Source organism: Enterobacter cloacae complex sp. P18RS, assembly GCF_014982105.1.
In the GTDB taxonomy this organism is placed as follows: Bacteria; Pseudomonadota; Gammaproteobacteria; order Enterobacterales; family Enterobacteriaceae; genus Enterobacter; species Enterobacter hormaechei_C.
Window position 1 is genome coordinate 80,715 of the sequence record NZ_JADCKV010000003.1, and the last position, 42,743, is coordinate 123,457.

At 56.4% G+C, this 42,743-nt stretch carries 42 protein-coding genes and 1 other annotated feature (1 of these 43 only partly in view); of the genes, 30 read left to right on the top strand and 12 right to left on the bottom strand.

The window, feature by feature from the left end:
* Positions 1–163: 163 nt before the first annotated feature.
* Complete coding sequence (rsmC, locus tag INF61_RS01920; RefSeq protein WP_015572609.1) at positions 164–1,192, bottom strand: 16S rRNA (guanine(1207)-N(2))-methyltransferase RsmC; 1,029 nt, start codon at positions 1,190–1,192, stop codon at positions 164–166.
* Between the two features lie 102 nt (positions 1,193–1,294).
* On the opposite strand from rsmC, the gene INF61_RS01925 reads away from it, so the two are divergent.
* The 8 genes from INF61_RS01925 (at position 1,295) to INF61_RS01960 (ending at position 7,661) form a co-directional block, all read left to right on the top strand.
* Positions 1,295–1,708, top strand: coding sequence for a DNA polymerase III subunit psi (locus INF61_RS01925; protein WP_023295888.1), 414 nt, complete (start codon positions 1,295–1,297; stop codon positions 1,706–1,708).
* The gene (rimI, locus tag INF61_RS01930) at positions 1,677–2,120 is read left to right on the top strand and encodes a ribosomal protein S18-alanine N-acetyltransferase (RefSeq protein ID WP_003856565.1); all 444 of its coding nucleotides are present in this window, start codon (positions 1,677–1,679) and stop codon (positions 2,118–2,120) included. The genes INF61_RS01925 and rimI overlap by 32 nt, the downstream gene beginning before the upstream one ends.
* 19 nt (positions 2,121–2,139) lie before the next feature.
* The gene (gene yjjG, locus INF61_RS01935; RefSeq protein ID WP_063135019.1) at positions 2,140–2,817 is read left to right on the top strand and encodes a pyrimidine 5'-nucleotidase; all 678 of its coding nucleotides are present in this window, start codon (positions 2,140–2,142) and stop codon (positions 2,815–2,817) included.
* Positions 2,818–2,909: 92 nt separating this feature from the next.
* Positions 2,910–4,499 (top strand): peptide chain release factor 3, encoded by a 1,590-nt coding sequence (gene prfC, locus INF61_RS01940; RefSeq protein ID WP_006810210.1) that lies wholly within the window; start codon positions 2,910–2,912, stop codon positions 4,497–4,499.
* 303 nt (positions 4,500–4,802) lie between these two features.
* The gene (osmY, locus tag INF61_RS01945; protein ID WP_193547483.1) at positions 4,803–5,420 is read left to right on the top strand and encodes a molecular chaperone OsmY; all 618 of its coding nucleotides are present in this window, start codon (positions 4,803–4,805) and stop codon (positions 5,418–5,420) included.
* A gap of 125 nt (positions 5,421–5,545) precedes the next feature.
* Positions 5,546–5,707 carry a DUF1328 domain-containing protein gene (locus tag INF61_RS01950; protein WP_003856556.1) on the top strand — a complete coding sequence of 54 codons (162 nt, stop codon included), beginning with the start codon at positions 5,546–5,548 and terminating at the stop codon, positions 5,705–5,707.
* A 122-nt stretch (positions 5,708–5,829) separates the two neighbouring features.
* Entirely contained in the window at positions 5,830–6,882 is a 1,053-nt protein-coding gene (locus tag INF61_RS01955; RefSeq protein WP_003856550.1) for a patatin family protein, read from the top strand.
* On the top strand, positions 6,879–7,661 hold the full coding sequence (locus INF61_RS01960; RefSeq protein WP_032652508.1) for a TatD family hydrolase: 783 nt from the start codon (positions 6,879–6,881) through the stop codon (positions 7,659–7,661). Before INF61_RS01955 ends, INF61_RS01960 begins: the two co-directional genes overlap by 4 nt.
* Here the strand turns inward: INF61_RS01960 and INF61_RS01965 are convergent.
* Positions 7,656–8,516 carry a YjjW family glycine radical enzyme activase gene (locus tag INF61_RS01965; RefSeq protein WP_193547484.1) on the bottom strand — a complete coding sequence of 287 codons (861 nt, stop codon included), beginning with the start codon at positions 8,514–8,516 and terminating at the stop codon, positions 7,656–7,658. The genes INF61_RS01960 and INF61_RS01965 overlap by 6 nt on opposite strands.
* On the bottom strand, positions 8,491–10,026 hold the full coding sequence (locus INF61_RS01970) for a YjjI family glycine radical enzyme (RefSeq protein WP_023303053.1): 1,536 nt from the start codon (positions 10,024–10,026) through the stop codon (positions 8,491–8,493). The genes INF61_RS01965 and INF61_RS01970 overlap by 26 nt, the downstream gene beginning before the upstream one ends.
* 262 nt (positions 10,027–10,288) lie before the next feature.
* Between INF61_RS01970 and deoC the strand changes: the two genes are divergently transcribed.
* The 4 genes from deoC (at position 10,289) to deoD (ending at position 14,613) form a co-directional block, all read left to right on the top strand.
* Entirely contained in the window at positions 10,289–11,068 is a 780-nt protein-coding gene (deoC, locus tag INF61_RS01975; RefSeq protein ID WP_003856543.1) for a deoxyribose-phosphate aldolase, read from the top strand.
* Between the two features lie 99 nt (positions 11,069–11,167).
* Positions 11,168–12,490: a thymidine phosphorylase gene (gene deoA, locus INF61_RS01980; protein WP_032652511.1), complete on the top strand. Its 1,323-nt coding sequence runs from the start codon at positions 11,168–11,170 to the stop codon at positions 12,488–12,490.
* A 53-nt stretch (positions 12,491–12,543) separates the two neighbouring features.
* Complete coding sequence (gene deoB / locus INF61_RS01985) at positions 12,544–13,767, top strand: phosphopentomutase (protein ID WP_003856540.1); 1,224 nt, start codon at positions 12,544–12,546, stop codon at positions 13,765–13,767.
* A 126-nt stretch (positions 13,768–13,893) separates the two neighbouring features.
* Complete coding sequence (gene deoD / locus INF61_RS01990) at positions 13,894–14,613, top strand: purine-nucleoside phosphorylase (RefSeq protein ID WP_003856538.1); 720 nt, start codon at positions 13,894–13,896, stop codon at positions 14,611–14,613.
* Between the two features lie 85 nt (positions 14,614–14,698).
* Here deoD and lplA read toward each other — a convergent pair whose 3' ends face one another.
* The gene (gene lplA / locus INF61_RS01995; RefSeq protein WP_015572614.1) at positions 14,699–15,715 is read right to left on the bottom strand and encodes a lipoate--protein ligase LplA; all 1,017 of its coding nucleotides are present in this window, start codon (positions 15,713–15,715) and stop codon (positions 14,699–14,701) included.
* Positions 15,716–15,754: 39 nt separating this feature from the next.
* Positions 15,755–16,399, bottom strand: coding sequence for a YtjB family periplasmic protein (locus INF61_RS02000; protein ID WP_015572615.1), 645 nt, complete (start codon positions 16,397–16,399; stop codon positions 15,755–15,757).
* 117 nt (positions 16,400–16,516) lie between these two features.
* Between INF61_RS02000 and serB the strand changes: the two genes are divergently transcribed.
* From serB to nadR, 3 genes are all read left to right on the top strand, one after another.
* Positions 16,517–17,485 (top strand): phosphoserine phosphatase, encoded by a 969-nt coding sequence (serB, locus tag INF61_RS02005; protein WP_003856524.1) that lies wholly within the window; start codon positions 16,517–16,519, stop codon positions 17,483–17,485.
* A gap of 75 nt (positions 17,486–17,560) precedes the next feature.
* The gene (radA, locus tag INF61_RS02010) at positions 17,561–18,946 is read left to right on the top strand and encodes a DNA repair protein RadA (RefSeq protein WP_017383829.1); all 1,386 of its coding nucleotides are present in this window, start codon (positions 17,561–17,563) and stop codon (positions 18,944–18,946) included.
* A 35-nt stretch (positions 18,947–18,981) separates the two neighbouring features.
* A complete protein-coding gene (gene nadR, locus INF61_RS02015; protein WP_015572616.1) occupies positions 18,982–20,214 on the top strand; it encodes a multifunctional transcriptional regulator/nicotinamide-nucleotide adenylyltransferase/ribosylnicotinamide kinase NadR in 1,233 nt (410 codons plus the stop codon).
* 83 nt (positions 20,215–20,297) lie between these two features.
* Here nadR and INF61_RS02020 read toward each other — a convergent pair whose 3' ends face one another.
* Complete coding sequence (locus INF61_RS02020) at positions 20,298–21,299, bottom strand: zinc-binding alcohol dehydrogenase family protein (RefSeq protein ID WP_015572617.1); 1,002 nt, start codon at positions 21,297–21,299, stop codon at positions 20,298–20,300.
* A gap of 108 nt (positions 21,300–21,407) precedes the next feature.
* On the opposite strand from INF61_RS02020, the gene INF61_RS02025 reads away from it, so the two are divergent.
* Positions 21,408–22,307 carry a LysR family transcriptional regulator gene (locus INF61_RS02025; RefSeq protein ID WP_015572618.1) on the top strand — a complete coding sequence of 300 codons (900 nt, stop codon included), beginning with the start codon at positions 21,408–21,410 and terminating at the stop codon, positions 22,305–22,307.
* Positions 22,308–22,435: 128 nt separating this feature from the next.
* Here the strand turns inward: INF61_RS02025 and ettA are convergent, their stop codons facing one another.
* Positions 22,436–24,103 (bottom strand): energy-dependent translational throttle protein EttA, encoded by a 1,668-nt coding sequence (gene ettA, locus INF61_RS02030; protein ID WP_006810191.1) that lies wholly within the window; start codon positions 24,101–24,103, stop codon positions 22,436–22,438.
* Between the two features lie 226 nt (positions 24,104–24,329).
* On the opposite strand from ettA, the gene sltY reads away from it, so the two are divergent.
* Complete coding sequence (sltY, locus tag INF61_RS02035) at positions 24,330–26,267, top strand: murein transglycosylase (protein ID WP_017694548.1); 1,938 nt, start codon at positions 24,330–24,332, stop codon at positions 26,265–26,267.
* Positions 26,268–26,322: 55 nt separating this feature from the next.
* Entirely contained in the window at positions 26,323–26,652 is a 330-nt protein-coding gene (gene trpR, locus INF61_RS02040; RefSeq protein ID WP_003856511.1) for a trp operon repressor, read from the top strand.
* Positions 26,653–26,679: 27 nt separating this feature from the next.
* On the opposite strand, the gene yjjX is transcribed toward trpR, so the two are convergent.
* Positions 26,680–27,195, bottom strand: a complete 516-nt coding sequence (gene yjjX / locus INF61_RS02045) for an inosine/xanthosine triphosphatase (RefSeq protein ID WP_193547485.1) — start codon at positions 27,193–27,195, stop codon at positions 26,680–26,682.
* Between the two features lie 48 nt (positions 27,196–27,243).
* On the opposite strand from yjjX, the gene gpmB reads away from it, so the two are divergent.
* Positions 27,244–27,891: a 2,3-diphosphoglycerate-dependent phosphoglycerate mutase GpmB gene (gene gpmB / locus INF61_RS02050; RefSeq protein ID WP_006810187.1), complete on the top strand. Its 648-nt coding sequence runs from the start codon at positions 27,244–27,246 to the stop codon at positions 27,889–27,891.
* On the opposite strand, the gene robA is transcribed toward gpmB, so the two are convergent.
* Entirely contained in the window at positions 27,888–28,757 is an 870-nt protein-coding gene (robA, locus tag INF61_RS02055; protein ID WP_015572620.1) for an MDR efflux pump AcrAB transcriptional activator RobA, read from the bottom strand. The two genes, gpmB and robA, sit on opposite strands and share 4 nt — an antisense overlap.
* Before the next feature lie 214 nt (positions 28,758–28,971).
* Here robA and creA point away from each other — a divergent pair, with 214 nt between their 5' ends.
* Positions 28,972–29,442, top strand: a complete 471-nt coding sequence (gene creA, locus INF61_RS02060; RefSeq protein WP_017383825.1) for a protein CreA — start codon at positions 28,972–28,974, stop codon at positions 29,440–29,442.
* 48 nt (positions 29,443–29,490) lie between these two features.
* Here creA and arcA read toward each other — a convergent pair whose 3' ends face one another.
* The gene (arcA, locus tag INF61_RS02065; protein WP_003856501.1) at positions 29,491–30,207 is read right to left on the bottom strand and encodes a two-component system response regulator ArcA; all 717 of its coding nucleotides are present in this window, start codon (positions 30,205–30,207) and stop codon (positions 29,491–29,493) included.
* A gap of 95 nt (positions 30,208–30,302) precedes the next feature.
* Here arcA and yjjY point away from each other — a divergent pair, with 95 nt between their 5' ends.
* The 7 genes from yjjY to INF61_RS02100 all read left to right on the top strand — a co-directional run bounded on the left by yjjY (position 30,303) and on the right by INF61_RS02100 (position 37,110).
* The gene (yjjY, locus tag INF61_RS02070) at positions 30,303–30,443 is read left to right on the top strand and encodes a protein YjjY (RefSeq protein WP_001541509.1); all 141 of its coding nucleotides are present in this window, start codon (positions 30,303–30,305) and stop codon (positions 30,441–30,443) included.
* 399 nt (positions 30,444–30,842) lie between these two features.
* Positions 30,843–31,529, top strand: a complete 687-nt coding sequence (locus INF61_RS02075) for a tRNA/rRNA methyltransferase (protein WP_017383824.1) — start codon at positions 30,843–30,845, stop codon at positions 31,527–31,529.
* Positions 31,530–31,740: 211 nt separating this feature from the next.
* Entirely contained in the window at positions 31,741–31,809 is a 69-nt protein-coding gene (gene thrL, locus INF61_RS02080; protein WP_015572623.1) for a thr operon leader peptide, read from the top strand.
* Positions 31,748–31,865, top strand: a sequence feature (Thr leader region). (Overlaps the previous gene by 62 nt.)
* Before the next feature lie 25 nt (positions 31,866–31,890).
* Entirely contained in the window at positions 31,891–34,353 is a 2,463-nt protein-coding gene (thrA, locus tag INF61_RS02085; protein ID WP_032647186.1) for a bifunctional aspartate kinase/homoserine dehydrogenase I, read from the top strand.
* Between the two features lies 1 nt (position 34,354).
* On the top strand, positions 34,355–35,284 hold the full coding sequence (gene thrB / locus INF61_RS02090; protein ID WP_047726399.1) for a homoserine kinase: 930 nt from the start codon (positions 34,355–34,357) through the stop codon (positions 35,282–35,284).
* A gap of 3 nt (positions 35,285–35,287) precedes the next feature.
* Positions 35,288–36,574, top strand: coding sequence for a threonine synthase (gene thrC, locus INF61_RS02095; protein WP_193547486.1), 1,287 nt, complete (start codon positions 35,288–35,290; stop codon positions 36,572–36,574).
* A gap of 248 nt (positions 36,575–36,822) precedes the next feature.
* Positions 36,823–37,110 carry a DUF2502 domain-containing protein gene (locus INF61_RS02100; protein WP_015572627.1) on the top strand — a complete coding sequence of 96 codons (288 nt, stop codon included), beginning with the start codon at positions 36,823–36,825 and terminating at the stop codon, positions 37,108–37,110.
* A gap of 32 nt (positions 37,111–37,142) precedes the next feature.
* Here INF61_RS02100 and yaaA read toward each other — a convergent pair whose 3' ends face one another.
* Positions 37,143–37,916 (bottom strand): peroxide stress protein YaaA, encoded by a 774-nt coding sequence (gene yaaA / locus INF61_RS02105; protein ID WP_015572628.1) that lies wholly within the window; start codon positions 37,914–37,916, stop codon positions 37,143–37,145.
* Positions 37,917–37,982: 66 nt separating this feature from the next.
* A complete protein-coding gene (locus tag INF61_RS02110; RefSeq protein WP_017383821.1) occupies positions 37,983–39,416 on the bottom strand; it encodes a sodium:alanine symporter family protein in 1,434 nt (477 codons plus the stop codon).
* Between the two features lie 262 nt (positions 39,417–39,678).
* Here INF61_RS02110 and tal point away from each other — a divergent pair, with 262 nt between their 5' ends.
* The 3 genes from tal to INF61_RS02125 form a co-directional block, all read left to right on the top strand.
* Positions 39,679–40,632 (top strand): transaldolase, encoded by a 954-nt coding sequence (tal, locus tag INF61_RS02115; protein WP_003856481.1) that lies wholly within the window; start codon positions 39,679–39,681, stop codon positions 40,630–40,632.
* A gap of 110 nt (positions 40,633–40,742) precedes the next feature.
* Positions 40,743–41,330 (top strand): molybdopterin adenylyltransferase, encoded by a 588-nt coding sequence (mog, locus tag INF61_RS02120; RefSeq protein ID WP_063157555.1) that lies wholly within the window; start codon positions 40,743–40,745, stop codon positions 41,328–41,330.
* A 122-nt stretch (positions 41,331–41,452) separates the two neighbouring features.
* Positions 41,453–42,743 carry the 5' portion of an MFS transporter gene (locus tag INF61_RS02125; RefSeq protein ID WP_227413434.1) on the top strand. 110 nt of this gene lie beyond the right edge of the window, so only the first 1,291 of its 1,401 coding nucleotides appear in the window; its start codon is at positions 41,453–41,455; its stop codon lies beyond the right edge, outside the window.

The following is a 42,743-nucleotide window of genomic DNA, read 5'->3' on the forward strand; positions in this document are numbered from 1 at the left end:
CCAATTCCGCCACCTTCGCATACCATCGACACTGTAAAAGTATCGTAACCACGGAGGCGCATTCTAGATGTTTTCAGCTTTACGTCAACAGAAAATTGCGCACGTTGTTTTGATTGCTGCAAAAATGGGCGATGGCAGCGTCGGCCATCGCCGGACCGGGGGTTTACTTTTTCGCCTGGCGCGTCATCACGGTGCGATAGACCTTAAAGCGGCCCGTCTGGGCGATCACTTCGTGGAAGCCAAAGGTTTCATCCAGCACTTTCGGGTACGCGAGGAAGGCGTTCGCTACGATACGCAGCTCACCGCCGCTGTTGAGGTGACGGGTTGCGCCACGGATCAGCGTTTGCGCCGCTTCAAGGCTGGTCTCCATTCCGTCGTGGAACGGCGGGTTAGAGATGATCATGTCAAAGCGACCGGTCACGTCGGAGAAGACGTTGCTGGCAAACACGTCACCTTCTATGCCATTCGCAGCAAGCGTGGCGCGGCTGGCTTCTACTGCCGGGGCGCTCACGTCACACAGGGTTAAACGCACTTTTGGTGAGTGGCTGGCGAGAACCGTTGACAGCACGCCCGCGCCACAGCCGACGTCCAGCACCTTGCCCTTGGTGTGAGGCGTCAGGGTGGACAGCAGCAGCTTGCTGCCCGTATCGAGCGCATCACGACTGAACACGCCCGGCAGGGTTTTAATGGTCAGGCCGTCAAGCTGGTACTCGTCCCAGAAGGCGTCGGCATCGAAGGTGGTCTGTTTTTCCAGACGACCATGGTACAGGCCGCAGCGACGGGCGCTGTCGATTTTCGTCAGCGGCGCCCAGGCTTCGAGCATCTGCTCTGCGCTACGCACCCCGCTGCGGTTCTCACCGACAACAAAAATATCGCATCCGACCGGCAGCAGAGAAAGCAGGTTCATCAGCTGGAACTGGGCTTCCGGCTTGTTTTTCGGCCAGTAGTAAATGAGCGTATCGCAGTCAGCAATATCGCTCTGCTCCGCCGCCAGGCTAAAGCGCGCGCGCTCGCCCATCTGGCGGCTCAGCACCTGCCAGTGGTGATAGTACTGGGTGTGGGCACGGCTTTCAGCACAGTCGAAACGCGCGGGCAGGTCATCCTGCATATCTCCGGCAAACAGAATACGGCTTTCTTCGAAATCATCACTGTGACGCAGCAAGACTTCACTTGCCGGGGTAAATGCAGACATGAATTGTTCCTCAATAAACTCAGGCGGGGATTATAGTAGGTAGATGGCGCAGTTTCGACACATTTGCTATATTTGCGCGCCTGAGAGACAGGAGTTTTCGCTATGACATCCCGACGAGACTGGCAGTTGCAGCAGCTGGGCATTACCCAGTGGGCTTTGCGTCGCCCGACGGCGTTGCGGGGCGAAATAGCCATCTCCATCCCTGCGCATGTCCGCCTGGTGATGGTGGCAGAAGCGCCGCCTGCCCTGAACGAGCCCCTGATTGAGGATGTCCTTCGCACCCTGAAGGTGACCCGCGATCAGGTATTACAGCTGGCGCCTGAAAGCGTCGCGATGCTTCCCCCTGACAGCCGCTGTAACAGCTGGCGAATCGGGGCGGTGGACGAGCTACCTCTTGAAGGAAGCCAGATCAGTTCGCCAGCGCTGGACGAACTGAAAGCCAACCCAAAAGCGCGTAGCGCGCTATGGCAACAAATTTGCGAATATGAACACGATTTCTTCCCTCACGACGGCTGACCTGACCACCGCGTTCGCGATTGAAACCCGCGCCCATGCCTTTCCGTGGAGCGAAAAGACGTTTGCCAGTAATCAGGGCGAACGCTATTTAAATCTCCGCCTGGACGTTGACGGTGCGATGGCTGCGTTCGCCATCACGCAGGTCGTTCTGGACGAGGCGACGCTGTTTAATATTGCGGTCGATCCCGCTTACCAGCGCCGCGGGCTGGGCAGGGAACTGCTTGAGCACCTCATTCGTGAGCTGGAAACCCGTGACGTTTTCACCCTGTGGCTGGAGGTGCGCGCGTCCAATGTCGCCGCCATCGCGCTCTATGAAAGCTTAGGCTTCAACGAGGCGACTATCCGCCGTAACTACTACCCCACCGCAGAGGGACGTGAAGACGCCATTATCATGGCTCTGCCGATTGGATAACGAAAATAAGGTTGTAACGATGAAATGGGACTGGATTTTCTTTGATGCCGACGAAACGCTGTTTACGTTTGACTCGTTCGGCGGCCTACAGCGGATGTTTCTCGACTATAGCGTGACGTTCACCGCGGAAGATTTTCAGGACTATCAGGCGGTGAACAAACCGCTGTGGGTGAATTACCAGAACGGAGCCATCACCGCGTTACAGCTTCAGCATCAGCGTTTTGACGTGTGGGCTGAACGGTTAAACGTCAGTCCTGGGGTGCTGAACGAGGCCTTCCTGAATGCGATGGCGGATATCTGCGCGCCGCTGCCCGGCGCCGTTTCTCTGCTGGATTCGCTGAAAGGGAAGGTGAAGCTTGGGATCATTACCAACGGCTTTACCGCGCTTCAGCAGATCCGCCTTGAACGCACCGGCCTGCGCGATCATTTCGACGCGCTGGTGATCTCCGAAGAGGTGGGCGTACCGAAGCCGGATCCGCGTATTTTCGATTATGCGCTGGCGCAAGCGGGCAATCCTGACCGCGATCGCGTGCTGATGGTGGGGGATACGGCAGAATCTGATATTCTGGGAGGTATGAGATCGGGCCTGTCGACCGTCTGGCTGAATGCGCATGGTCGCACGCTGCCGGAAGGCATCGAGCCGACCTGGACCGTTACGTCATTGAACGAACTGGAGCAGCTCCTGTGTAAACAATGATTGCCTGCCCCCTGTTGATGGGTAAAATAGCCGCATTTTTCGTATTCCATGATGCGCGGCCTGCTGCCGCGCTTACCTAAGAAGAATTGATTATGACGTTGTCTCCTTATCTGCAAGAGGTGGCCAAACGCCGCACTTTTGCCATTATCTCGCACCCGGATGCCGGTAAAACGACCATCACCGAGAAGGTGTTGCTGTTCGGACAGGCGATCCAGACCGCGGGTACCGTTAAAGGCCGTGGCTCCAGCCAGCATGCTAAATCCGACTGGATGGAGATGGAAAAGCAGCGTGGTATTTCGATTACCACCTCCGTGATGCAGTTCCCGTATCACGACTGCCTGGTGAACCTGCTGGACACCCCGGGGCACGAAGACTTCTCCGAAGATACCTACCGTACGCTGACGGCAGTGGACTGCTGCCTGATGGTGATCGACGCCGCGAAAGGTGTTGAAGATCGTACCCGCAAGCTGATGGAAGTCACCCGTCTGCGCGATACGCCGATCCTCACCTTTATGAACAAACTCGACCGTGACATCCGTGATCCGATGGAGCTGATGGATGAAGTGGAAAACGAGCTGAAGATTGCCTGCGCGCCAATCACCTGGCCGATTGGCTGCGGCAAGCTGTTCAAAGGGGTTTACCACCTCTATAAAGACGAAACCTACCTGTACCAGACCGGTAAGGGCCACACCATTCAGGAAGTCCGCATTGTGAAAGGTCTGGACAACCCGGAGCTGGACGCCGCTGTCGGTGAAGAGCTGGCCGCCCAGCTGCGCGATGAGCTGGAGCTGGTTAAAGGCGCGTCGCATGAGTTCGACAGAGAGCTGTTCCTGAGCGGTGAAATTACCCCGGTCTTCTTCGGTACCGCACTCGGCAACTTCGGCGTTGACCATATGCTCGACGGTCTGGTTGAGTGGGCCCCGCAGCCGATGCCGCGTAAAACCGACACCCGCGAAGTAGAAGCGAAGGAAGAGAAGTTCTCCGGCTTCGTCTTTAAAATTCAGGCCAACATGGACCCGAAACACCGTGACCGCGTCGCCTTTATGCGCGTGGTTTCCGGTAAGTACGAAAAGGGCATGAAGCTGCGTCAGGTCCGTATCGGTAAAGACGTAGTGATATCCGACGCGCTGACCTTCATGGCGGGCGACCGTTCGCATGTAGAAGAAGCCTATCCGGGTGACATCATTGGTTTACACAACCACGGTACCATTCAGATTGGCGATACCTTCACGCAAGGCGAAATGATGAAGTTCACCGGTATCCCTAACTTCGCGCCAGAACTGTTCCGCCGCATTCGCCTGCGCGATCCGCTGAAGCAGAAGCAGCTGCTGAAAGGCCTGGTCCAGCTTTCCGAAGAGGGCGCGGTACAGGTGTTCCGCCCAATCGCCAACAACGATCTGATCGTGGGCGCGGTGGGTGTGCTCCAGTTCGACGTGGTGGTTGCCCGTCTTAAGAGCGAGTACAACGTGGAAGCGATTTACGAATCGGTGAACGTGGCGACGGCGCGCTGGGTTGAGTGTTCTGACGTGAAGAAATTCGAAGAATTTAAACGTAAGAACGAAGTTCAGCTGGCGCTGGACGGTGGCGATAACCTGACCTATATCGCCCCAACCATGGTAAACCTGAACCTGACGCAGGAACGTTATCCTGATGTTCAGTTCCGCAAAACGCGCGAGCATTAATTTCCTTTCAGAGCACGGCAGCCGCCGTGCTCTTCTTTAATTCCTGTGTTATTAAACCCTTGCGGAATGTTCTTAATTCACCGCAATTTTTCGCTATTCGTTCGTTTTTTCCCCAATTCTGAATACACCCCTCTGATTGTGATCTATATTTAACTCAGTGTTTAGCACCGGGCGTGGATGAATTAACTGTTCAATGCATGTCCATCGGTTCTCCATTTTGCCCCGGTGTTAATTCGCAATATATAAAACCAAGATTAGGGAAGTATGTCGCCCAAATAATGGGCAAAACACAGGAATAAATCGATGAATATGACAAGACTGAAGATTTCTAAAACTCTGCTGGCCGTAACGTTGGGTAGTGTCCTGGTAAGCGGTTCTGCTCTGGCGGAAACCAGCACCATGGATAAAGCGCAAAATTCCGCCAATACCGCAGGGGAAAAAATCGATAGCTCTATGAATAAAGTCGGTAATTTCATGGATGACAGCTCAATCACAGCAAAAGTGAAAGCCGCACTGGTGGATCACGAATCCATCAAGAGCACCGATATTTCTGTTAAAACCGACAACAAGGTTGTCACCCTGAGCGGTTTCGTTGAAAGCCAGACCCAGGCCGAAGAAGCCGTTAAAGTGGCAAAAGGCGTTGAGGGCGTAAGCTCCGTCAGCGACAAATTGCACGTACGTGACAGCAAAGAATCGTCGGTGAAGGGCTATGCCGGAGATGCAGCAACTACCAGCGAAATCAAAGCTAAACTGTTAGCTGACGACATCGTGCCATCCCGTATGGTGAAAGTTGAAACCACCGATGGTGTGGTCCAGCTGTCCGGTACGGTTGAGAATCAGGCACAAAGCGATCGTGCCGAGTCAATTGCGAAAGCTATTGATGGTGTGAAAAGCGTCAAAAACGCTCTGAAAACGAAGTAAAGCAGTACCATTCGCCCGTCAGGCTGAAAACCGCGGGCGAAATAAAAACGATTCTGGAAAAGCCGGTGAGTGACCTGAGCGCTCACGTTTAGCGGCCGACATTAACTATGGTAAAGGAGAGGCTTATGTTTCGTTGGGGCATTATATTTCTGGTTATCGCGTTAATTGCCGCCGCATTGGGCTTTGGTGGACTGGCGGGTACCGCGGCATGGGCAGCGAAAATTGTCTTCGTCGTCGGTATTATTCTGTTCCTGGTCAGCCTGTTTACGGGTCGACGTCGCCCGTAGCAAACGCAATATTTACTAAACAAACTCAAGCCAGTCCTCGTGGCTGGCTTTTTCTCGTTTGAGAACCACCGGGGAAGTGCGTTACTGTGTCTCATCAAAATAATGAAAACAGGAAGGCAGAGGTGGGGCAACGAATTCCCGTTACGCTCGGCAATATTGCGCCGCTGACGTTAAAACCGTTTCATGCAGGCCAGCTTGCGCTGGTCTGTGAAGGGGGAGGGCAGCGCGGTATTTTCACTGCTGGCGTGCTCGACGAATTTATGCGCGCGCAATTCAACCCGTTCGATCTCTATTTCGGCACCTCTGCCGGGGCGCAGAACCTCTCCGCCTATGTCTGCAACCAGCCCGGCTATGCGCGCAAAGTGATTATGCGCTACACCACCTCCAAAGAATTCTTCAATCCGGTACGCTTCGTACGCGGCGGGAACCTGATCGATCTCGACTGGTTACTGGATGCCACCTCCAGCCAGATGCCGCTGGCCATGGATACCGCGTCACGACTGTTCGATACCGGCAAAGAGTTCTGGATGTGCGCCAGCCGTGGCGATGACTATTCGCCGGGTTACTTTTCGCCGCAGAAAGAGAACTGGCTGGATATCATCCGCGCATCCAGCGCGATCCCGGGATTCTACCGCACCGGCGCCCTGCTGGAGGGGATAAGCTATCTTGACGGCGGTATCAGCGACGCGGTGCCGGTACAGGAGGCGGCGCGGCGCGGGGCAAAAACCATTGTGGTGATCCGCACGGTGCCTTCGCAGATGTATTACACCCCACAGTGGTTTAAGCGGATGGAACGCTGGCTGGGCGACAGCAGCCTGCAACCGCTGGTGAATATCGCGAAGCAGCATGAAACCACCTACGGCGCGATGCAGCGTTTTATTGAAAAACCACCGGGCAAGCTGCGCATCTTTGAAATTTATCCGCCTAAGCCGCTGTTGAGCATGGCGCTGGGCAGTCGGCTGCCTGCGTTGCGTATGGATTACAAAACGGGGCGGCTGTGCGGGCGTTACTTCCTGGCGACCGTCGGGAAAATGCTGGCGGAGCAACCGCCTCTTCATCGGCATAAAAGCATCATTTTGCCGCCTGCCGTTGTGGCCAATGACGCGGTGGCGATGCCGCTGGTGGACGCGCCGCAGGCCAATGATGGCTTACTCGATAACGAGGATCTGGCGTGACGCACTGCTTTATCGATACCCATTGCCACTTTGATTTCCCGCCGTTTAGCGGGGAGGAAACATCAAGTATTGCGCGCGCGGCTGAGGCCGGTGTGAGAGCCATTATTGTGCCCGCTATTGAAGCGGCGAGATTCGACAAAGTTCTGGCGCTTGCCCGGGAGCACGATGCGCTGTATGCCGCGCTGGGTCTGCATCCGATCGTTATTGAGCACCATCTTGATGACCATCTCGACAGGCTGGATGCCACGCTGCAAAATGCGGATACGAAGCTGGTTGCCATCGGTGAGATCGGCCTCGATCTCTATCGTGAAGATCCGCAGTTTGAGCGCCAGCAGACGATCCTGGATGCGCAGCTCCGGCTGGCAAAGCGCCACGATCTGCCGGTGATCCTCCACTCCAGACGTACCCATGACAAACTGGCGATGCACCTGAAGCGTATCGACGTGCCGCGCAGGGGCGTGGTCCATGGTTTCGCTGGAAGCCTTCAGCAGGCGCAGCGTTTTATTGAGCTGGGCTATAAGATTGGCGTCGGTGGCACCATTACCTATCCGCGTGCCAGCAAAACCCGTGATGTGATGGCGCAGCTCCCGCTGACCTCGCTCCTGCTGGAAACGGATGCGCCTGACATGCCGCTGAATGGTTTTCAGGGCCAGCCCAACCGCCCGGAGCAGGCGGCGCGCGTTTTTGATGTGCTGTGTGAGCTGCGTCAGGAGCCTGAAGATGTGATTGCCAGCGCGCTGCTGGAAAACACCCGCGCGGTCTTCGGCATCACGCTATAAATAAAGGGCCGGGCGGATCACCGTGATCTGCTGCCGTTCCAGGGCCTGCGCCAGCGGCTCGATGTCCTCCGGCGTGGCGCTCCGCCATCGCGCCGCCTCCCCGTAAACCCCATGAGCATGAAACGCGTTGATCCGCACAGGAACGTTCCCCAACGCGTGGATAAAAGCGGTCAGCGATTGCAGATGGTGCAGATAATCACACCGAGCGGGGATCACCAGCAGGCGCAGCTCCGTCAGGCGATGACGATCGGCCAGCCAGCGGATGCTCTGCTTGATCTGCGTGTTTTCGCGCCCGGTCAGAAAACGGTGATGTTCATTGCCCCAGGCTTTCAGATCCACCATCGCGCCGTCAAACACCGGTAACAGCTTTTGCCAGCCGGTTTCGCTTAACAGACCGTTGCTGTCCACCAGGCACGTCAGATGGCGCAGGGACGGATCGGCTTTCATCGCGGTGAACAGCGCAACCACAAACGGCAGTTGCGTGGTGGCCTCACCCCCGCTGACGGTCACGCCCTCAATAAACGGCGCGGACGTGCGAATCCGGGAGAGGATCTCCTCGACGCTATAGCGCTGCGCCATCGGCGTCGCCTGCTGCTGACACAGGTGCAGACAGGTGTCGCACTGCTGACAGTGACTCTCCTGCCACCAGACGCGCCCGGCCTGAATTGCCAGCGCATCATGAGGACAGTGGGGAACACAGTCGCCGCAGTCGTTGCAGCGCCCTATCGTCCACGGGTTGTGGCAGGTTTTGCAGCGCAGGTTACAGCCCTGGAGGAACAACGCCAGACGGCTGCCCGGCCCGTCCACGCAGGAGAAGGGTATGACCTGACTAACTAAAGCGCATCTGCTGTTCATGGCTTATCACGCGCGGCTGACGTTCCAGAATACGGGTATTGCGCGCGGCCTCCTCGCCGAGCCAGGTGGTGTTGGTGCGCGAGCCGGCCTCCCGGTATTTCTCCAGATCGGAGAGCCGCACCATATACCCGGTGACGCGCACCAGGTCGTTTCCGGCTACATTCGCGGTGAACTCACGCATACCGGCGTTGAACGCCCCCAGGCACAGCTGCACCACAGCCTGAGGATTGCGTTTAACCGTTTCCTCCAGGGTGAGAATATCGCTGATCCCCGAATGATAGTGTTTATGATGCGGCGCCACGGCCAGCAGGTGGCTGACAGGGTCCGGTTCGTCGCCGTACGGCAGACGTGCGCCCGGCGTGGTGCCAGAATCGGAACTGATCCCAGACTGGGCATGCAGCATCGCGCGGTGCTGCCAGCCGTGTTTCACCGGCGTGTTTTCAACAAACGCCGCAAGCTGTTCACTGATGCGGTAGCCCAGCGCATTGGCCTGTTCGTTCTTACCGTAACGTCCCGTAATGCCTGCTTTCTCGCACAGCACATTCACCGCTTCGGCCAGACCGTACATGCCAAACATCGGCACAAAGCGATCGGCATCAATCAGCCCCTCTTTCACCAGGAAGCTATTCTCAAAGAAGCCGGATTGTTCATATAGAAAATCGCAGCGCGCATTGATGATCGCGATTTGTTGCTGGCAGTAGTGTGGCAGGGTACGGGTGAAAAAGTCTTCCGGTGAGCGGCTGTGTTCCGCAATCGCTTTCAGGTTAAGGCGCACCAGCGTGCTGCCGCCGCCCGCCAGCGGCAGGGAGTTGTAACAGCTCACCACGCCATAGCGACCTTTTGTGAAAATTTTATCATTCACCGGGCCATTAGAAATATGCGGTTTACTACATTCACAAATGTTTTCCGCCACGCTCAGCAGCAGATCGCTGGGGGTTACATCCGGGTCGTAGATAAAGGTCAGGTTCGGCGCAACCTGCTTCAGTTCGGCATCCGCGCGAAGGATGGCTCGGGTGACAGGCGTATCCGCCGGGCCGATATTGGCATGCATAAACGCATCGGGCAGGGTTCTGTCCAGGTAACGCCAGAAACGTTTTATTCGGCTATCGATTTCATCCTGTGTTAGAATTTTAACATAGGGGCTGAGTATCTCATCGAGCTGGCCCAGATAGACCGGCATTGATGTGACGGACGGAACATGGTGATAAAGGATAGTGAGCAGCGAGAGGGCATCATCCAGATCTTTCGCCCCTTCCAGCTCCAGCCATTCTGATCCGTTAGCCAGAAATTTAGCGTAGTCCGGCAGCACGTAGCGCGGTTTGTAAGGCGCATGGCCTTCGAACATGTCGCAGATGAATCCCTCGTCCAGCGCGGCGCGGGCCGCCTCTGGCAGAGCGGGATAGGGCAGATTGTTCTCCGCTTCCAGCGCCAGAAAATGACGTTTTTGTTCCGGGGTTAACACCGGGCTGGTCACAATGTGCTGGCAACGTTGTTGCAGGGCGTCGGGCATGTTCACTTCCTTGGTTGTTCTGCGGATAGTGAACGAATTGTAGGAAGCCAGCCTGGTGGCGCTTTTGATCAGAACGGGGATATCGCCGATTTAGTCAGCAATTAACGTACTAAAATTTGAAGAAGATCTCATTACAGTAATGCAAATTTGCACACAGTTTTCATTAACTGTGATGAATGTCGAAGTGTGGATGCGGGTGAATGTTAGAATACTCACAGACCCGCAAGGTAAAATTTATACGGCACTGCCGTTGGAGAATGTTATGACCGATTTAACTGCAAGCAGCCTGCGCGCGTTGAAACTGATGGACCTGACCACCCTGAACGATGACGACACCAATGAAAAAGTCATCGCCCTGTGCCATCAGGCGAAAACGCCAGTGGGTAACACCGCCGCCGTCTGTATCTATCCGCGCTTTATCCCGATTGCCCGCAAAACGCTGAAAGAGCAGGGCACGCCGGATGTGCGCATTGCCACCGTAACTAACTTCCCGCACGGCAATGACGATATCGAGATCGCGCTGGCAGAAACCCGCGCGGCGATTGCGTACGGCGCGGACGAAGTTGACGTGGTATTCCCGTACCGCGCGCTGATCGCCGGCAACGAGCAGGTCGGTTTTGACCTGGTGAAAGCCTGTAAAGACGCGTGTGCGGCGGCAAACGTGCTGCTTAAAGTGATCATCGAAACCGGCGAGCTGAAAGAAGAGGCGCTGATTCGTAAGGCGTCTGAAATCTCCATCAAAGCGGGCGCGGACTTCATTAAAACTTCTACCGGTAAAGTGCCGGTCAACGCTACCCCGGAAAGCGCACGCATCATGATGGAAGTCATCCGTGATATGGGCGTGTCCAAAACCGTTGGCTTCAAACCGGCGGGCGGCGTGCGTACCGCGGAAGACGCGCAGCAGTTCCTGGCGATTGCCGACGAGCTGTTCGGCGCCGACTGGGCTGATTCCCGCCACTACCGCTTCGGCGCGTCCAGCCTGCTGGCCAGCCTGCTGAAAGCGCTGGGTCACGGTGACGGTAAGAGCGCAAGCAGCTACTAAGTTGAATTGCCGGGTGGCGCTACGCTAACCCGGCCTACAGGATCGTAGGGCGGGTCAACATATCCGCCGCCATTCACCCGATTCCGCATGGAGGTTACCGTGTTTCTCGCACAAGAAATTATTCGTAAAAAACGTGATGGTCATCCATTAAGCGACGAAGAAATCCGCTTTTTTATCAACGGCATTCGTGATAACACCATCTCTGAAGGGCAGATTGCGGCTCTGGCGATGACCATTTTCTTCCACGATATGTCGATGCCTGAGCGCGTGTCGCTGACCATGGCGATGCGAGATTCAGGAACCGTTCTGGACTGGAAAAGCCTCAACCTCAACGGCCCGATTGTGGACAAACACTCCACCGGCGGCGTGGGCGACGTGACCTCCCTGATGCTTGGCCCAATGGTGGCAGCCTGTGGCGGTTACATCCCGATGATTTCCGGGCGCGGCCTGGGTCATACCGGCGGTACGCTCGACAAACTGGAAGCCATTCCGGGCTTCGATATCTTCCCGGATGACAACCGCTTCCGCGACATTATTAAAGACGTTGGCGTGGCGATTATCGGCCAGACCAGCTCTCTTGCTCCGGCTGACAAGCGTTTCTACGCGACGCGTGACATTACCGCGACCGTAGACTCCATCCCGCTGATCACCGCCTCTATCCTTGCCAAAAAACTGGCGGAAGGTCTGGATGCGCTGGTGATGGATGTGAAAGTGGGCAGCGGCGCGTTTATGCCAACCTATGAACTCTCTGAGGCGCTGGCCGAAGCGATCGTTGGCGTCTCCAACGGCGCGGGCGTGCGCACCACTGCACTGCTGACGGACATGAACCAGGTGCTGGCCTCCAGCGCCGGTAACGCGGTTGAAGTCCGTGAGGCCGTGCAGTTCCTCACAGGCGAATACCGTAACCCGCGCCTGTTCGATGTCACCATGGCGCTGTGCGTTGAGATGTTAATCTCCGGCAAGCTGGCCAAAGACGACGCGGAAGCCCGCGCGAAGCTTCAGGCGGTGCTGGACAACGGCAAAGCGGCGGAGATCTTTGGTCGGATGGTGGCGGCGCAGAAAGGCCCGACCGACTTCGTGGAAAACTACGCGAAATACCTGCCCACCGCGATGCTCAGCAAAGCGGTCTATGCGGACAGCGAAGGCTTTGTCTCGGCTATGGATACCCGCGCGCTCGGCATGGCTGTTGTGTCTATGGGCGGCGGTCGTCGTCAGGCATCGGACACCATTGATTACAGCGTCGGCTTTACCGATATGGCCCGTCTGGGCGACAGCGTTGACGGCCAACGTCCGCTGGCGGTGATCCACGCGAAAGACGAAGCCAGCTGGCAGGACGCGGCGAAAGCAGTGAAGGCGGCAATATCTCTTGACGATAAAGCACCGGAAACCACACCGACGGTCTATCGTCGTATCACTGAATAGCGGTATACTGATCTGATCGCATTTTTATGAAGCACTAAGTACGGAGAACAATTATGAAACGTGCATTTATTATGGTGCTGGACTCATTCGGCATCGGCGCAACCGAAGATGCAGAACGATTTGGTGACGTGGGTTCCGATACCCTGGGTCACATCGCGGAAGCCTGTGCAAAAGGCGAAGCGGACAATGGTCGTAAAGGCCCTCTGAACCTGCCAAACCTGACCCGTCTGGGGCTGGTAAAAGCGCATGAAGGCTCTACCGGTAAGATCGCAGCCGGTATGGACGGTAACGCGGAAGTCGTGGGCGCCTACGCGTGGGCGCACGAGCTCTCTTCCGGGAAAGATACTCCGTCCGGTCACTGGGAAATTGCCGGCGTGCCGGTGCTGTTTGACTGGGGCTACTTCTCCGATCACGAGAACAGCTTCCCGCAGGAGCTGCTCGATAAGCTGGTGAAGCGCGCCAACCTGCCGGGCTACCTCGGCAATTGCCACTCTTCCGGTACCGTGATTCTGGATCAGCTCGGCGAAGAGCATATGAAAACCGGCAAGCCGATTTTCTATACCTCTGCTGACTCCGTGTTCCAGATCGCCTGCCATGAAGAGACGTTTGGCCTGGATAAACTGTACGAGCTGTGCGAGATCGCCCGTGAAGAGCTGACCGAAGGCGGCTACAACATTGGCCGCGTTATCGCGCGTCCGTTTATCGGCGACAAAGCGGGTAACTTCCAGCGTACCGGCAACCGTCACGATCTGGCCGTGGAGCCACCGGCGCCGACCGTGCTGCAAAAACTCGTCGACGAGAAAGACGGCCACGTGGTTTCCGTGGGTAAAATCGCGGACATTTACGCCAACTGCGGCATTACCAAAAAGGTCAAAGCGACCGGTCTGGATGCGCTGTTCGACGCCACCATCAAAGAGATGAAAGAAGCGGGCGATAAGACCATTGTCTTCACCAACTTCGTGGACTTCGACTCCTCCTGGGGCCACCGTCGCGACGTCGCCGGTTATGCTGCGGGTCTGGAGCTGTTTGACCGCCGTCTGCCAGAGCTGATGGAGCTGGTGGGGGAAGATGACATTCTGATCCTGACCGCTGACCATGGCTGTGACCCGACCTGGACCGGTACCGACCACACCCGTGAGCACATTCCGGTGCTGGTGTACGGCCCGAAAGTCAAACCGGGCTCGCTGGGTCACCGTGAAACCTTCGCGGACATCGGCCAGACGATTGCGAAATACTTTGGTACGTCTGACATGGAATATGGCAAGGCTATGTTCTAAACGGATTGGGTGCGGCCTGATGCCCTCACCCCGGCCCTCTCCCACCGGGAGAGGGAGAAACAGAATGTAGGCCGGGTAAGGCGTAGCCGCCACCCGGCAAAAACAACAATGTAAAAGGAACTGAAGATGGCAACTCCTCACATTAATGCAGAAATGGGTGATTTCGCTGACGTCGTATTGATGCCGGGCGACCCGCTGCGCGCGAAGCACATTGCAGAAACCTTCCTCGAAGACGTGCGTGAAGTGAACAACGTGCGCGGCATGCTGGGCTTCACCGGCACCTATAAAGGCCGCAAAATCTCCGTGATGGGTCACGGCATGGGTATCCCATCCTGCTCCATCTACACCAAAGAGCTGATCACCGATTTCGGCGTGAAGAAAATCATCCGTGTCGGCTCCTGCGGCGCAGTGCGCATGGACGTTAAGCTGCGTGACGTGGTGATCGGCATGGGCGCGTGCACCGACTCTAAAGTCAACCGCATTCGCTTTAAAGATCATGATTTTGCAGCCATCGCTGACTTTGACATGGTGCGTAACGCGGTTGACGCGGCAAAAGCGCTGGGCGTTGACGCGCGCGTGGGCAACCTGTTCTCTGCCGATCTGTTCTACTCACCAGAAGGTGACATGTTCGACGTGATGGAAAAATACGGCATTCTGGGCGTGGAAATGGAAGCGGCCGGTATCTACGGCGTGGCGGCTGAATTCGGTGCGAAAGCGCTGACCATCTGCACCGTGTCTGACCACATCCGTACCCACGAGCAGACTACCGCTGCCGAGCGTCAGACCACCTTCAACGACATGATCAAAATCGCGCTGGAATCCGTTCTGCTGGGCGATAAAGAGTAATACCTGTTGTGCCGGGTGGCGGCTTCGCTCGACCCGGCCTGCGGTTTTCCAGGCCCGCTAAGCAGAGCGCCAGCGGGCTTTTTTATTAGCGTACTGCCTGCGCAATCCACGCCGATAACTCCCGCAACTCTTGTTCCTGTTCCGGAAAATCAACACGTAACGCGTCACACTCCTGTTGCAGCATATCTGCCCGATAGAGACAGCCCTGCAAACGTGCAGCCAGCGCTTCTAACGGTGCCGGATTAAGACTATCCGTAAATACCTGAGTACGAGAGATATGGCCTTTCTCGACGTCAAAGTGCAGCTCAACGCCGCCCCAGGTAAATCGCTCATCCAGCAGGTGTGAAAACGCCGGTGCCTGACCGAAATTCCACTCCCAGCTGCTCTGGCGGGCGAAGGTTTCCGCGAAGTTTGGCAGATCCGGGGTTTTATCCGGAGAAATCACCTCGGCTTCTACGCGTTCACCGTAATGCCTGAAAAAGGCCTCGCGGATCGCATCGCAAATGCGTTCATGGGTAATCCCCGGCAGGAGCTCCACCAGATTCGCCACGCGACCGCGCACGGAGGTAATTCCCTTAGCCTGGAGCTTTTTCTTGTCCGGATTCAGATAGTTTGCCAGACGGCTCAGATCGGCATTCAGCAATAATGTGCCGTGGTGGAATCCGCGATCCATCGTTTCGCGGTAGGCTGAGCCTGACACTTTCCGGTCGCCTTCAGGCGTTTTCACGACCAGATCGTTACGTCCCGAGGCTTCAGCCGTCACGCCGAGTGAATTGAGCGCGTTAAGCACAATGGAGGTCGAGATGGTTTTGTCGTATTCCGGCTTGCCCGCCATAAAGGTAAAGCAGGTGTTGCCCAGATCGTGAAACACCGCACCGCCGCCGCTGCTGCGGCGCGCCAGGCGGACGTTGTCCTCTTCCATACGGCGGGTGTTACACTCTTTCCACGGATTTTGCGCGCGACCAATAACGACCGTATCGGCGTTGCGCCAGAGAAACAGGACGCGCTGGGTGGCAGGCATCTGGCGGAAGATGCACTCTTCCACCGCCAGGTTAAACCAGGGATCGTAAGAGTCAGAGATTAGCAGGCGTAACGTCGACATGGCAGATTTCCTTTTCCGAATCATCCGCCTACTTTATCATTATTCTTTCTTCTCGCTCTCTTCCTCTTCGGGAACCGACTTGCTGGCGGTTAACAGGAACGGCGACTGCTGCCAGCGGGTGCGTTTGCCCTGGAGCAGCGTGCGCGCCAGTACCACGCCAATCGCCAGCGAGAGCAGCAGCATCAGGCGCAAAATATTGGTGGTGTTATCCACCTGTTTGGCTTCGGTTGGCAGGGTGTGGGTGTCGAGTGTCAGACGTAAATAGCCGAGCGGACCATTCTTGCCCTGAATGGGTTCGACGATTTGTTGGTTGAAATAACCCCCGGCTTTTTTGCCATCCAGCGCCAGCCTGTCGCGCACGTCGACATGCTCACCCGCGCGGGCAATCAGGTCGCCCTGTTCATCGTACACGCCCGCATCCAGAATGCGGCTGTTTTCCGTAAGCTGGCGCAATACCTGGGCTATTCGCTTATCATCCGGCGTTTCGGTGCGCATAGACGGCGCAACGTTGAGCGTCACCTGGCGCGCCAGCGTCCGGGCCAGTTCCTCAAACTGCGGGTTACGCTGTCGTTGGTGATTCTGGCTAAACCAGGATGCCCCCTGCATCAGCGCCACTAATAGTGCGAGACAGATCAGGACAATCACGGCGCGATGAAGCCGGAATTTCAGTTTTGCGCGAGCCATATTCCACCTGCTTAAAATTTACGGCTTAATGTTGCCAGAAGTGATGGTTACAGGGTAGCCTCATGCGTTATTTTCCCTCTGGAACCTTCCGGCGCGAACGAAATTACAGGAGCTTCAATGCCGAACATTACCTGGTGCGACCTGCCAACGGATGTCTCTTTATGGCCAGGATTGCCGCTCTCTTTAAGTGGCGATGAGGTGATGCCTCTCGATTACCACGCTGGCCGTAGCGGCTGGCTGCTGTACGGACGCGGCCTGGATAAGCAACGCCTCACCCAGTATCAAACCAAACTGGGCGCAGCGATGGTCATCGTTGCGGCCTGGTGCGTGGAAGATTATCAGGTTATTCGCCTGGCGGGTTCCCTGACGCAGCGCGCCACGCGTCTGGCGCACGACGCCGGGCTGGACGTTGCCCCCCTCGGCAAAATTCCGCACCTGAAAACGCCCGGCCTGCTGGTAATGGACATGGACTCCACCGCCATTCAGATCGAATGTATTGACGAGATTGCTAAACTGGCGGGCAGCGGCGAGCTGGTGGCGGAAGTCACCGAGCGCGCGATGCGCGGCGAGCTGGATTTCACCGCCAGCCTGAGACAGCGCGTGGCGACCCTGAAGGGGGCCGATGCTAACATTTTGCGTCAGGTGCGCGATGAACTGCCCCTGATGCCTGGGCTGACGCAGCTGGTGCTCAAGCTGGAGACGCTCGGCTGGAAAGTGGCGATTGCCTCCGGCGGGTTCACCTTCTTTGCCGACTACCTGCGTGACAAGCTGCGTCTGACCACCGTGGTGGCAAACGAGCTGGAGATCATGGACGGCAAACTCACCGGACAGGTCATCGGCGACATCGTGGATGCGCAGTACAAAGCCAATACGCTGACGCGTCTGGCGGAGAAATATGCCATTCCGGTCGAGCAGACCGTCGCCATCGGCGATGGCGCGAACGATCTGCCGATGATCAAAGTTGCCGGGCTGGGTATTGCCTACCATGCCAAGCCGAAAGTGAATGAAAAGACGGAAGTCACTATCCGTCATGCTGATCTGATGGGGGTGTTCTGCATTCTCTCCGGCAGCATTAATCAAAAATAGCGGCCTGCTTTTGTAGGCCGGGTAAGCGTCAGCGCCACCCGGCGCGCAGACCGCACAGAAATAACGAGGTAAACCGTGGCGAAAGCTCCAAAACGCGCATTTGTCTGTAATGAATGTGGTGCGGATTATCCGCGCTGGCAGGGGCAATGCAGCGCCTGTCATGCCTGGAACACCATCACCGAAGTGCGTGGTGTGGCGGCTTCGCCGAGCGTGGCCCGCAATGAACGGCTGAGCGGCTATGCGGGCAATGCAGGCGTGTCGAAGGTACAAAAACTTTCGGATATCAGCCTGGAAGCGCTGCCGCGCTTTTCCACCGGATTCAAAGAATTTGACCGCGTGCTCGGCGGTGGCGTAGTGCCGGGCAGCGCCATTCTGATCGGCGGTAACCCGGGCGCGGGTAAATCGACCCTGCTGCTGCAAACGCTCTGCAAGCTAGCCGAACAGATGAAAACCCTGTACGTCACGGGGGAAGAATCACTTCAGCAGGTGGCGATGCGCGCGCACCGCCTCGGCCTGCCGACCGGCAATCTGAATATGCTTTCGGAAACCAGCATCGAGCAGATCTGCATGATCGCCGAAGAAGAGCAGCCGAAGCTGATGGTGATTGACTCCATTCAGGTGATGCATATGGCTGACATTCAGTCGTCACCGGGAAGCGTGGCGCAGGTGCGTGAAACCGCGGCCTACCTGACGCGCTTTGCCAAAACGCGCGGCGTGGCGATTGTGATGGTTGGTCATGTGACCAAAGACGGCTCGCTGGCGGGACCGAAAGTGCTTGAACACTGTATCGACTGCTCGGTGATGCTCGATGGCGATGCAGATTCCCGTTTTCGTACCCTGCGCAGCCATAAAAACCGCTTTGGCGCGGTGAATGAGCTGGGCGTGTTTGCCATGACCGAGCAGGGGCTTCGCGAAGTCAGCAACCCGTCGGCTATCTTCCTGAGCCGTGGCGACGAGATCACGTCCGGTAGTTCGGTGATGGTGCTGTGGGAGGGGACGCGTCCGCTGCTGGTTGAAATTCAGGCGCTGGTGGATCAATCGATGATGGGCAACCCGCGGCGCGTGGCGGTCGGTCTGGAACAGAACCGCCTGGCGATCCTGCTGGCGGTGCTGCACCGTCACGGCGGTCTGCAAATGGCGGATCAGGATGTGTTCGTCAACGTGGTTGGTGGGGTGAAGGTTACGGAAACCAGCGCAGACCTGGCGCTGCTGCTGGCAATGGTCTCCAGCCTGCGCGACAGACCGTTGCCGCAGGATCTGGTGGTATTTGGTGAGGTAGGGTTGGCCGGCGAGATCCGCCCGGTGCCGAGCGGTCAGGAGCGTATCTCCGAAGCGGCAAAACATGGCTTCCGCCGCGCGATTGTTCCGGCCGCCAACGTGCCGAAAAAAATTCCGGAAGGGATGCAGGTTTTTGGCGTTAAAAAACTTGCAGATGCGTTAAATGTCTTTGACGACTTATAATTACGTATTCGATTTTGCAGGAGGCACCGTAATTTATGTCATCATTTGACTACATCAAGACCGCTATCCGCCAGAAGGGCTGCACGTTGCAGCAGGTGGCGGACGCCAGCGGCATGACCAAGGGCTACCTGAGCCAACTGCTGAACGCCAAAATCAAAAGCCCCAGCGCGCAGAAGCTGGAAGCGCTGCACCGTTTTCTGGGGCTTGAATTTCCGCGGATGCAAAAGAACATTGGCGTGGTGTTCGGTAAGTTCTACCCGCTGCATACCGGGCATATCTATCTGATCCAGCGCGCCTGTAGCCAGGTCGACGAACTGCATATCATCATGGGTTATGATGAAACCCGCGATCGCCAGCTGTTTGAAGACAGCGCCATGTCGCAGCAACCCACCGTGCCGGACCGCCTGCGCTGGCTGCTTCAGACCTTTAAATATCAGAAAAATATTCGTATTCATGCCTTTAACGAAGAGGGCATGGAGCCGTATCCGCACGGCTGGGACGTGTGGAGCAACGGCATCAAAGCGTTTATGGAAGAGAAGGGCATTGCGCCTAACTGGATCTACACCTCTGAAGAGTCCGACGCGCCGCAGTTCCGCGAGCATCTGGGCATCGAGACGGTGCTGATCGATCCTAAACGCACCTTCATGAACATCAGCGGGGCGCAGATCCGCGAGAACCCGTTCCGTTACTGGGACTACATCCCGACCGAGGTGAAGCCGTTCTTCGTGCGTACGGTGGCGATCCTCGGCGGCGAGTCGAGCGGGAAATCGACGCTGGTAAATAAGCTGGCGAACATCTTCAATACCACCAGTGCGTGGGAGTATGGTCGCGATTACGTCTTCTCACACCTTGGCGGCGACGAGATGGCGTTGCAGTATTCCGACTACGATAAAATCGCGCTCGGTCATGCCCAGTACATTGATTTTGCGGTGAAATACGCCAATAAAGTCGCCTTTATTGATACCGATTTCGTCACCACGCAGGCGTTCTGCAAAAAGTACGAAGGGCGCGAGCACCCGTTTGTGCAGGCGCTGATTGACGAATACCGCTTTGACCTGGTGATCCTGCTGGAAAACAACACCCCGTGGGTGGCCGACGGCATGCGCAGCCTGGGCAGCTCGGTGGACAGGCGGGAGTTCCAGACCATGCTGGTAGAGATGCTTAACGAGAACAACGTTGAGTTTGTACATGTGGAAGAGTCGGACTACGACTCCCGCTTCCTGCGCTGCGTCGAGCTGGTGAAGGAGATGATGGGGGAGCAGGGTTAATAACTTCCCCTCTCCCACCAGGAGAGGGGGCTTTAATCGCCCTCTCCCTTTGGGAGAGGGCCGGGGTGAGGGAATCAGTTCACTCAATACTCAACCACCACCTTCCCACGCATATGCCCCTCCAGCACCCTGCGGTGCGCTTCGGTAATGCTTTCCACGCTTAGCCCGTGCAGCGTTTCGCTGAGCGAGCTTTCCACCACGCCGTTATCCACCAGCTTCGCCACCTCATCTAAAATCTCACCCTGACGCGCCATATCCGTGGTCTGGTACATGCTACGGGTGTACATAAATTCCCAGTGCAGGGCGGCAGATTTGGACTTCAGCTTGTCTTGGTTCAGCGGATGCGCGTTTTCAACGATGGAACAAATGTCTCCCTGAGGGGCAATCAGATCGCTGACCGCATCCCAGTGCCCGTCGGTATCGTTGAGGATAAAAATGTAATCCACAAAAGTGAGCCCCTGTTTCGCCAGTTCACCCTTCAGGTCGTGGTAATTTACGACAATGTCAGCCCCGCGATCGCGACACCACCGGGCGGAATCTTCTCGTGAAGCGGTTGCGACGATCTTCACCTTGCTGTTGTGCTTCGCAAACGGGATCGCCAGCGATCCGACTCCACCCGCGCCGCCAATTATCAGCAGCGTTTTATCTGCGTCGGCATCCTGAATCTTCAGCCGTTCAAACAGGCCTTCCCACGCGGTAAGCGCCGTCAGCGGCAGTGCTGCCGAGGCGGCCCAGTCAAGGCTTGCAGGCTTGTGCCCGACAATGCGCGCATCGATCAGCTGATGCGTGGTATTGCTGCCCGGGCGGGTGATGTCCCCCGCGTACCACACTTCGTCACCCGGTTTGAATCCGGTGACGCCAGCCCCAACGGCTTTTACGATACCGCTGGCATCCCACCCGAGAATGCGCGGCTCCTTCAGTCCGCTTTTGGCAATGCCTGCATGTACCTTGGTGTCCACCGGGTTTACGGAGACGGCTTTTACCTCCACCAGCAGATCGTGTTCACCGGGCTGCGGCATCGGCGGAGTGATTTCAACGAAGGTGGAGGGATTTTCCGGGTTAACGGCAATGGCTTTCACTGACATGGTGTGCTCCTCAATGGCATGCGTTTTGTTGAGGCTAGTCTATTAAGTGGTCAGCTGCATGATAAGATGGACAATCAAGAACTCAGCGTTCGTACAGGGTGAACAATCATGTTTAAACAGCTTCAGGATATGGCGCTTTTTGCGCTGGTGGCCGAGATGGGCAGCTTTACCGCGGCGGCGCAGAAGGCGGAACTGCCGAAATCCAGCGTCAGCCAGCGGATTAGCCAGCTGGAGCAACAGGTGGGGATCCGTCTGTTGAATCGCACCACGCGCAGAATAAGCCTGACGTTTGCAGGCGAGCACTATCTGGTGCACTGTCGCGAGATGCTGGCGGCCAGCGAGCGCGCGGAGTATGCCATTCAGCGGCTGCGCGAAAACCCCAGCGGGCGGCTGCGGATCACCTGTCCGGCGGGAATTGGCGCGACGCTGCTGGCGCATATGAATGCCGAGTTCCAGCTTCGCTATCCGGACGTGTCGCTGGATGTGTCGATCTCAGACGACGTGGTGGATCTGGTCGAGTCTGGCTTTGACGTGGCGCTGCGCACCGGCAAACCGCAGGATTCTTCCCTGATTGGCCGCATGATTGGGCACTGTCCGCGCTACATGCTGGCCTCGCCCCACTACCTGGCGCGTCGGGCGCCGTTAATCCATCCCCGACAGCTGGTGGAGCACCGCTGCATTACGCACCGGGCATGGTCGGAGTGGCTTCTGCGAAGCGAGAGTGAGGATTACCGCTACCTGCCGGATAACGCCCATATGACCGATAACCTGGTGTACGCCCGGGAATGCGCCATTGCCGGGGCGGGGATCACGCTGTTACCCGCATTCCTGCTGGAAGATAAGATCGAAAAGGGCGCGCTGGTGAAGGTGCTGCCGGCGTGGAGCGTTGAGGGAAACGATCTCTGGCTGGCCTACCCGAGCCGTAAGCTCAATTCGCCTGCGCTGATGAGCTATATCGACTTTGCGATGCAGTTTGATGAGGTGAAGCGGTATTACGTGGGCAAATAAAAAAGCCGGGTGGCGGCTTCGCCTTACCCGGCCTACACACTGTGCGGCCTGATGCCCTCACCCTGGCCCTCTCCCACGGGGAGAGGGTACAAACATAAAAAACGGCAACCGAAGTTGCCGTTTTGCTTTTATTTCGCAATACGCTTGTACTTAATACGCTTCGGCTCCAGCGCGTCTGCGCCCAGCGTGCGTTTCTTGTACTCTTCGTATTCGGTGAAGTTACCTTCGAAGAACTCCACCTTACCTTCGTCCTGGTAGTCCAGGATGTGGGTTGCGATGCGGTCCAGGAACCAGCGGTCGTGCGAGATAACCATCGCGCAGCCCGGGAACTCCAGCAGGGCGTTTTCCAGCGCGCGCAGGGTTTCGATGTCCAGATCGTTGGTAGGTTCATCAAGCAGCAGAACGTTGCCGCCAACCTGGAGCAGTTTCGCCAGGTGCAGACGACCGCGCTCACCGCCGGACAGCTCGCCCACGCGTTTGCCCTGGTCAGTGCCCTTAAAGTTAAAGCGGCCAACGTAAGCGCGGCTTGGCATCTCGGTGTTGCCGATACGCATGATATCCAGACCGCCGGAAACCTCTTCCCACACGGTTTTGCTGTTATCCATTGCGTCGCGGAACTGGTCCACGGAAGCCAGCTTCACGGTTTCACCCAGGGTGATAGAGCCGCTGTCAGGCTGTTCCTGACCGGACATCATGCGGAACAGGGTCGATTTACCTGCGCCGTTCGGACCGATGATGCCAACGATAGCGCCTTTCGGCACGGAGAAGGTCAGGTCGTCGATCAGCAGACGGTCGCCGTAGGACTTACGCAGGTTGGTCACTTCAACCACTTTATCCCCCAGACGTGCGCCAGGTGGAATAAACAGTTCGTTGGTTTCGTTACGTTTCTGGTATTCAGTGTTGTTCAGCTCTTCGAAGCGTGCCAGACGTGCTTTGCCCTTGGACTGACGGCCTTTCGCGCCCTGACGCACCCACTCCAGCTCTTTCTCGATAGACTTACGACGCGCCGCTTCCTGAGATGCTTCCTGCGCCAGACGCTGATCTTTCTGCTCCAGCCAGGAGGAGTAGTTGCCTTCCCACGGAATACCTTCGCCGCGGTCCAGCTCCAGGATCCAGCCCGCAACGTTGTCGAGGAAGTAACGGTCGTGGGTAATCGCCACCACGGTGCCTTCGAAGTCGTGCAGGAAGCGCTCCAGCCACGCCACGGATTCCGCATCCAGGTGGTTGGTAGGTTCGTCGAGCAGCAGCATGTCTGGTTTTTCCAGCAGCAGGCGGCACAGCGCCACGCGGCGGCGTTCACCACCGGACAGGTTAGCGATTTTCGCATCCCAGTCTGGCAGACGCAGGGCATCAGCCGCGCGCTCCAGCTGCACGTTCAGGTTGTGACCGTCGTGCGCCTGGATAATCTCTTCATATTTGCCCTGCTGAGCGGCCAGTTTGTCGAAGTCCGCATCCGGCTCGGCGTATTTGGCATACACTTCATCCAGACCTTTCAGGGCGTTAACCACCTCGGATACCGCTTCTTCAACGGATTCACGCACGGTGTGTTCCGGGTTCAGCTGGGGTTCCTGCGGCAGGTAGCCGATCTTAATGCCAGGCTGCGGACGGGCTTCACCTTCGATGTCTGTATCGATGCCGGCCATGATGCGCAGCAGGGTGGACTTACCGGCACCGTTGAGACCCAGAACACCGATTTTTGCGCCCGGGAAGAAGCTCAGCGAGATATTTTTAAGAATATGACGTTTCGGCGGGACAACTTTGCCGACACGATGCATGGTATAAACGAATTGAGCCACGTTGGACTTCGCCTCTTTTATCGTGATGAGAATGAATTTCAGCCTCGAAGTGTAGCCTTTTTCACGCCCTAATCCCAGCCAGGAACGTCGGGAGTGTTAAAACGCGCAAGAAAGGTAAAAAAGTGTCCATGACGTGGCGCGTTGTGGGATGCCTGGTTAGCATAAGTTGATGTAACTTTGACGTGGCAAGACGCTGCAACTGACGAAAAACAATGAGGAAGAGCTTGTGGAAAAAGCCAAACGGGTGGTCTGGCGTCTGCTGGCTGCCAGCGTATGCGTAATGGCGGTAAGCCAGGCGGTGCATGCCGATTCACTGGATGAACAACGTAACCGCTATGCCCAGATTAAACAGGCATGGGACAACAAGCAGATGGATACCGTGCAGGCGCTGATGCCGACGCTGAAGGATTATCCGCTGTATCCGTATCTTGAGTATCGTCAGATCACGGACGATCTCATGAATCAACCGACCGTCACCGTGAATAACTTCATTCAGGCGAACCCGACCCTGCCGCCTGCGCGCACCCTGAAGTCCCGGTTTGTGAACGAGCTGGCCCGTCGCGAAGACTGGCGCGGCCTGCTGGCCTTCAGCCCGGATAAACCGGGCGCGACGGAAGCGCAGTGTAATTACTATTATGCGAAATGGGCGACCGGTCAGCAGGAGGAAGCCTGGACCGGCGCGAAAGAGCTGTGGCTGACGGGCAAAAGCCAGCCAAACGCCTGTGACCCGCTGTTCAGCGCCTGGCGCGCCTCGGGCAAGCAGGATCCGCTCTCTTACCTGGAACGTATTCGCCTGGCGATGAAGGCCGGAAACACCCGGCTGGTCACCGTGCTGGCGGGCCAGATGCCCGCAGATTATCAGACCATTGCGTCTGCCGTTATCAGTCTTGCAAACGATCCCAATACCGTGCTGACGTTTGCGCGTACTACCGGCGCGACCGATTTTACCCGCCAGATGGCGGCGGTGGCCTTTGCCAGCGTGGCGCGTGATGATGTGGAAAACGCCCGGCTGATGATCCCGCAGCTGGTGCAGGCCCAGCAGCTTAATGACGATCAAACTCAGGAGCTGCGCGATATCGTGGCATGGCGACTGATGGGGACAGATGTCACCGACGAACAGGCGCGCTGGCGTGATGATGCGGTGATGCGTTCAAACTCTGTCTCGCTGGTGGAGCGTCGCGTGCGCATGGCGCTGGGAACGGGCGATCGTCGTGGCCTCAATACCTGGCTGGCGCGTCTGCCGATGGATGCCAAAGAGAAAGATGAATGGCGTTACTGGCAGGCGGACATGCTGCTCGAACGTGGTCGTGAAGATGAAGCCAAAGAGATCCTCCACTCCCTGATGCAGCAGCGCGGATTCTACCCGATGGCGGCGGCGCAGCGTCTGGGCGAGGAGTACACCCTGAAGATCGACAAAGCGCCAGCCAACGCGAACCCGGCGCTGACGCAGGGGCCGGAAATGGCGCGCGTGCGCGAGCTGATGTACTGGAATCTGGATAATACCGCGCGCAGCGAATGGGCGAATCTGGTCACCAGCCGTACCACCGATGAGAAAGCGCAGCTTGCCCGCTATGCATTTGATAATCGCTGGTGGGATCTGAGCGTGCAGGCGACGATCGCCGGCAAACTGTGGGATCATCTCGAAGAGCGTTTCCCGCTGGCTTATAAGGATCTGTTCGATCGCTACACCAGCGGCAAAGATATTCCGCAAAGCTACGCGATGGCCATTGCCCGTCAGGAGAGCGCCTGGAACCCGAAAGTGCGTTCTCCGGTAGGTGCCAGCGGCCTGATGCAGATTATGCCGGGTACCGCGACGCACACGGTGAAGATGTTTAATATTCCAGGCTACAGCAGCCCGTCCCAGCTGCTGGATCCGGAGACTAACATCAACATCGGTACCAGCTACTTGCAGTACGTCTATCAGCAGTTCGGTAATAACCGTATCTTCGCGTCAGCGGCGTACAACGCCGGGCCTGGCCGCGTGCGGACATGGCTTGGCAACAGCGCAGGGCGCATCGACGCCGTGGCGTTTGTCGAGAGCATTCCGTTCTCGGAAACGCGCGGCTATGTGAAGAATGTGCTGGCTTATGACGCCTACTATCGCTACTTCATGGGGCAGAAAGATACCCTGATGAGCGATGCCGAGTGGCAGAGACGTTACTGATCGGCGCGGGTTGTGTTATGCTGTACTCGCTAATGAGTACAAGAGGCAGCATAACATGACCCAGCATTCCCCGTATTCCTCGGCCATGGCCGAACAGCGTCATCAGGAGTGGCTTCGTTTTGTGGAGTTGCTCCGCCAGTCTTACGACAAAGATCTGCATTTACCGTTGCTACAGCTGATGCTGACGCCCGATGAACGCGAAGCGCTGGGCACGCGGGTACGCATTATTGAGGAACTGCTGCGCGGCGAAATGAGCCAGCGCGAGCTGAAAAACGAGCTGGGCGCGGGTATCGCGACCATCACCCGGGGTTCAAACAGCCTGAAGTCGGCGCCGGTTGAACTGCGTCAGTGGCTGGAAGCCGTATTGCTGAAAAACGCCGGATGACGGCTTCGCCTTATCCGGCCTGCAAACTTAACGATAAATCGCGTTATGAAACGGACTTAACGCCAGAATAACGGCCTGGTGGTAAACGCCTGAACGCGTAAGCTTGCCACCCGTAAAGACGCCAATCGCCCCCTCTTTACGACCAATTTCATCAATGCCGGTGTAGTGCGACATTACCGGCCCCAGCGCCTCACCCGCGCGGACTTTCTCCTGTATGACTTCCGGCAGCGGCAGCGTGGCAGAACGCGCTTCGCCGCGCTGCTCACGGCTTTCGATGACAACCCAGCTGAAGGTCGCCCCTTCGTCGATGCCTGCTTCAATCGCGACCCAGAAGTCAGCGTCTGGCGCGGCGGCTTTTGCATTCGCCACGCGATTTCGTGCGCCAGCGCGTGTTTCCTCGCTGCCAAACGGCTGTTCCGGCACACCGCTCTCGACGCCGACGGCGTCAATATGGCAGGATCCTTCGCCGAAGATCTCTTCAAATGCCCTTAGAATTGCCTGAATTTTGGCAGGATTGGTGGTAGCAGAGACAACATGGTGCATAATTAAGCTCGATTTAAAAAATTCATCGCAGTATAACGGAAAAAAAGCATGTTACAGGTATACCTTGTTCGCCACGGTGAAACGCAGTGGAACGCCGAGCGACGTATTCAAGGCCAGTCAGACAGTCCTCTCACCGACAAAGGTGTGCAGCAAGCGTGGCAGGTGGCGGAGCGCGCCAGAACGCTGGGTATCACTCACGTCATCTCCAGTGATTTAGGCCGCACGCAGCAGACGGCACGCATCATCGCCGATGCCTGTGGCTGCGACGTGACCCTCGAACCGCGTCTGCGCGAGCTGGATATGGGCGTGCTGGAAAAACGTCCTATCGATACGCTGACGGAAACCGAAGAAGGCTGGCGCCGCACGCTGGTGAACGGCACTGAAGATGGTCGCATCCCTGAAGGGGAATCCATGCAGGAGCTGAGCGTGCGCATGCATGCCGCGCTGGCCGAGTGCCTGAAACTCCCGGCAGGTAGCCGACCGCTGCTGGTGAGCCACGGTATCGCGCTGGGTTGCCTGGTGAGCACCATTCTGGGACTGCCGGCTTACGCCGAACGCCGTTTGCGGCTGCGCAACTGTTCCATTTCCCGTATCGACTATCAGGAAAGTGCCTGGCTGGCATCGGGGTGGGTAGTTGAGATGGCAGGGGACATTTCGCATCTTGATGCCCCTGCTCTGGACGAATTGCAGCGTTAACGACGTACCGGAATCAGGAATTCCATACGCAGATTGATAGGGCCTTCTTCCGGTTTAGCATCTTGCGCCGGATAGTAGCGCTCAATGTCCTGACCTTTACGGCGATTCAGATTCAGCATCGGCATGCAGGTCCCGTAAACGGTCAGGATGAACTCCTGAACGCCCGTTCCTAAACCTTCGTATGAGAACATCACATACTCGCCGCCTTCCAGCACGACAGGCTTCGAGCCATGAATGTAACCGTTCGCCATGTCAGGCGTCAGCGCCGTGGTATAGAACACCTCCTGCTCGTCGTCTTTTTCCTGGCTGGGATGCGTTTCGTTCAGGCCATACAGAATCGGCGGGAGCGCCGGAGCATGGCTTAAAAATTCGCGCCAGAACTGAACGCGCATCTGATGGCGGAACTCGGAGATCTGCTCCAGGGAACAGGAGTAGCTCTGCGTGGTGCCGACCAGGTGCGTTTCCGGCAGGGTGATGATTTCATATTTTGGCATCGCAAACTCGCCCAGACGCAGCGGCGGACGCATACCAAAGGAGCTCCAGTCCGGCGAGCGGCGATAAAGTGCTGGCGTTAACGAGAACTGTTTTTTAAAGGCGCGGGTGAAGGTTTGCTGTGAATCGAAGCGATATTGCAGGGCAATATCCAGGATTGGTCGCGCGGTCAGGCGCAACGCGACAGCAGACTTTGATAAACGACGTGCGCGAATATAGGCACCGATAGCATGACCGGTGACATCCTTGAACATCCTTTGCAGATGCCACTTGGAATAGCCTGCTTTTGCCGCCACATTATCCAGTGACAAAGGCTGGTCGAGATGACCTTCCAGCCAGGTGAGCAGGTCGCGAATAATTCCAGCCTGATCCATATACTATCCTCATCCTTAAAACTGCCGCAGGTGCCTGTTTACAGGTTAGCGGATAATAGCATTTTTTGACGTTTTAGCATTCAGTGTTTTTTTTGCGCATAAATGCTTTTTGTAGTGATTTATGTGCGGATATATTCTAATCCTGTGATCTTGCTACATTTTTATCTAACCTGTTGAATAATCGCTCAGCGTAATTTTTATGAATGGTAACAATATGAAATACAAGGTTTTAGTCTTTGCAGCACTGGCGCTGATGGCAGGGCGCGTGGCACAGGCGGAGCAAATTGGCTCCGTGGATACTGTGTTTAAAATGTTTGGGCCGGACCACAAAATTGTGGTGGAAGCCTTTGACGATCCGGACGTTAAAAACGTCACCTGCTATGTCAGCCGGGCAAAGACCGGCGGGATTAAAGGCGGCCTGGGGCTGGCTGAAGACACGTCTGACGCGGCCATCTCCTGCCAGCAGGTTGGCCCGGTGGAATTGAGTGACAAAATCAAAAACGGCAAAGCGCAGGGCGACGTCGTATTCCAGAAACGGACCTCGCTGGTGTTCAAAAAGCTACAGGTGGTCCGTTTTTATGACGCGAAGCGTAACACCCTGGCTTATCTGGCTTATTCCGACAAAGTCGTGGACGGCTCACCGAAAAACGCGATAAGCGCGGTACCGATTATGCCGTGGCATTGATAAAAAAAACGGCGCAAATGCGCCGTTTTTTACTGCGTGACGGGAGAATTACTCCTGGAGGTCACCGCAGAAACGATAGCCTTCACCATGGATCGTGGCGATGATTTCCGGCGTATCCGGCGTAGATTCGAAGTGCTTACGAATACGACGGATGGTTACGTCAACGGTACGATCGTGTGGCTTCAACTCACGACCGGTCATTTTCTTCAGCAGTTCTGCACGGGACTGAATCTTGCCCGGGTTCTCGCAGAAGTGCAGCATCGCGCGGAATTCACTGCGCGGCAGTTTGTACTGCTCACCGTTCGGGCTAATCAGCGAACGGCTATTGATATCAAGTTCCCAGCCGTTGAATTTGTAGCTGTCGACGCTACGACGCTCTTCACTTACCGTACCCAGATTCATGGTGCGGGACAGCAGGTTGCGTGCACGAATGGTTAACTCGCGAGGGTTGAACGGCTTGGTGATGTAGTCATCCGCGCCGATTTCCAGACCAAGAATTTTATCAACCTCGTTGTCACGGCCCGTCAGGAACATCAACGCGACGTTCGCCTGTTCACGCAGTTCGCGCGCCAGAAGAAGCCCGTTTTTGCCCGGCAGGTTGATATCCATAATCACCAGGTTGATATCATTTTCAGAAAGGATCTGATGCATCTCTGCGCCATCGGTCGCTTCAAAGACATCGTAGCCTTCTGCTTCGAAAATGCTCTTTAACGTGTTGCGTGTTACCAACTCGTCTTCAACGATAAGAATGTGCGGGGTCTGCATGTTTGCTACCTAAATTGCCAACTAAATCGAAACAGGAAGTACAAAAGTCCCTGACCTGCCTGATGCATGTCGCAAATTAACATGATCGGCTTAACGTGACTAAAGTACGTAATTGCGTTCTTGATGCACTTTCCATCAACGTCAACAACATCATTAGCTTGGTCGTGGGTACTTTCCCTTTGGACCCGACAGTGTCAAAAACGGCTGTCATCCTAACCATTTTAACAGCAACATAACAGGCTAAGTGACACCGGACACCCAATAAAACTACGCTTCGTTGACATATATCAAGTTCAATTGTAGCACGTTAACAGTTTGATGAAATCATCGTAGCTGAATGCTAGCCTTTGTCACAATTTTTCAATAAACCAACTAGTTGCGGACATTGATTGATAAACGGTACGAATCCAATCAGAAAAGAGTATTCATATGGTCATTATCATTACAAAACATAAGGATAATGGACTTCTGTTAACATTCTAACTGATTGTTCAGCCACAAAATAGTTTAGCTTTTTTTAATTGTTATGAAACGCTATTTCGGTGATTTGTGTTGCAAAATTGTAAATTCGTGCTGCGTAATATGTTGAACTGAATCACATTTTTACCTGCTAACTGATTAAAAAGAGAGCGTAAATGCATCTGTCGATTGTGCTGGTGGCACCAGCAAGAGCTGAAAATATTGGCGCTGCGGCGCGTGCCATGAAGACTATGGGGTTTACCGATTTGCGTATTGTGGACAGCACGGCGCATCTGGAGCCTGCTGCGCGCTGGGTGGCGCACGGTTCGGGTGATATTCTCGATAATATAACCACTTACGCTACGCTCGCCGACGCACTCCACGATATTTCGTTTACCGTCGCGACGACCGCGCGCAGCCGGGCTAAGTTTCACTATTACGCCACGCCTGCTGAACTGGTGCCGATGCTGGAAGAGAAAAGCCAGTGGCTGGAGAAAGCCGCGCTGGTGTTTGGGCGAGAAGATTCCGGGCTGACTAACGAAGAGCTGGAGCTGGCTGACGTGCTGACGGGCGCGCCGATGGTGGCGGATTATCCGTCACTCAATCTGGGGCAGGCGGTGATGGTCTATTGCTATCAATTAGCATCCTTAATACAAATTTCTCAGCCACCGGTGACAGTTTCGGATGAAAACCAGCTGGCGGCACTGCGTGTTCGTGCAGATAACCTTCTTGAGCAGTTGGGCGTCGCTGACGATCAAAAAATGGTGGACTGGTTACAGCAGCGCCTGGGGCGCCTTGAGCAGCGCGACACGGCAATGCTGCACCGATTGCTTCATGATATTGAAAAAAAATTAGCCGAGTAAAATAGTGTCATAGGTTTTTATTATGGCCGATCCTGCTGATGTCTGGGGTTGCATCTGGGTTATTCCGATGAAAATAAATCTGCCCGCAGCGGGACGTGAGAATGTCCCGAATTGTGATCGAATTAAAAATTCATTGACTTAAGGGGCTCGATCCTTTAACCCTAAAAGAATAGAGCACAGACAGATAATAATGACAGAGTACACAACATCCATGAAACGCATCAGCATCACCACCATTACTACAACCATCATCATTACCACAGGTAACGATGCGGGCTGACGCGTACAGGAAAAACAGAAAAAAGCCCGCACCTGAACAGTGCGGGCTTTTTTTTTCGGCTAAAGGAAATGAGGTAGAACCATGCGAGTGTTGAAGTTCGGCGGTACGTCAGTGGCAAATGCAGAACGTTTTCTGCGTGTTGCCGATATCCTGGAAAGCAACGCCAGGCAGGGGCAGGTTGCCACCGTGCTCTCTGCCCCGGCCAAAATCACGAACCACCTGGTGGCGATGATTGAAAAAACCATCGGTGGTCAGGATGCACTACCGAACATCAGCGACGCCGAGCGTATCTTTGCCGATCTGCTTCAGGGGCTGGCCGACGCCCAGCCTGGTTTCCCGCTGGCGCAGCTGAAAAGCACCGTTGAACTTGAATTTGCCCAGATTAAACACGTTCTTCACGGTATCAGCCTGCTTGGTCAGTGTCCGGACAGCATCAACGCGGCGCTGATTTGCCGGGGTGAAAAACTCTCTATCGCCATCATGGCAGGCGTGCTGGAAGCGCGCGGTCACCACGTGACGGTCATCGATCCGGTTGAAAAACTGCTGGCTGTGGGCCACTACCTTGAATCCACCGTCGACATTGCCGAGTCGACACGCCGTATTGCGGCGAGCAAAATCCCGTCTGACCATATGATCCTGATGGCTGGCTTTACTGCCGGTAACGAGAAGGGCGAACTGGTGGTGTTGGGGCGTAACGGCTCTGACTACTCCGCCGCCGTGCTGGCCGCCTGTTTACGCGCAGACTGCTGTGAGATCTGGACTGACGTCGACGGCGTTTATACCTGCGATCCGCGCCAGGTACCGGACGCCAGGCTGCTGAAGTCGATGTCGTACCAGGAAGCGATGGAGCTTTCCTACTTCGGCGCTAAAGTTCTTCACCCGCGTACCATCTCCCCGATTGCCCAGTTCCAAATCCCTTGCCTGATTAAGAATACCGGTAACCCTCAGGCGCCGGGCACGCTGATTGGCGCCAGCGCGGATGAAGATGAACTGCCGGTGAAAGGCATTTCTAACCTCAATAACATGGCGATGTTCAGCGTCTCCGGCCCGGGGATGAAGGGCATGGTCGGCATGGCGGCACGCGTCTTTGCCGCTATGTCCCGCAACGGGATCTCCGTGGTGCTGATCACGCAGTCTTCTTCCGAATACAGCATCAGCTTCTGCGTTCCGCAGGGTGATTGCCTGCGTGCCCGTCGCGCGCTGGAAGAAGAGTTCTATCTGGAGCTGAAAGAAGAGCTGCTGGAGCCGCTGTCGATTCAGGAGCGTCTGGCGATTATCTCTGTGGTCGGCGACGGCATGCGCACCCTGCGCGGTATCTCCGCCAAATTCTTTGCCGCGCTGGCGCGGGCCAATATTAATATCGTGGCGATTGCCCAGGGCTCATCAGAGCGTTCCATTTCCGTTGTCGTGGATAACGATGACGCCACTACCGGCGTGCGCGTGGTGCATCAGATGCTGTTCAACACCGACCAGGTGATTGAGCTGTTCCTGGTGGGCGTCGGTGGTGTCGGTGGCGCGCTGCTGGAGCAGGTGAAGCGCCAGCAGGAGTGGCTTAAGAAGAAACATATCGATTTGCGCGTTTGCGGCATTGCGAACTCGAAAGCGTTGCTGACTAACGTCCACGGTCTGAATCTGGAAAACTGGCAGGCGGAGCTGGAAGAGGCGAAAGAGCCATTTAACCTGGGCCGCCTGATCCGCCTGGTGAAAGAATATCACCTGCTTAACCCGGTGATCGTTGACTGTACCTCCAGCCAGGCGGTGGCCGATCAGTACGCCGACTTCCTGCGCGAAGGGTTCCACGTGGTGACGCCAAACAAAAAGGCCAACACCTCGTCGATGGATTACTATCACCAGCTGCGGCTGGCGGCGAGTAAGTCGCGCCGTAAGTTTCTGTATGACACCAACGTGGGCGCAGGCCTGCCGGTCATCGAGAACCTGCAAAACCTGCTGAACGCGGGCGACGAACTACAGCGTTTCTCCGGCATCCTCTCCGGCTCCCTGTCGTTTATCTTCGGCAAGCTGGACGAAGGGATGAGCTTGTCGGAAGCCACCCGCGCCGCGCGCGAGCTGGGCTACACCGAGCCGGATCCGCGCGACGACCTCTCCGGCATGGACGTGGCGCGTAAACTGCTGATCCTGGCGCGCGAAACTGGCCGCGAGCTGGAGCTTTCGGATATCGTGATTGAGCCGGTGCTGCCAGCAGAATTTGATGACAGCGGTGACGTCAGCGCCTTTATGGCCAGGTTGCCGCAGCTTGACGACGCCTTTGCCGCACGCGTTGCGAAAGCCCGTGATGAAGGTAAGGTATTGCGCTATGTTGGCAACATTGAAGAAGACGGCGTCTGCCGGGTGAAGATTGCCGAAGTGGATGGCAACGATCCGCTGTACAAGGTGAAAAACGGCGAGAACGCCCTGGCGTTCTACAGCCATTATTATCAGCCACTGCCGCTGGTGCTTCGCGGCTATGGCGCAGGGAATGATGTGACGGCGGCAGGCGTGTTTGCCGATCTGCTGCGTACCCTGTCATGGAAGTTAGGAGTTTAAGATGGTTAAAGTATATGCCCCGGCTTCCAGCGCCAATATGAGCGTCGGATTTGACGTGCTGGGCGCGGCGGTCACGCCGGTGGACGGTTCGCTGCTGGGCGATACGGTTACGGTTGAGGCGGCAGAGCGCTTCAGCCTGAATAACATCGGCCGCTTCGCCAGTAAGCTGCCGTCTGAACCGCGCGAGAATATCGTTTATCAGTGCTGGGAACGCTTCTGTCAGGAGATCGGCAAAAACGTGCCGGTCGCCATGACGCTGGAAAAGAGCATGCCGATTGGTTCGGGGCTGGGCTCGAGCGCCTGCTCGGTGGTCGCCGCGCTGGTGGCGATGAATGAGCATTGCGGCAAGCCGCTGAACAACAGCCGTCTGCTGGCACTGATGGGCGAGCTGGAAGGGCGCATCTCCGGCAGCATTCATTATGATAACGTGGCGCCGTGCTTCCTTGGCGGCATGCAGCTGATGATTGAAGAAAATGGCATCATCAGCCAGCAGGTGCCAGGGTTTGATGAGTGGCTGTGGGTGCTGGCCTATCCGGGCATTAAAGTGTCTACCGCCGAAGCGCGTGCGATCCTGCCAGCGCAGTATCGTCGTCAGGACTGTATCGCCCACGGGCGTCATCTGGCGGGCTTTATTCACGCCTGCTACACCCGTCAGCCGCAGCTGGCGGCGAAACTGATGAAAGACGTCATTGCCGAGCCGTATCGCACGAAGCTGCTGCCGGGCTTTAACGAAGCGCGACAGGCATCCATGGATATCGGCGCACTGGCGTGCGGCATCTCCGGCTCCGGCCCGACGCTGTTCGCCTTATGCGACAAGCCAGACACCGCGCAGCGCGTGGCGGACTGGCTCTCTAAACACTACCTGCAAAATCAGGAAGGCTTTGTTCATATTTGCCGTCTGGACACGGCTGGCGCACGAGTACTGGGATAACGAATGAAACTCTACAACCTTAAAGATCATAACGAGCAGGTCAGCTTCGCGCAGGCGGTAACGCAGGGGCTTGGCAAAAATCAGGGGCTGTTCTTCCCCCACGACCTGCCGGAATTTCAGCTGACCGAAATCGATGAGCTGCTGAAGCAGGACTTTGTCACCCGCAGCACCAAAATTCTGTCTGCCTTTATCGGCGACGAAATCCCGCAGGAGCTGCTCGAAGAGCGCGTGCGTGCGGCGTTTGCTTTCCCGGCGCCGGTGAAGCAGGTGGAGCCTGACGTTGGTTGTCTGGAGCTGTTCCACGGCCCGACGCTGGCGTTCAAAGATTTCGGCGGTCGCTTTATGGCGCAGATGCTGACCCACATTAGCGGCGACAAACCGGTGACCATTCTTACCGCGACTTCAGGCGATACCGGAGCGGCGGTGGCCCATGCGTTCTACGGCCTGAAAAACGTCCGCGTGGTGATCCTCTATCCGAAAGGCAAAATCAGCCCGCTTCAGGAAAAACTGTTCTGCACCCTTGGGGGCAACATTGAAACCGTGGCGATCGACGGCGATTTCGATGCCTGTCAGGCGCTGGTGAAGCAGGCCTTCGATGACGAAGAGCTGAAGGCGGCGCTGGGGCTGAACTCTGCCAACTCCATCAACATCAGCCGTCTGCTGGCGCAGATCTGCTACTACTTCGAAGCGGTGGCGCAGCTGCCGCAGGACGCGCGCAATCAGCTGGTGGTTTCCGTGCCAAGTGGGAACTTCGGCGACCTGACGGCAGGCCTGCTGGCGAAATCACTCGGCCTGCCGGTGAAGCGCTTTATCGCCGCCACCAACGCCAACGACACCGTGCCGCGTTTCCTGAAGGACGGAAAATGGGCGCCGAACGCGACTCAGGCCACGCTCTCCAATGCGATGGATGTGTCACAGCCTAACAACTGGCCGCGTGTGGAAGAGCTGTTCCGCTGTAAGGTCTGGCGTCTGGGCGATCTGGGTTACGCAGCGGTGACGGACGAAACCACTAAAGCCACCATGCGCGAGCTGAAAGCGGTGGGCTATACCTCTGAGCCGCACGCGGCGATTGCCTATCGTGCCCTGCGCGATCAGCTTCAACCGGGTGAGTATGGCCTGTTCCTCGGCACCGCCCATCCGGCCAAGTTCAAAGAGAGCGTGGAAGCGATCCTGGGGGAAACGCTGCCGCTACCAAAAGAGCTGGCCGATCGCGCCGACCTGCCGCTGCTGTCTCATGAGCTGCCCGCAGACTTTGCCGCGCTGCGTAAGCTGATGATGGCCCGAGCGTGATTGTGCTGCCCGGTGGCGGCTTCGCCTTACCGGGCCTACAACGGCGAACTCATCGTAGGCCGGGTAAGCGCAGCGCCACCCGGCTTTTTTGTGAAGAAATTAAGGAGAAAAACAGCAGGAAAAAAGCAGAAATTCCCAATAAATGCGGTCACTTAGCGTTTAGGATTGCAGAGAATAACATCCCCCGTCCCCATCACGTACTCTCCTTATATCGGCCCACGTTGGGCAAGAAGAATAAGGAGTCACCTATGTCTACACTGAAACCTGCACTTATCGCGCTTTCACTGATGCTGGTCGCTCCCATGGCGGTGCAGGCAGCTGAGATCACCCTCGTGCCAGCGGTAAAACTGCAAATTGGCGATCGGGATAATAACGGGCACTACTGGGATGGCGGCCGCTGGCGCGACCATGACTGGTGGAAAGCTCACTATGACTGGCGCGATAACCACTGGCGTCCGCACGATGAACATCGCGATCGTGACGATCACCACCGTCATGACGATCGTCGCCCGGGCCCGGACCGGAAGCACCATTAACACAAACCCCGCCAGCTGGCGGGGTTGTCTTTTTATTGCTCGTGACGCTTAAACACCAGCTCGTTTTTTCCTGACGATGCCTCGTCGAAAAAATACCCTTCACTGTTAAAGCCAGTGAGCTGCTCTGGCTTCGTCAGACGGTTTTGAATGATGAAGCGGCTCATCAGACCGCGCGCTTTTTTGGCGTAGAAGCTGATCACTTTAAATTTGCCGTTTTTCTCGTCGAGGAATACCGGCTTGATAATGTCCGCATCCAGCTTCTTCGGCTTCACCGATTTGAAGTACTCATCGGAGGCCAGGTTGATCACCACGTTGTCCCCCTGGGCTTGCAGCGCCGCGTTAAGCTTGTCGGTAATGACATCGCCCCAGAACTGGTACAGATCTTTACCTTTAGCGTTTTCCAGGCGGATACCCATCTCCAGACGATACGGCTGCATCAGATCCAGCGGTCGCAGCACCCCGTACAGGCCGGATAACATGCGCAGATGCAGCTGGGCAAAATCGAAATCGGCTTCGCTAAACGTTTCTGCTTGCAGGCCAGTGTAGACGTCACCTTTGAAGGCCAACAGCGCCTGGCGGGCGTTGGCGGGCGTGAAGTCAGGCTGCCACTCATGAAAACGGGTGGCATTCAGGTCGGCGAGTTTATCGCTGATGCTCATCAGCGAAGCGATTTGCGGAGCCGAAAGCTTACGCGCCTCGTGGATCAGCTGTTGCGAGTAGTCCAGCAATTCCGGCTGGGTATAACGCTCAGTGGCGAGCGGGCTCTGGTAGTCGAGCGTTTTGGCAGGTGAAATCAGAATCAGCATATCCAGTCCTTGCAGGAAATTTAGAGCGACTTTAACAAAAAATCGCCCTGAATTGATCGATAGCTGTTATTGCCGCGGCAAATCATCCCAGGTGCCAGGGGCAATTTGTGACTCGATTTCGGGATAGCGTGAGGCGTCAAAGACGGGCTGTACGCCGAGCTTGCGCTGACGCAGATAATCGCGCGCGATCAGCGCCACAACCGGTGAAAGCAGCAAAATGGCCGTCAGGTTCGTGATGGCCATCAGCGCCATAATGACGTCCGCTATTTGCCAGATCATCGGCATGCTGAGCAGGCAACCTACAAACACCATCGCCAGCACGCCCGCGCGAAGGATGTTGCGGGCCAGACGCGAGTCAACTTTCAGGAAGATAAGGTTGTTTTCGGCATAGATATAGTTCACCGCAATGGAACTAAAGGCAAAAAGTCCCACGACAAGTGCGACAAGGCCCGCGCCCCAGCCGCCGACGAGGGAGACCAGCGCCTGTTGTACCCAATGAATACCTGCCGTACTACCGGACGGTTGTTCAGCGGCACCGGCCAGCAGCATTATCATCGCGCTGGCGGAGCAGATAACAATGGTGTCTGTGAAGACGCCAATCATCTGTACAATGCCCTGCGCGGCGGGATGCGGAGGCCAGGATGCGGCCGCTGCGGCGGCATTCGGCGTGGAGCCCATTCCCGCTTCGTTGGAGAACATACCCCGCTGAAAACCCGCCGTGAGTGCCTGGCTAAGGGTGTAACCCAGCGCGCCGGAAGCCGCTTCGCGCCAGCCGAACGCGCTTTGGAAAATGGTGACGATGACGTTCGGCACCTCGTCGATATGTATCGCGCATACCATCAGGCTGGTGGACACCCACAGCAGCGCCATCAGCGGAACCAGCCACTGCATCAGGCGGGCAACCCCTTTGAGCCCGGTCACAATGGTCAGGAGGGTGAGAAGGGCAAGCGCGCCGCCCGTCAGCCACTCCGGACAATTGAAGGCAAAGCGCAGCGCGTGGGCGACGGAATTTGCCTGAACGGTATTGAAAATAAGGCCATAGGCAATCAGCAAAAAGATCGAGAACAGAACGCCCATCCAGCGCATTCCCAGCCCGCGAGCCATATACCAGGCGGGACCGCCGCGAAACTGACCTTTGCCGTCTTTTTCTTTGTAGAGTTGCGCAAGCGAGCATTCAGCAAAGGAGGTGGCCATACCGATAATCGCCGTCACCCACATCCAGAATACCGCGCCCGGACCGCCCGCGCCGATCGCCAGCGCGACACCGGCCAGGTTACCGCTGCCGACGCGCGCGGCCAGGCTGGTACAGAGCGCCTGAAACGAGGTCAGGCCGCCCGGCTGTGGGGTGACGCTGTTTTTCAGACTTCTGCCAAATTTGCGGATATAGCGAAACTGAATCAGACCGCTGCGCCACGTAAACCAGATACCTGCTCCTGAAAGCAGGTATATCATGATCGAACCCCAGAGGACTTCGTTGATAAAGAAAAAGAAATCAGGCACTAACGTCCCTCTTGTTGATGCCAAAGTGAATATGTAAGCGCTACCACTAATTGTGCATGCTGTTACTTAGCAGCCTGTTAATATTCTGAGTTTATCATACTCTGCCTAAGCGCACTGTCTGCGGTTGCGCTGCCTCTCACTCGTGTTATCATCAGGGCAGACCGGTTACATCCCCCTAACAAGTAAACCTGTCATTTTTCCGCTGCTGGCAAGCTGTCGGTAGTGTGAATTATCCAGGGCACGTTAAAAGAGAAACACTATCATGACGGATAAATTGACCTCCCTTCGTCAGTTCACCACTGTCGTCGCTGACACCGGAGATATCGCGGCAATGAAGCTGTACCAGCCGCAGGATGCCACAACCAACCCTTCTCTGATCCTTAACGCCGCGCAGATCCCTGAGTATCGCAAACTGATCGACGAGGCGGTGACCTGGGCAAAAGCACAGAGCAATGACCGCGCGCAGCAGGTTGTGGATGCTACTGACAAACTGGCAGTGAACATCGGTCTGGAAATCCTGAAGCTCGTTCCTGGCCGTATCTCTACCGAAGTTGATGCTCGCCTGTCCTACGACACCGAAGCGTCTATCGCAAAAGCAAAACGCCTGATCAAACTGTACAATGATGCGGGCATCAGCAATGACCGTATCCTGATCAAACTGGCGTCTACCTGGCAGGGCATCCGCGCTGCTGAGCAGCTGGAAAAAGAAGGCATCAACTGTAACCTGACTCTGCTGTTCTCCTTCGCGCAGGCGCGTGCATGTGCCGAAGCTGGCGTATACCTGATTTCTCCGTTCGTGGGCCGTATTCTGGACTGGTACAAAGCCAACACCGACAAGAAAGAGTACGCGGCGTCTGAAGATCCTGGCGTGATTTCAGTGACTGAAATCTACGAATACTACAAACAGCACGGCTATGAGACCGTTGTTATGGGCGCAAGCTTCCGTAACGTCGGCGAAATCATCGAGCTGGCTGGCTGTGACCGCCTGACCATCGCTCCTGCGCTGCTGAAAGAGCTGGCAGAAAGCGAAGGTGCTATCGAGCGTAAACTGTCCTACACCGGCGAAGTGAAAGCACGCCCTGAGCGCATCACCGAGTCCGAGTTCCTGTGGCAGCACAACCAGGATCCAATGGCCGTAGATAAACTGGCGGACGGTATCCGTAAGTTTGCTATCGACCAGGAAAAACTGGAAAAAATGATCGGCGACCTGCTGTAATCATTCTGCGTGACCGGGTTCCCGGTCACGCGTCTTTCCCCTGCCTCTGTCTGAATTTTCTCTCTGCGTGTATCATTCCCTTTAATCAGTACTTTTTGAATGGAATGGATATGAATACCTTACGCATCGGCTTAGTGTCGATTTCTGACCGCGCCTCCAGCGGTGTTTATCAGGATAAAGGCATCCCTGCTCTGGAAGAGTGGCTGGGCAGCGCGCTCACTACCCCGTTTGAGATCCAGACTCGCCTGATCCCGGACGAGCAGCCGATCATCGAGCAAACCCTGTGTGAACTGGTGGATGAGATGAGCTGCCACCTGGTGCTGACGACGGGCGGAACCGGCCCCGCGCGCCGCGATGTAACGCCGGACGCGACGCTGGCTATCGCCGATCGTGAAATGCCGGGCTTCGGTGAGCAGATGCGCCAGATCAGTCTACACTTTGTCCCGACGGCCATTCTTTCCCGTCAGGTCGGGGTGATCCGCAAACAGGCGCTGATCCTGAACCTGCCGGGGCAGCCGAAGTCGATAAAAGAAACGCTTGAAGGGGTAAAAGCCGAGGACGGCAGCGTTATCGTCCACGGTATCTTTGCAAGTGTACCGTATTGTATACAACTGCTTAACGGTCCGTATGTGGAAACTGACGGCAACGTGGTAGCAGCATTTCGCCCTAAAAGCGCTCGCCGCGAAACAATCTCCTGAAATTCTTTAAAATGTGACATTAGCGCCAGCCGCGGTAGCGTGTAAATGGATTTACGATATAGTAATTTTTTCTTTACGATTGCTGTAAAAAATAATCCACAACACATGCACAATGGTTCGCTATGTCACATTACACCCGACCTCTGAATCGACAGGACTACAAAACCCTCACGCTCGCTGCCCTGGGCGGCGCGCTGGAGTTTTACGACTTCATCATCTTTGTCTTCTTCGCCGCCGTTGTGGGGGCGCTGTTTTTCCCGGCGGATATTCCGGAATGGCTGCGTCAGGTACAAACCTTCGGCATTTTCGCTGCCGGCTATCTGGCGCGTCCGCTGGGCGGCATTGTCATGGCGCACTTTGGCGATCTGGTCGGGCGCAAGAAGATGTTTACCCTCAGCATCCTGCTTATGGCCGTGCCGACGCTGGCGATTGGGCTTTTGCCTACCTATGAGTCGATGGGCATTATCGCCCCGTTATTGCTGCTGCTGATGCGTATTCTCCAGGGCGCGGCCATCGGCGGGGAAGTGCCGGGCGCCTGGGTGTTTGTCGCTGAGCACGTCCCGGTGCGCCGCATCGGCATTGCGTGCGGAACGCTGACCGCAGGGCTGACGATCGGGATCCTGCTTGGCTCCGTGGTTGCAACCATCATCAATACCAGCATGACGCAACAGGCCGTTCACGACTGGGGCTGGCGTATACCGTTCCTGCTGGGCGGGGCGTTTGGGCTGGTGGCAATGTACCTGCGACGCTGGTTGCAGGAGACGCCAATATTTCTGGAAATGCAGCAGCGGAAGGCGCTGGCGCAAGAACTGCCGGTGAAAACCGTAGTAGTGCGGCATAAAAAAGCGGTAGTGGTGTCGATGCTTCTGACCTGGCTGCTGTCTGCGGGGATCGTGGTGGTCATTTTGATGTCACCGGTCTGGCTGCAAAAACAGTACGGTTTTGCGCCTGCCGTGACGTTACAGGCGAACAGTATCGCGACAATTATGCTCTGCTTTGGTTGTCTGGCCGCCGGGCTGGCGGCGGATCGTTTCGGCGCAAGCGCGACCTTTATTGTCGGCAGTCTGCTTCTGGCCGCGTCGAGCTGGGCATTTTATCATCTTGCGGGCACCCATCCTGAACAGCTGTTCCTGCTATACGGTGTCGTCGGGCTGTGCGTGGGCGTCGTTGGCGCCGTACCGTACGTAATGGTCCGCGCCTTCCCGCCGGAGGTACGCTTCACTGGGATCTCTTTCTCTTATAATGTCTCGTATGCCATTTTCGGCGGGCTGACCCCGATTGTGGTGACGGTGTTGATGGGGGTGTCACCCCTTGCACCTGCGTGGTACGTGCTGGCGTTATCGCTGATGGGGCTGGTTTTGGGGGTGTGGCTTCGCCAGTCAGAGGGACGTGGGGGCCCCCCCCCCGGGGCGC

Excerpts from the sequence above, each read along its gene's own strand:
- rsmC (WP_015572609.1), bottom strand. The coding sequence starts at position 1,192 with ATGTCTGCATTTACCCCGGCAAGTGAAGTCTTGCTGCGTCACAGTGAT.
- INF61_RS01925 (WP_023295888.1), top strand. The coding sequence starts at position 1,295 with ATGACATCCCGACGAGACTGGCAGTTGCAGCAGCTGGGCATTACCCAG.
- rimI (WP_003856565.1), top strand. The coding sequence starts at position 1,677 with ATGAACACGATTTCTTCCCTCACGACGGCTGACCTGACCACCGCGTTC.
- yjjG (WP_063135019.1), top strand. The coding sequence starts at position 2,140 with ATGAAATGGGACTGGATTTTCTTTGATGCCGACGAAACGCTGTTTACG.
- prfC (WP_006810210.1), top strand. The coding sequence starts at position 2,910 with ATGACGTTGTCTCCTTATCTGCAAGAGGTGGCCAAACGCCGCACTTTT.
- osmY (WP_193547483.1), top strand. The coding sequence starts at position 4,803 with ATGAATATGACAAGACTGAAGATTTCTAAAACTCTGCTGGCCGTAACG.
- INF61_RS01950 (WP_003856556.1), top strand. The coding sequence starts at position 5,546 with ATGTTTCGTTGGGGCATTATATTTCTGGTTATCGCGTTAATTGCCGCC.
- INF61_RS01965 (WP_193547484.1), bottom strand. The coding sequence starts at position 8,516 with ATGAACAGCAGATGCGCTTTAGTTAGTCAGGTCATACCCTTCTCCTGC.
- INF61_RS01970 (WP_023303053.1), bottom strand. The coding sequence starts at position 10,026 with ATGCCCGACGCCCTGCAACAACGTTGCCAGCACATTGTGACCAGCCCG.
- deoC (WP_003856543.1), top strand. The coding sequence starts at position 10,289 with ATGACCGATTTAACTGCAAGCAGCCTGCGCGCGTTGAAACTGATGGAC.
- deoB (WP_003856540.1), top strand. The coding sequence starts at position 12,544 with ATGAAACGTGCATTTATTATGGTGCTGGACTCATTCGGCATCGGCGCA.
- deoD (WP_003856538.1), top strand. The coding sequence starts at position 13,894 with ATGGCAACTCCTCACATTAATGCAGAAATGGGTGATTTCGCTGACGTC.
- lplA (WP_015572614.1), bottom strand. The coding sequence starts at position 15,715 with ATGTCGACGTTACGCCTGCTAATCTCTGACTCTTACGATCCCTGGTTT.
- INF61_RS02000 (WP_015572615.1), bottom strand. The coding sequence starts at position 16,399 with ATGGCTCGCGCAAAACTGAAATTCCGGCTTCATCGCGCCGTGATTGTC.
- serB (WP_003856524.1), top strand. The coding sequence starts at position 16,517 with ATGCCGAACATTACCTGGTGCGACCTGCCAACGGATGTCTCTTTATGG.
- nadR (WP_015572616.1), top strand. The coding sequence starts at position 18,982 with ATGTCATCATTTGACTACATCAAGACCGCTATCCGCCAGAAGGGCTGC.
- INF61_RS02020 (WP_015572617.1), bottom strand. The coding sequence starts at position 21,299 with ATGTCAGTGAAAGCCATTGCCGTTAACCCGGAAAATCCCTCCACCTTC.
- INF61_RS02025 (WP_015572618.1), top strand. The coding sequence starts at position 21,408 with ATGTTTAAACAGCTTCAGGATATGGCGCTTTTTGCGCTGGTGGCCGAG.
- trpR (WP_003856511.1), top strand. The coding sequence starts at position 26,323 with ATGACCCAGCATTCCCCGTATTCCTCGGCCATGGCCGAACAGCGTCAT.
- yjjX (WP_193547485.1), bottom strand. The coding sequence starts at position 27,195 with ATGCACCATGTTGTCTCTGCTACCACCAATCCTGCCAAAATTCAGGCA.
- gpmB (WP_006810187.1), top strand. The coding sequence starts at position 27,244 with ATGTTACAGGTATACCTTGTTCGCCACGGTGAAACGCAGTGGAACGCC.
- robA (WP_015572620.1), bottom strand. The coding sequence starts at position 28,757 with ATGGATCAGGCTGGAATTATTCGCGACCTGCTCACCTGGCTGGAAGGT.
- creA (WP_017383825.1), top strand. The coding sequence starts at position 28,972 with ATGAAATACAAGGTTTTAGTCTTTGCAGCACTGGCGCTGATGGCAGGG.
- arcA (WP_003856501.1), bottom strand. The coding sequence starts at position 30,207 with ATGCAGACCCCGCACATTCTTATCGTTGAAGACGAGTTGGTAACACGC.
- INF61_RS02075 (WP_017383824.1), top strand. The coding sequence starts at position 30,843 with ATGCATCTGTCGATTGTGCTGGTGGCACCAGCAAGAGCTGAAAATATT.
- thrA (WP_032647186.1), top strand. The coding sequence starts at position 31,891 with ATGCGAGTGTTGAAGTTCGGCGGTACGTCAGTGGCAAATGCAGAACGT.
- thrB (WP_047726399.1), top strand. The coding sequence starts at position 34,355 with ATGGTTAAAGTATATGCCCCGGCTTCCAGCGCCAATATGAGCGTCGGA.
- thrC (WP_193547486.1), top strand. The coding sequence starts at position 35,288 with ATGAAACTCTACAACCTTAAAGATCATAACGAGCAGGTCAGCTTCGCG.
- INF61_RS02100 (WP_015572627.1), top strand. The coding sequence starts at position 36,823 with ATGTCTACACTGAAACCTGCACTTATCGCGCTTTCACTGATGCTGGTC.
- yaaA (WP_015572628.1), bottom strand. The coding sequence starts at position 37,916 with ATGCTGATTCTGATTTCACCTGCCAAAACGCTCGACTACCAGAGCCCG.
- tal (WP_003856481.1), top strand. The coding sequence starts at position 39,679 with ATGACGGATAAATTGACCTCCCTTCGTCAGTTCACCACTGTCGTCGCT.
- mog (WP_063157555.1), top strand. The coding sequence starts at position 40,743 with ATGAATACCTTACGCATCGGCTTAGTGTCGATTTCTGACCGCGCCTCC.